Annotated in this window: 49 protein-coding genes (2 of these 49 only partly in view); 32 read left to right on the top strand and 17 right to left on the bottom strand. The window is 73.0% G+C overall.

Annotation, left to right across the window (positions count from 1 at the left end; all coding sequences use genetic code 11):
- On the bottom strand, positions 1–953 hold the 5' portion of the coding sequence (locus tag ACIBF7_RS34655; protein WP_364230702.1) for a serine hydrolase. It extends 274 nt beyond the left edge of the window; only the first 953 of its 1,227 coding nucleotides appear in the window; it begins with the start codon at positions 951–953; its stop codon lies off the left edge, out of view.
- Positions 954–1,457: 504 nt separating this feature from the next.
- On the opposite strand from ACIBF7_RS34655, the gene ACIBF7_RS34650 reads away from it, so the two are divergent.
- Positions 1,458–2,537 carry an acyltransferase gene (locus tag ACIBF7_RS34650; RefSeq protein WP_271278153.1) on the top strand — a complete coding sequence of 360 codons (1,080 nt, stop codon included), beginning with the start codon at positions 1,458–1,460 and terminating at the stop codon, positions 2,535–2,537.
- Positions 2,538–2,622: 85 nt separating this feature from the next.
- Entirely contained in the window at positions 2,623–4,137 is a 1,515-nt protein-coding gene (gene dop / locus ACIBF7_RS34645; RefSeq protein ID WP_148031420.1) for a depupylase/deamidase Dop, read from the top strand.
- Between the two features lie 12 nt (positions 4,138–4,149).
- On the opposite strand, the gene ACIBF7_RS34640 is transcribed toward dop, so the two are convergent.
- Positions 4,150–4,554 carry a hypothetical protein gene (locus tag ACIBF7_RS34640; RefSeq protein WP_148031421.1) on the bottom strand — a complete coding sequence of 135 codons (405 nt, stop codon included), beginning with the start codon at positions 4,552–4,554 and terminating at the stop codon, positions 4,150–4,152.
- 152 nt (positions 4,555–4,706) lie between these two features.
- Between ACIBF7_RS34640 and ACIBF7_RS34635 the strand changes: the two genes are divergently transcribed.
- The gene (locus ACIBF7_RS34635) at positions 4,707–4,916 is read left to right on the top strand and encodes a ubiquitin-like protein Pup (protein ID WP_148031422.1); all 210 of its coding nucleotides are present in this window, start codon (positions 4,707–4,709) and stop codon (positions 4,914–4,916) included.
- A gap of 389 nt (positions 4,917–5,305) precedes the next feature.
- Here ACIBF7_RS34635 and ACIBF7_RS34630 read toward each other — a convergent pair whose 3' ends face one another.
- Both ACIBF7_RS34630 and ACIBF7_RS34625 read right to left on the bottom strand, forming a co-directional pair.
- Complete coding sequence (locus tag ACIBF7_RS34630; protein ID WP_271278156.1) at positions 5,306–6,358, bottom strand: DNA polymerase IV; 1,053 nt, start codon at positions 6,356–6,358, stop codon at positions 5,306–5,308.
- An 18-nt stretch (positions 6,359–6,376) separates the two neighbouring features.
- Positions 6,377–7,771 carry an extracellular solute-binding protein gene (locus tag ACIBF7_RS34625; protein ID WP_397199029.1) on the bottom strand — a complete coding sequence of 465 codons (1,395 nt, stop codon included), beginning with the start codon at positions 7,769–7,771 and terminating at the stop codon, positions 6,377–6,379.
- A gap of 141 nt (positions 7,772–7,912) precedes the next feature.
- Here ACIBF7_RS34625 and prcB point away from each other — a divergent pair, with 141 nt between their 5' ends.
- From prcB to ACIBF7_RS34585, 8 genes are all read left to right on the top strand, one after another.
- The gene (gene prcB / locus ACIBF7_RS34620) at positions 7,913–8,758 is read left to right on the top strand and encodes a proteasome subunit beta (RefSeq protein ID WP_378525197.1); all 846 of its coding nucleotides are present in this window, start codon (positions 7,913–7,915) and stop codon (positions 8,756–8,758) included.
- A gap of 21 nt (positions 8,759–8,779) precedes the next feature.
- The gene (prcA, locus tag ACIBF7_RS34615) at positions 8,780–9,559 is read left to right on the top strand and encodes a proteasome subunit alpha (RefSeq protein WP_187281424.1); all 780 of its coding nucleotides are present in this window, start codon (positions 8,780–8,782) and stop codon (positions 9,557–9,559) included.
- Between the two features lie 88 nt (positions 9,560–9,647).
- Entirely contained in the window at positions 9,648–10,169 is a 522-nt protein-coding gene (locus ACIBF7_RS34610) for a hypothetical protein (protein WP_364230708.1), read from the top strand.
- Between the two features lie 62 nt (positions 10,170–10,231).
- A complete protein-coding gene (gene pafA / locus ACIBF7_RS34605; RefSeq protein ID WP_148031426.1) occupies positions 10,232–11,590 on the top strand; it encodes a Pup--protein ligase in 1,359 nt (452 codons plus the stop codon).
- 79 nt (positions 11,591–11,669) lie between these two features.
- Positions 11,670–12,599 (top strand): FKBP-type peptidyl-prolyl cis-trans isomerase, encoded by a 930-nt coding sequence (locus tag ACIBF7_RS34600; protein WP_271278160.1) that lies wholly within the window; start codon positions 11,670–11,672, stop codon positions 12,597–12,599.
- Between the two features lie 516 nt (positions 12,600–13,115).
- Positions 13,116–14,330, top strand: coding sequence for an FKBP-type peptidyl-prolyl cis-trans isomerase (locus tag ACIBF7_RS34595; protein WP_397199028.1), 1,215 nt, complete (start codon positions 13,116–13,118; stop codon positions 14,328–14,330).
- Between the two features lie 186 nt (positions 14,331–14,516).
- Positions 14,517–15,161 (top strand): metalloregulator ArsR/SmtB family transcription factor, encoded by a 645-nt coding sequence (locus ACIBF7_RS34590; protein ID WP_219545719.1) that lies wholly within the window; start codon positions 14,517–14,519, stop codon positions 15,159–15,161.
- Positions 15,162–15,194: 33 nt separating this feature from the next.
- Positions 15,195–15,674, top strand: coding sequence for a DUF3291 domain-containing protein (locus tag ACIBF7_RS34585; RefSeq protein WP_219545718.1), 480 nt, complete (start codon positions 15,195–15,197; stop codon positions 15,672–15,674).
- On the opposite strand, the gene ACIBF7_RS34580 is transcribed toward ACIBF7_RS34585, so the two are convergent.
- On the bottom strand, positions 15,620–16,720 hold the full coding sequence (locus ACIBF7_RS34580; protein WP_364230714.1) for a DUF3866 family protein: 1,101 nt from the start codon (positions 16,718–16,720) through the stop codon (positions 15,620–15,622). The genes ACIBF7_RS34585 and ACIBF7_RS34580 overlap by 55 nt on opposite strands.
- A 37-nt stretch (positions 16,721–16,757) precedes the next feature.
- Between ACIBF7_RS34580 and ACIBF7_RS34575 the strand changes: the two genes are divergently transcribed.
- From ACIBF7_RS34575 to ACIBF7_RS34545, 7 genes are all read left to right on the top strand, one after another.
- Positions 16,758–17,732, top strand: a complete 975-nt coding sequence (locus ACIBF7_RS34575) for a YafY family protein (RefSeq protein WP_148031431.1) — start codon at positions 16,758–16,760, stop codon at positions 17,730–17,732.
- Positions 17,729–18,694: a WYL domain-containing protein gene (locus ACIBF7_RS34570; protein ID WP_364230716.1), complete on the top strand. Its 966-nt coding sequence runs from the start codon at positions 17,729–17,731 to the stop codon at positions 18,692–18,694. Before ACIBF7_RS34575 ends, ACIBF7_RS34570 begins: the two co-directional genes overlap by 4 nt.
- Positions 18,691–18,846 carry a hypothetical protein gene (locus tag ACIBF7_RS34565; RefSeq protein ID WP_187281141.1) on the top strand — a complete coding sequence of 52 codons (156 nt, stop codon included), beginning with the start codon at positions 18,691–18,693 and terminating at the stop codon, positions 18,844–18,846. Before ACIBF7_RS34570 ends, ACIBF7_RS34565 begins: the two co-directional genes overlap by 4 nt.
- A gap of 67 nt (positions 18,847–18,913) precedes the next feature.
- The gene (gene tatA, locus ACIBF7_RS34560) at positions 18,914–19,234 is read left to right on the top strand and encodes a Sec-independent protein translocase subunit TatA (protein WP_364230718.1); all 321 of its coding nucleotides are present in this window, start codon (positions 18,914–18,916) and stop codon (positions 19,232–19,234) included.
- 30 nt (positions 19,235–19,264) lie between these two features.
- Positions 19,265–20,140, top strand: a complete 876-nt coding sequence (gene tatC / locus ACIBF7_RS34555) for a twin-arginine translocase subunit TatC (protein WP_246640117.1) — start codon at positions 19,265–19,267, stop codon at positions 20,138–20,140.
- A gap of 17 nt (positions 20,141–20,157) precedes the next feature.
- A complete protein-coding gene (locus ACIBF7_RS34550; protein WP_219545716.1) occupies positions 20,158–21,045 on the top strand; it encodes a diacylglycerol kinase family protein in 888 nt (295 codons plus the stop codon).
- 75 nt (positions 21,046–21,120) lie between these two features.
- Positions 21,121–23,856: an RNA helicase gene (locus ACIBF7_RS34545; protein ID WP_148031435.1), complete on the top strand. Its 2,736-nt coding sequence runs from the start codon at positions 21,121–21,123 to the stop codon at positions 23,854–23,856.
- A gap of 84 nt (positions 23,857–23,940) precedes the next feature.
- Here the strand turns inward: ACIBF7_RS34545 and ACIBF7_RS34540 are convergent, their stop codons facing one another.
- The 3 genes from ACIBF7_RS34540 to ACIBF7_RS34530 all read right to left on the bottom strand — a co-directional run bounded on the left by ACIBF7_RS34540 (position 23,941) and on the right by ACIBF7_RS34530 (position 27,495).
- Complete coding sequence (locus tag ACIBF7_RS34540) at positions 23,941–25,365, bottom strand: RNB domain-containing ribonuclease (RefSeq protein WP_364230722.1); 1,425 nt, start codon at positions 25,363–25,365, stop codon at positions 23,941–23,943.
- Between the two features lie 64 nt (positions 25,366–25,429).
- Positions 25,430–26,323 carry a 5'-3' exonuclease H3TH domain-containing protein gene (locus ACIBF7_RS34535; RefSeq protein ID WP_219545779.1) on the bottom strand — a complete coding sequence of 298 codons (894 nt, stop codon included), beginning with the start codon at positions 26,321–26,323 and terminating at the stop codon, positions 25,430–25,432.
- On the bottom strand, positions 26,323–27,495 hold the full coding sequence (locus ACIBF7_RS34530) for a PP2C family protein-serine/threonine phosphatase (RefSeq protein ID WP_397199027.1): 1,173 nt from the start codon (positions 27,493–27,495) through the stop codon (positions 26,323–26,325). The genes ACIBF7_RS34535 and ACIBF7_RS34530 overlap by 1 nt, the downstream gene beginning before the upstream one ends.
- A 130-nt stretch (positions 27,496–27,625) precedes the next feature.
- On the opposite strand from ACIBF7_RS34530, the gene ACIBF7_RS34525 reads away from it, so the two are divergent.
- From ACIBF7_RS34525 to ACIBF7_RS34510, 4 genes are all read left to right on the top strand, one after another.
- Positions 27,626–28,735, top strand: coding sequence for a Xaa-Pro peptidase family protein (locus ACIBF7_RS34525; RefSeq protein ID WP_364230725.1), 1,110 nt, complete (start codon positions 27,626–27,628; stop codon positions 28,733–28,735).
- Between the two features lie 201 nt (positions 28,736–28,936).
- Positions 28,937–32,023, top strand: coding sequence for a hypothetical protein (locus ACIBF7_RS34520; protein WP_397199026.1), 3,087 nt, complete (start codon positions 28,937–28,939; stop codon positions 32,021–32,023).
- A 75-nt stretch (positions 32,024–32,098) separates the two neighbouring features.
- Entirely contained in the window at positions 32,099–32,278 is a 180-nt protein-coding gene (locus ACIBF7_RS34515) for a hypothetical protein (protein WP_397199025.1), read from the top strand.
- Positions 32,279–32,356: 78 nt separating this feature from the next.
- Complete coding sequence (locus ACIBF7_RS34510; RefSeq protein ID WP_397199024.1) at positions 32,357–35,176, top strand: AAA family ATPase; 2,820 nt, start codon at positions 32,357–32,359, stop codon at positions 35,174–35,176.
- Between the two features lie 229 nt (positions 35,177–35,405).
- Here the strand turns inward: ACIBF7_RS34510 and ACIBF7_RS34505 are convergent, their stop codons facing one another.
- The 3 genes from ACIBF7_RS34505 to ACIBF7_RS34495 all read right to left on the bottom strand — a co-directional run bounded on the left by ACIBF7_RS34505 (position 35,406) and on the right by ACIBF7_RS34495 (position 37,872).
- A complete protein-coding gene (locus tag ACIBF7_RS34505; RefSeq protein WP_187281145.1) occupies positions 35,406–35,852 on the bottom strand; it encodes a hypothetical protein in 447 nt (148 codons plus the stop codon).
- Positions 35,849–36,457: an RNA polymerase sigma factor gene (locus ACIBF7_RS34500; RefSeq protein ID WP_219545710.1), complete on the bottom strand. Its 609-nt coding sequence runs from the start codon at positions 36,455–36,457 to the stop codon at positions 35,849–35,851. The genes ACIBF7_RS34505 and ACIBF7_RS34500 overlap by 4 nt, the downstream gene beginning before the upstream one ends.
- Positions 36,458–36,528: 71 nt before the next feature.
- Positions 36,529–37,872 (bottom strand): S8/S53 family peptidase, encoded by a 1,344-nt coding sequence (locus tag ACIBF7_RS34495; protein ID WP_271280487.1) that lies wholly within the window; start codon positions 37,870–37,872, stop codon positions 36,529–36,531.
- 137 nt (positions 37,873–38,009) lie between these two features.
- On the opposite strand from ACIBF7_RS34495, the gene ACIBF7_RS34490 reads away from it, so the two are divergent.
- The 6 genes from ACIBF7_RS34490 to ACIBF7_RS34465 all read left to right on the top strand — a co-directional run bounded on the left by ACIBF7_RS34490 (position 38,010) and on the right by ACIBF7_RS34465 (position 44,824).
- Complete coding sequence (locus ACIBF7_RS34490; RefSeq protein ID WP_364230735.1) at positions 38,010–40,592, top strand: CHAT domain-containing protein; 2,583 nt, start codon at positions 38,010–38,012, stop codon at positions 40,590–40,592.
- A gap of 110 nt (positions 40,593–40,702) precedes the next feature.
- Positions 40,703–41,575 carry a terpene synthase gene (locus tag ACIBF7_RS34485; protein ID WP_148031440.1) on the top strand — a complete coding sequence of 291 codons (873 nt, stop codon included), beginning with the start codon at positions 40,703–40,705 and terminating at the stop codon, positions 41,573–41,575.
- 249 nt (positions 41,576–41,824) lie between these two features.
- Positions 41,825–42,418 carry an ATP/GTP-binding protein gene (locus tag ACIBF7_RS34480; protein ID WP_148031441.1) on the top strand — a complete coding sequence of 198 codons (594 nt, stop codon included), beginning with the start codon at positions 41,825–41,827 and terminating at the stop codon, positions 42,416–42,418.
- Between the two features lie 23 nt (positions 42,419–42,441).
- A complete protein-coding gene (locus ACIBF7_RS34475) occupies positions 42,442–42,927 on the top strand; it encodes an Lrp/AsnC family transcriptional regulator (protein WP_148031442.1) in 486 nt (161 codons plus the stop codon).
- Positions 42,928–42,961: 34 nt separating this feature from the next.
- Positions 42,962–44,524 (top strand): glycerol-3-phosphate dehydrogenase/oxidase, encoded by a 1,563-nt coding sequence (locus ACIBF7_RS34470; RefSeq protein ID WP_148031443.1) that lies wholly within the window; start codon positions 42,962–42,964, stop codon positions 44,522–44,524.
- Positions 44,525–44,641: 117 nt separating this feature from the next.
- Complete coding sequence (locus tag ACIBF7_RS34465) at positions 44,642–44,824, top strand: hypothetical protein (protein WP_148031444.1); 183 nt, start codon at positions 44,642–44,644, stop codon at positions 44,822–44,824.
- A 7-nt stretch (positions 44,825–44,831) separates the two neighbouring features.
- Here ACIBF7_RS34465 and ACIBF7_RS34460 read toward each other — a convergent pair whose 3' ends face one another.
- The gene (locus tag ACIBF7_RS34460; RefSeq protein WP_364230741.1) at positions 44,832–47,048 is read right to left on the bottom strand and encodes a hypothetical protein; all 2,217 of its coding nucleotides are present in this window, start codon (positions 47,046–47,048) and stop codon (positions 44,832–44,834) included.
- A 144-nt stretch (positions 47,049–47,192) separates the two neighbouring features.
- A complete protein-coding gene (locus ACIBF7_RS34455) occupies positions 47,193–48,452 on the bottom strand; it encodes an ROK family protein (protein WP_397199023.1) in 1,260 nt (419 codons plus the stop codon).
- Between the two features lie 361 nt (positions 48,453–48,813).
- Between ACIBF7_RS34455 and ACIBF7_RS34450 the strand changes: the two genes are divergently transcribed.
- From ACIBF7_RS34450 to ACIBF7_RS34435, 4 genes are all read left to right on the top strand, one after another.
- Positions 48,814–51,051, top strand: coding sequence for a UvrD-helicase domain-containing protein (locus tag ACIBF7_RS34450; RefSeq protein ID WP_364230948.1), 2,238 nt, complete (start codon positions 48,814–48,816; stop codon positions 51,049–51,051).
- A gap of 655 nt (positions 51,052–51,706) precedes the next feature.
- On the top strand, positions 51,707–53,227 hold the full coding sequence (gene lnt / locus ACIBF7_RS34445) for an apolipoprotein N-acyltransferase (protein ID WP_308248983.1): 1,521 nt from the start codon (positions 51,707–51,709) through the stop codon (positions 53,225–53,227).
- A gap of 2 nt (positions 53,228–53,229) precedes the next feature.
- Positions 53,230–53,973 carry a polyprenol monophosphomannose synthase gene (locus ACIBF7_RS34440; protein WP_219545704.1) on the top strand — a complete coding sequence of 248 codons (744 nt, stop codon included), beginning with the start codon at positions 53,230–53,232 and terminating at the stop codon, positions 53,971–53,973.
- 75 nt (positions 53,974–54,048) lie between these two features.
- On the top strand, positions 54,049–54,561 hold the full coding sequence (locus ACIBF7_RS34435; protein ID WP_148031449.1) for an FxsA family protein: 513 nt from the start codon (positions 54,049–54,051) through the stop codon (positions 54,559–54,561).
- Between the two features lie 72 nt (positions 54,562–54,633).
- Here ACIBF7_RS34435 and ACIBF7_RS34430 read toward each other — a convergent pair whose 3' ends face one another.
- The 4 genes from ACIBF7_RS34430 to ACIBF7_RS34415 all read right to left on the bottom strand — a co-directional run.
- Entirely contained in the window at positions 54,634–54,978 is a 345-nt protein-coding gene (locus ACIBF7_RS34430; RefSeq protein WP_043625492.1) for an RNA polymerase-binding protein RbpA, read from the bottom strand.
- A 141-nt stretch (positions 54,979–55,119) separates the two neighbouring features.
- Complete coding sequence (locus ACIBF7_RS34425) at positions 55,120–56,562, bottom strand: MFS transporter (RefSeq protein ID WP_148031450.1); 1,443 nt, start codon at positions 56,560–56,562, stop codon at positions 55,120–55,122.
- Positions 56,563–56,577: 15 nt separating this feature from the next.
- Positions 56,578–57,378 (bottom strand): glycerophosphodiester phosphodiesterase, encoded by an 801-nt coding sequence (locus tag ACIBF7_RS34420; RefSeq protein ID WP_364230750.1) that lies wholly within the window; start codon positions 57,376–57,378, stop codon positions 56,578–56,580.
- A 36-nt stretch (positions 57,379–57,414) separates the two neighbouring features.
- Positions 57,415–57,671, bottom strand: partial view of a TrmH family RNA methyltransferase gene (locus tag ACIBF7_RS34415; protein WP_148031452.1) — the 3' portion only. The gene runs 283 nt beyond the window's last position; the window shows 257 of its 540 coding nt (coding positions 284–540); the start codon falls outside the window, past its right edge; its stop codon occupies positions 57,415–57,417.

Below are 57,671 nucleotides of genomic sequence, written 5' to 3'. Positions count from 1 at the left end.
AGCACCTGCCACCCCTCCGGGCCGGACAGCAGCGCCGCCAGGCCCGCCAGCTCACCGGCGGTGCCCAGGGCGAAGGCCGGCGGATGCTCGGGGCCGCGAGGCTCACGGATCCGGTCCAGCAGGCGGGTGCGGGTCAGCCCGAGCGCCGCGGCGGCGGCGTTCACCCGGTCCAGGCCGATGCGGCGCAGCAGCGCGTTCGTCGCGGTGTTGTCGCTCACCGACGCCGTGAGCAGGGCCAGGTCGCCGACCGTCCACGTCCGCGCGGACAGGCCGGGCAGCAGCCCCGACCCGCCGCAGTAGTCGTCGTCATGCAGGGACACCGGCTCGTCCGGGTCCAGGACGCCACCGTCGATGCCCATCGCCACCTCGGCCAGCAGCAGCACCTTGCCCACACTGGCCAGCGGCAGCTCCACGTCCTCACACCAGGCCAGCGCCGAGAGCCCCGCGTCCACCCGGCTCCCCGGCCCCATGCCGGAGACCCCGGCGTGCACCCTGCCTGAAACGGAGAGTTCGGCCTGAGCCGACGACGCGAGAGAGGGGCCGGTGCGGGCCGCACCTACGGCGGTGGATCCGGTGTGTGCAGAGCCTGCGGGGGAGAGGTCGGCGTGTGCTGAGCCCGTGACGAAGGGATCGGTGTGGTCCGAGGCCGCGGCGGAGAGGTCGATGTGTGCTGGGGTTGTGAAGATGGGGGCGGTTCGTCCTGGGCTGGGGGGCGATCCGGAGGGCGGGAGCGTGGTGATGGCGCGGACGGAGACGGCGAGCGTGCCGGGGCAGGCGGCCGCTATGCGCTCCAGGGCCGCGGCGAGCGCGGTGGTGTCGCCGCGCGCCGCGGCCGCCACGGTGAGATCGGCGCCGTCCGCTGCCTCCACGGCGGAGGCGGCCGTCCGGAGAACCTCGGCGGCCTCCTCCCACGAGGGGACGGGTGTGCGGACGGGGTGGTCGCGGGGAGTCATGGTGCTGATCCTTCCGGGGCGGGCGGGGTGACCACATTGTCCCGGACGGCCACCTCACCGGCCGTCACCACCAGGCGCGGGCCCGCAGCAGGTGGCGCCGTCCGCAACCCCGGTGACGGCCATGCGAAACCACCTGGTCCACCGCGATGGCGGCGACAACGGATCTCCGGAACTGCGCGCCGAAGGCATGGAGTCCGTACGGGCGATCAGTGACGGGGTGCCCGGCTGGGAGAACACGGCGGGCCACGGCGGCCGAGCCGCGTGCACGCCGCCGGACCCCGGCGCGAAGGCCGCACGATCACGTCTCAGCGGACCTGGCGGGCTCAGAGCGCAGGGTGACCAGGTACGCGCCCGACCCCGGCGATCGCGACCGCTTACCGCGACTTGGGCAAAGAAAACATCTGTGTGACGGATGTGAAAGGAGGGAACCGGAATGATCACTGGGGCGTCCAAGTCCCCATGCACCAACAGAACCGGCCGAAGCATGCTCGTGGGGACGGCCGGTTGGCCGAGCTCGACCTCCTGCGCTTCATCGCCGCCCTGGCCGTGCTGGCCTTCCACTACCTCGTGGCCTACGCGTCCGTCTGGGGCGACCGGCCCGCCGAGCTGTTCCCCGCCCTCGCCCCCATCGCCGGGTTAGGCATCCTCGGCGTCGAGCTGTTCTTCATCATCAGCGGCTTCGTCATCCTCATGACCATCTGGGGGCGCGGCCTCGGCTCGTTCGCCCGCTCCCGCCTCGTCAGGCTCTACCCCGCCTACTGGCTCAGCCTGCTCGCCGTCGCCGGCGTCTACGGTCTCACCAGCACCAAGGCGCTCGACCCCAAGCTCTCCACCGGCGAGTATCTGGTCAACGCCACCATGTTCCAGCGGCTGTTCAAGATCGGCGACGCCTCCGGCGTCTACTGGTCGCTCTGGGCCGAGCTCCGCTTCTACCTGCTCATCACCATCCTGGTCGTGGCCGGCGTCACCTACGGCCGGGTGCTCGTCTTCTGCGGCGTCTGGCTCGTCGCCGCGCTCGGCGCCGAACTCCTCGGCAACCCGGTGCTCAACGAGATCCTCATGCCCCGGTACGCGCCCTACTTCGTGGCGGGCATGGCCCTCTACCTCATCCACAAGCAGGGCAGCGCCTGGCTGCCCTGGATCTACGTCGCGGCCTCGTACGGCATGTCCCTGCACGCGGCGCTGGAACGCGTGCACGGCCGGATCGAGCTCGCGGGTTTCAAGAACATGCCCGTCACCGACGTCAGCGTTGTCATCACCATGACGCTGATCTACCTGGTCATGGCGCTCGTCGCCCTCGGCCTGCTGCGCCTGCGCGCCCGTCCCGCGCTCACCGCGCTCGGCGCGACCACGTACCCGCTCTATCTGTTCCACTCCGTGATCGCCGCCGCGCTCGTGCCGCTCCTCGTCGGCGACCTGCCGCCGTGGGCCACCGCGGTCATCACCACCGTCGTGGCCATCGTCGTGTCGTACGCGGTCTACGCGTTCGCCGAACGTCCCATCCAGCGCATACTCAAGCCCCGCCGGGCATCCGTGAGCACGGCGGCGCCCGTGGTAGAGGTGGAAAAGACGTCGGTGCCATAACTCTGTGACCCTGGGGCACTGTGAAGGGCATAGGCTCGGGCATATAAACGGCGGATAGACAGATCCGGACGAACAGAGGGTGCGCATGACGGTGCGTCGGGTGATGGGCATCGAGACCGAGTACGGCATCTCCGTACCCGGTCAGCCAGGCGCCAACGCGATGGTGACCTCCTCGCAGGTGGTCAACGCGTACCTGGCCGCCTCCGCGGCCAAGGCGCGCAGGGCGCGGTGGGACTTCGAGGAGGAGAACCCGCTGCGCGACGCCAGAGGGTTCGACCTCGCCAGAGAGGTCGCCGACCCCAGCCAGCTGACCGACGAGGACCTCGGCCTCGCCAACGTCATCCTCACCAACGGGGCCAGGCTCTACGTCGACCACGCGCACCCTGAATACTCGACGCCGGAGTGCACCAACCCACGCGCCGCCGTCATCTGGGACAAGGCCGGCGAACGCGTCATGTACGACGCCGCGCAGCGGGCCGGCGCCATCCCCTCCAACGCCCCCATCCAGCTCTACAAGAACAACACCGACGCCAAGGGCGCCAGCTACGGCTGCCATGAGAACTACCTCATGCGGCGGGCGACGCCGTTCGCCGACATCGTCCGCCACCTGACCCCGTTCTTCGTCTCCCGTCAGGTCGTGGTCGGCGCCGGCAAGGTCGGCATCGGCCAGGACTCACGCGGCGAAGGCTTCCAGATCAGCCAGCGGGCCGACTTCTTCGAGGTCGAGGTGGGCCTGGAGACCACGCTCAAGCGGCCGATCATCAACACGCGCGACGAGCCGCACGCCGACCCGGAGAAGTACCGGCGGCTGCACGTCATCATCGGCGACGCCAACATGTCGGAGATTTCCACTTACCTGAAGCTGGGCTCGACCGCGCTCGTCCTCGCCATGATCGAAGACGGCTTCCTCACCCGCGACCTCACCGTCGAGAACCCCGTCCAGGCCCTGCGCGCCGTCTCCCACGACCCGTCCTGCCGCTACGAGATCGCCATGCGCGACGGCCGCAAGCTCACCGCCGTCCAACTGCAGATGGAGTACCTCGAACAGGCGCGCAAGTACGTCGAGGAACGCGAGACCGCGCAGGACGAGATGAACAAGGACATCCTCGACCGCTGGGAGTCCGTGCTCACCCGCCTCGCCGAAGACCCCATGCAGCTGTCCAGGGAGCTCGACTGGGTCGCCAAACTCGAGCTCCTCGAGGGCTACCGCAGCCGCGACGGCCTGGCCTGGTCGCACCCCCGGCTCCAGCTCGTCGACCTGCAATACTCCGACATCCGGCCCGACCGGGGCCTCTACAACCGGCTCGTCGCCCGCGGCCGCATCCAACGGCTGATCACCGAGGACGAGGTCCAGCGGGCCGTCGAGCATCCGCCCAGCGACACCCGCGCCTACTTCCGCGGCCGCTGCCTGCGGCAGTACAGCGAGGCCGTCGCCGCCGCCTCCTGGGACTCCGTCATCTTCGACATCCCGGGCAGGGAGTCCCTCCAGCGCGTTCCCACCTTGGAGCCCCTGCGCGGCACCAAGGCCCACGTCGGAGAGCTCTTCGACCGCTGCCGCACCGCGGCCGACCTCGTCGCCGCCCTCACCGGCGGTGAGTAGCGGGGCGTCGGGCTACACCAGCCCGACGCCCAGCGTCAGCGTCCCCGCCGCGAGCGACGCGCCGCCCAGGAACGTCAGGTAGATCAGCTTGTTCGGCTTGGTGTCGCCGGGCCGCACCACCGACAGGAAGAACCCCAGCGGCATCAGGATCGGCGCCGCCACGATCGCCAGGCGCACCAGCCCCTTCACCGGGTCCGACAGCGCCGCCTGGTCCACGTACAGCATCGCCACCAGGCTGAAGAGCACCAGCACGCCCGCATGCGCGTGCCCGGCCCGCCACAGACCGCGCCGCACCGGGTTGTCGAGATAGCCGGGAACGTTCCGCATCAGGAACCGCAGCAGCGTCACACCGCCGAAGGCGATGGTCGGCACCGTGATGAGCAGCACGCCTGCCGTGCTGAGTGAAGCGGGGGACATCTCAGAACCTCCTGTGTCATCGAGGGTCCCAGTATTAGATAGCAGCGCTATCCAGTCAAGCGGGTAAGGTCAGGGGACGATCGGCGCGAAATGTCGGGCCGTTCGGGGAAGATATGGACTGAGAGGCAGTCCCCCGCACATGGAGGTAGGGCATGGCTACGAAGGACACCGGCGGGCAGAAGCAGACCGGCCGGCGCGAGTCCGAGGTCGAGGAGACCGAGGCCTCCGCGGCGCCGGACGTCCAGGAGCGCCAGGAGAAGCTCACGGACGACGTCGACGCGATTCTGGACGAGATCGACGAGGTCCTCGAAGAGAACGCGGAGGAATTCGTGCGGAGCTACGTCCAGAAGGGCGGAGAGTAGGCCCAGGCGGACATCGACAAGGAGTGCGAACGGGTGGAACCACCGGAAGGATGTAAGCGCTGCTCCGACTGCGGAGAGGCCCCGGGCCTCTCCGCAGTCGGGCTGAACGAACGCGTGCCCGACGGGCGGGCGCGCCACCCCAAAGTCTGCTTCCGGAAACGGTCCACCCAGAGCTGTCGCGAGCGCAGCGGGTCTGCTGCCCGCCTCGCCCTACCGAAGCGATGCGCGAGATCAAGGATCATGACAGCCGGCACGACCACCTGCTGAAACACCGCTACGGCAACCCGAGCGCACGCTCCGCCGTCGACCACTGCCACCGGACGGGCCGGGTCCGGGGCAGTCGGGGTGCCGGGTCCGGCCCCGGCTGAGGAGACGGCGAGGCCGGCGTTCTACGGGGACGCGGTGCGGGTCCGGGCGGGCATCTGGTAGGCGGCGCCGACGCCGAGGAGGCGTACGGGGCGGCTCAGGTCGAAGCGGGCGAGGGCGTCGAGGGCGGCGCCGGTGACGGTCCCGGGGTCCGTGGTGGGGGAGGGGAGCGTCGTCTGGCGGGTCCGGGTGAGGAACGGGGCGAAACGGACCTTGACGGTGACGCGGATGATGGCGCGGCCCGCTCCGGCGGCGTCGGCGGTGACCTGGCGGGCGAGTCCGGAGATTTGGGCGGCGATCTCGGCGGGGTCGGTGAGGTCCTCCCGGTAGGTGGTCTCGCGGCTGTGGCCACGCGGGATCCACGGGGTGGTGACGACCTCGGCCTCGCCCTTGCCGAGGGCGAGATAGCGCAGCCAGGGGCCGTTCGTGGGGCCGAAGCGGCCGGCGAGGCCCGCGGGATCGGCGGCGGCCAGCTCGGCGACGGTGCGCAGGCCGAGCTCGGCGAGTTTCCCGGCGGTCTTGGCGCCGATGCCCCACAGGGCGTCCGTGGGCCGGTGGTTCATCTGCTCGGCCCAGGTGTCGCCGGTGAGGCGGTGCACTCCGGCGGGTTTGGCGAAGCCGGAGGCGAGTTTGGCCTGGTGCTTGTTGTCGCCGATGCCGACGGAGCACGAAAGCTCGGTGCGTTCGCGTACGGCTCGCTGGATGTCGCGGGCGAGGGCTTCCGGGTCGTCGGTGCGGACGCCTAGGAAGGCCTCGTCCCAGCCCCAGACCTCGACGTCGGCGGGGAAGTCGCGCAGGACGGCCATGACGCGGGCGGAGGCGGCCTCGTAGGCGGGCGGGTCGCTGGGCAGGAAGACGGCGTCGGGGCAGCGGCGCAGCGCGGTGCGCAGGGGCGTGCCGGAGTGGACTCCGCGGGCGCGGGCCTCGTAGGTGGCGGTCGCGGCGACCGTCCGGGGCCGGGTGGGGTCGCCGTCGCCGCCCACGACCACGGGCCGGCCGCGCAGCTCGGGGTGGCGCAGCAACTCGACGGCGGCGATGAACTGGTCGAGGTCGACGTGCAGGACCCAGGTCCTCATGGGTCCAGTATCGGCGGGTCAGCCGCTGACGTTGGCGGCGCCCCCGGCGAGTTCTTCCAGTTTCGCCTGGTAGGCGGCGGCGGCCTCGTCGGCGCTCCGGCCGGAGACGATGTCGGCGGTGGCCTCCTGCAGCGCGACCGACACCTGCGGGTAGACGGCGAGGCCGGGCCGGTAGGCGGTGATGGGCAGCACCTCGTCGGCGATGTACCCGAGCATCGGGTCCCCGGCGAGCACCTCGTCGTTGACGTCGGTGCGGGAGCTGATGCGCACCTGGCCGGCGAGCTGCGACTCGGTGGCGGCCGCGGAGTGCATGAACGCGAGCAGTTCCCAGGCGAGCCGCGGGTCGGCGGAGCGGGGGTTGAGCACGCGGACGGCGCCGCCCGACATGCTGGCGTGGTCCTGGCCGCGGATGCCGGCGCCGGGCTCCTTGGCGGGGATCCTGGCGTAGCCGACGACCTGGTCGCGGTCCTTCATGGGGGCGACGCCGGCGTTGGGCTCGATGACGGAACGCCAGAAGTAGTCGCCTTCGAGCAGGATGGCGATCTTGCCGTCGGCGAACTGGGTGAAGGACTTGTCGCGGCCCTTGGCCTCCTGCTGCAGCTTGGGGTCGCCGAGGCCGCTGCCGCCGTAGATCCGCTCGTAGAAGCCGAGCACGTCCTTCATCGCCTGGGAGGCGCCGGTCCACTTGCCCTGGCTGTAGATCTCGGCGCCCGCGCCGGCGAGCAGGGGGAGGACGCCCTGCATGGTGGTGGCCTCGCCCATGGCGGTGCCGGCGTTGATCTGGATGGGCGTGGGCACGCCCGCCGCCTTCAGCTTCTCGCCGGCGTCGATGATGTCCTGCCAGCTCGCGGGCTGCCAGTCGGCGGGCAGGCCGGCCTTGCCGAACAGGGTCTTGTTGTAGAACAGGACGCGGCCGTCGGTGCCCTGCGGCAGCCCGTACTTCTTGCCGTCGAAGATGCCCAGCCCCTGCACCGCCTGCGGGATCTGGGACCAGCCCTCCCAGGAGTCGACCGCGGCCCCGCCGACCTCGGCGAGCGGCTTGATGTAGCCGGCCTGGGCGAACTCGCCGACCCAGATGCCGTCGACGTCGATGACGTCCGCCCCGGCGCCGGACTTGAGGTCCAGGGCGAGCTTCGTCTTGTACTGCTCGTCGTCGACGCCGCTGGGCTGGAAGAGCACCTTGACGTTCTGGTGGGTCTTCTCGAACTCGGGGATGACCCAGTTCTTGATCCAGTCGGCGGATTCCGAGTTCTTGCCGCCGGAGATCGAGTTGGCGGCGATGGTGAGGGTGACGGTGCCGCCCTCGGCGGGGGCGCCGGTGCCGCAGGAGGCGAGCGCCAGGCCGGCGACGGCGATGAGCACGGGCAGGCGGGGCATGCGCATGGCGTCCTCCTGTTCAGGACGTGCGGACATACCGACAATCGCACGGGCGATGCGGGGCGTAAAGAAACGATCTGATGAACGGTTCGCCCTGAGCTGATCGTGGGAAGTGCAGACAGCGACGCAACAACAGTAGGGTCGGCACAGGAACACTGAATGTTGGGAGGGAGTCGCGTGGCGAAGAGGGATCTGCCCACCGGCTTGGTGAGCCAGCTTTTCCAGAACACCGGAAGTTCCTCGTTCACCGATTTCGTGAGCGCGTACGCGCCGGAGTTGCTGCCCCGCAGAGACGAGGTGCTGGCTACGCCGATCGGCGACCAGGTTCCGCACGCGACCACGATCGTGGCGGCGACGTTCGCCGGCGGGGTGATAATGGCCGGCGACCGGCGCGCCACGTCCGGCAACATCATTTCCCAGCGCGACGTGGAGAAGGTCTTCCGGACCGACGACTACTCGTGCATGGGCATCGCCGGCACGGCCTCGACCGGCATCGAGATGGCCCGGCTCTACCGCGTGGAGCTGGAGCACTACGAGAAGCTCGAAGGCCGCACGATGTCGGTGAAGGGCAAGGCCAACCGGCTGGCCACGATGATCCGCGGCAACCTGGCGATGGCGATGCAGGGGCTGGTGGTGGTGCCGCTGTTCGCCGCCTACGACCCCGACCGCGACGAGGGGCGGATCTTCAGTTACGACGTGGCGGGCGGTCCTTACGAGCGGGAGCGGTTCGACGCGATCGGCTCCGGTTCGATCTTCGCGCGCGGCGCGCTCAAGAAGCTCTACCGCGAGGGGGCGCCGGCCGACGACATCACGATGGTGCTCATCCAGGCTCTGTACGACGCCGCCGACGACGACTCGGCGACCGGCGGGCCCGACATGACGCGGAAGATCTTCCCCATCGTGTCGCTGATCGACGCCGACGGTTTCCGCCGGCTGACCGATGAGCAGGTGTCCGGCTACGTGCGGCAGATGCTCGACGAGCGCCTGATCTCCCCCGACGGCCCCATCGCCCCGCTGCGCTAGAAAGGACCCTCAGTCGTGTCCATGCCTTTCGGATATGCGTCCCCTGAGCAGATCATGCGGGACAAGGCGGACTACGCGCGCAAGGGCATCGCGCGGGGCCGTTCCGTGGTCGTGCTGCAGTACGTCGACGGCATCCTGTTCGTGGCGCCCAACCCGTCACGCGCCCTCCACAAGATCAGCGAGATCTACGACCGCATCGGGTTCGCCGCCGTCGGCCGCTACAACGAGTTCGAGGAGCTGCGGCTGGGCGGCATCCGCTACGCCGACATCAACGGCTACTCCTACGACCGCTCCGACGTGACCGGCCGCGGCCTGGCCAACCTGTACGCCTCCAACCTGGGCCGCATCTTCACCGAGTCGATCAAGTCGCTGGAGGTGGAGGTCGTGGTCGCCGAGGTGGGCGACGGGCCCGAGGGCGACGCGATCTACCGGCTGACGTTCGACGGTTCGGTCTTCGACGAGCACGGCTTCGCCGCGATGGGCGGCCAGGCCGACGCGGTGCTCGGCCGGCTCAAGGAGCACTACCGCGAGTCGATGTCGCTGTCCGACGCGCTGGAGGTGGCGCTGAAGGCGCTGACCGAGCCTGGCGGCGAGCGGCCGCCGGTGGAGCAGCTGGAGGTCGCGGTGCTCGACCGCAACCGCGAGCACCGCAAGTTCAAGCGCCTGGCGGGCGCCCAGCTCGACCGGCTGCTGGCGTCGGCCCCGCCCCCTGCCGAAGAGCCTCCGGCGGCGGAGTCCGACGAGAAGCCGCCGCCGACGGGCCCCGACGGCCCGGTCGACGACGGCTCGTCCCCGCTGTAGCGGCCGATTTCGTACGACAACCCCCGGTGTGAGGTGGATCACGCCGGGGGCGTCGAACCGCGGCGCGCGATCGGTCATCCTATGGTCCGTGAACACGACGATCCGCAGCCTGCTCGCCGGCGGCGCCGCCGCGGCCATCCTCCTGACGTCCTCCGCGGCGGCCGAGGCCGCCGCCGCCCCGCGCTACAGAGCGCCCAAGATCTTCGGCACTTCCTTCCAGGCCGACCCGAAGCACGACTTCACCAGGTCGCCGCGGCCGCGCCACAACGGCATCCTGCGCGGCTGGATCACCCACGTGAGCGGCGGCGTGGCCGAGTACGAACCCATCAGGTGGAAGAAGGGCAAGGTCACCGAGGGCCGGTTCGTGGGCCCGCCGGAAGGCGACGTGCGCGTCTACGCCTCGCCCATCGCCCGGAAGGTGGTCTTCCTGTCCGCGCTGGGCTGCGGCCAGAAGATGACCGGCCTGACCGTCGACCGCCGGACCGGTCTGGGCAGCAAGCGCTGCTCGCGCGCCGACCTCATCAAGCGGGCCCAGCGAGGCGAGCGACCGGCCCTCATCACCGTCCACAATGGCCAGATCGTGAAGGTCCAGGAGATCTTCACGCCCTGACGCCGGAAAACACCAGGCGGAGATCTCTCCCGCTTCCCCATCCGTGGGCATAGTGTGAGGTGATGGATCGTCGCATCTTCGGGCTGGAGAACGAGTACGGCGTGACCTGCACGTTCAGGGGGCAGCGCAGGCTGTCCCCCGACGAGGTCGCGCGCTACCTGTTCCGGCGGGTCGTGTCCTGGGGCCGATCGAGCAACGTCTTCCTCCGCAACGGCGCACGCCTCTACCTCGACGTGGGCAGCCATCCTGAATACGCAACCCCCGAGTGTGACAACGTCATCGAGCTGGTCACCCACGACAAGGCGGGTGAGCGGATCCTGGAGGGCCTTCTGGTCGACGCCGAGAAGCGGCTGCGCGAAGAAGGCATCGCCGGGGACATCTATCTGTTCAAGAACAACACCGACTCGGCGGGCAACTCCTACGGCTGCCACGAGAACTACCTCGTGGGCAGACACGGCGAGTTCGGACGGCTGGCCGACGTCCTCATCCCGTTCCTGGTGACCCGGCAGATCATCTGCGGCGCCGGCAAGGTGCTGCAGACGCCGCGCGGCGCCGTCTACTGCGTCTCGCAGCGGGCCGAGCACATCTGGGAGGGCGTCTCGTCGGCCACCACCCGGTCCCGGCCGATCATCAACACCCGCGACGAGCCGCACGCCGACGCCGAGCGGTTCCGCCGCCTGCACGTCATCGTCGGCGACTCGAACATGAGCGAGACCACCATGCTGCTCAAGGTCGGCGCGACCGACCTGGTGCTGCGCATGATCGAGGCCGGCACGGTGATGCGCGACCTGACGCTGGAGAACCCGATCAGGGCCATCCGGGAGGTGTCGCACGACATGACCGGCCGGCGGCGGGTGCGGCTGGCCAACGGGCGCGAGGCGTCCAGCCTGGAGATCCAGCAGGAATACCTGTCGAAGGCGCAGGACTTCGTCGACCGGCGCGGCGGCGACGCCATCGCGCACCGGGTGCTGGAGCTGTGGGAGCGCACGCTGCGCGCCGTCGAGACCGGCGACCTCGACCTGGTGTCGCGGGAGATCGACTGGGTGACGAAATACCAGCTGATCGAGCGCTACCGCAAGAAGTACGACCTGCCGCTGTCGTCGCCCCGGGTGGCGCAGCTCGACCTGGCCTACCACGACGTGCACCGCAAGCGCGGCCTCTACTACCTGCTGCAGAAGCGCGGCTCGGTGGAGCGGGTGGCGTCCGACCTGAAGATCTTCGAGGCCAAGTCGGTGCCGCCGCAGACGACCAGGGCGCGGCTGCGCGGCGAGTTCATCCGCAAGGCGCAGGAGAAGCGGCGCGACTTCACCGTCGACTGGGTTCACCTCAAGCTGAACGACCAGGCGCAGCGGACCGTGCTGTGCAAGGACCCGTTCCGCAGCGTGGACGAGAGAGTTGACAAGCTGATCGCCGGCATGTGAGCGGCGCCGGTTTACCTCGGGCCTACCAGGCTTCGGGTAGGGTGACGCGAATCTGACCGTCGTTCCCCGAGGGAAATCCATGCGCCGCGCTCTGGCCGCTCTGGCCGCCGTGCCTATGCTCTTCATCGCCGCCGCGTGCGGCTCCGATACGGCCTCGACCGCGTCCGGAGACGGGTCCGCGGGGGTGAAGGTCACCGGCGAGGTGGGCGCCAAGCCCACGGTGACCTTCCCCTCCGGCGACCCCGCCACCACGTCGTCGTACAAGGTCCTGGAGACCGGCGACGGCCCCGCGGTCAAGGCGGGCGACCAGCTCATCGTCAACCTTTCCGTCTGGAACTGGGACGGCAAGGACAACGCCGCGCAGGGTTCCACGTACGACACCAAGACGCCGGAGACCCTGCCGGTGAACGAGCAGCTCCCGCAGCTGCTGCGTGACGGTTTCACGAAGATGAAGCACGGCGGGCGGCTGCTGGCGGTCATGGCCAACGACCTCGTCACCCCGGCGGCGGGGCAGTCGCCGTCCACGGAGGCGACGAAGGTGTTCGTGATGGACGTGGTCGGCACGCCGCCGAAGCCGCTCGCGGCCGCCACCGGCAAGGAGACCGGCGAGACCCTCAAGGGCGTCAAGGTGGAGAGCCCCGGCGGCGACAAGGCGCCGACGCTGACCACGAAGACGAAGGACAAGCCGTCCAAGGAGCTCGTCGTCAAGACCCTCATCAAGGGCGAGGGCGAGCCGGTCAAGGCCGGGGCCACGCTGAGCGTCCACTACACCGGCAAGATCTGGGGCACCGACAAGGAGTTCGACTCCAGCTGGGGCCGGGGCGAGCCGGCCTCGTTCCCGCTGGCGCAGGTCATCCAGGGCTGGCAGAAGGGCCTGGAGGGCGTGCCGGTCGGCAGCCGCGTGGTGATGAGCATCCCGCCGGACCTCGGCTACGGCGCCCAGGAGCAGCAGGGCATCCCGGCCAACAGCACGCTGGTGTTCGTGGTGGACGTCCTGTCGGCCTACTGACCGTCCTGACGACGGGCGTGCCTCCTTCGGTACGGGGGCGCGTCCGTCGTGTGGTTTCCGGAGACGCCTTGTCCGTTTCGTCGCGTCCGCTGACGGGTGACCCGGCGGGGCGGTAGCATCGCGGGGCTCGTGCCCGGTGCGAGCCCTCACGCGTGTATTTCGGGAGGCGCGCACGCCCGCGCAGGAAGGTCATCCCGTTGCCCACCCCTCACTCGGTCCCTGCACCGGCGACCGGAGCGCCCCGATGACGAGGTTCGTCCACCGCCCATCCCGCCTCCAGCGTGGGCGCGCCTCGCGGGTGAGTCTCCGGTGCGCGAGGAGGTCACGGCGGTGACCTCCGGGTGGTCGGGCCCGCGGGGGCGAGGATCCTCCAGGGTCGGGGATCTGCCCGGGACCCGGGAGTCCCGACGGCGGCAGGAGGGCCCTCCACGGGGTCACCGGCGACGGCGAGGCCGGGCCGTCGCGCTCGCGTTCCTGCTCGTGGCGCTCGCCGCGTGTACGGGGGCGGGACCGGAAGTGACCGAGCCCCGGGTCGCGGGGTCTTTCGGAGCCCGGCCCACGATCACCTTCCCGGCCGGCCCGCCGCCCGCCGAACCGCATGTGGGAGAACCGGCCACCGGTCACGGGGCGCCGCTGGAGCCGGGGGGTGTGGCCGTCGTCCAGTACACCGCCCACCTGTGGGACGGCCGGGAGAACCGGCTCGTCGAATCCACGTTCAACCGCGGCACGCCCGCCGCGCTCCCGCTGGGCGCGCTCCCTGCGGGCCTCGACGCCGCCCTCCGCGGCCGCAGGGCAGGCAGCCGGGTGACCGCCGCCATCCCGTTGCGGGACGGAACCCCTGGGCCCACCATCACCGGGACGAAAGGTCGCCCGGAGACCGGCGGACCCGCCTTCACGGCAGGCCCCGGCGGCCCGCAGGACGTCAGGCCTCGCGGGCCACAGGACGTCAGGCCTTGCGGGCTACGAGACGTCAGGCCCTGCGGGCCACAGGACGTCACCTTCCTGTCTGAGGCGGCACAGGAGGTCACCTTCCTGTCTGAGGCGGCGCAGGACGTCACCTTCCTGTCTGAGGCGGCACAGGCGGCTCATCGGGCTGGGGAGCACGCGCCCGGGAACGGCCCGATGGCTGCGGGTCAGTGGGCCGGTTCGCCGCCGGCGGCTCACGCCGCCGCCAGCGTCATGGAGGGCCCCGCCACGGCCGTCCGTCAGGGCGGCGTGGACCCTGCGGCGGTGGAGGACCGTCCGGGGGACGGCGGGCGGGTGGATCTGTTCTATGTGGTCGACATTCTGGGCGCGCATGCCGGGGACGCCGCCGTGGAGGCCGACGCGGGGGCGGTGGCCGGGGTTAGCGTAGGCGGTGGGGCGGCGCCGGGGGTGACGATCCCGGACGTGGCGCCGCCGGGCGGGTTCGCCGCCGCCGTGCTGGGCCGCGGCACCGGGCCCGCGGTCGAGGCCGGGCGGCTGCTCGTCGTCCAGTACGTGGCCGCGGCCTGGAGCGACCGCCGGATCGTGACGTCCACCTGGGAACGCGGCCGTCCCGAGGCGTTCACGATCGGCGACGGGAGCGTGATCAGGGGCTGGAACCGGGCGCTGACCGGGGTCCCCGCCGGGAGCCGGGTGGCCATGGTGGTGCCGCCCGACGACGGCTACGGCGCCACCGGCCGCCGGGGACTCGGGATCGGGCCGGAGGAGACGCTCGTGTACGTGGTGGACGTGCTCGCCGCTTACTGACGGCGACCCGGGGCACGGCCCGCGAACCCGGTTCTCACGCGTACATGATCAGAGCCTTGGTCCTCCTCGCCCGCGCTGCGCCACGACGCCGAGGCCGCGCGAGCAGTAGGGGGCCTGAAGTCCGGCCGGGCCCGCAAGCTGGAGCGGGTCCGCGAGAAGCCGCGCACCGGCCCTAGACTCCGGGCTGTGAGCGACGACGACCTCGATGCCCTGGCCCTGCTGCACGATCCCGTACGGCGCAGTCTGTACGAGGCGGTGGCCGGTCGCGGCGGCGAGGTGGGCAGGCAGGAGGCGGCGGAGGCCGCGGGCGTCTCCCGCACGCTCGCCGGTCACCACCTCGACAAGCTCGTCGAGGCGGGGCTGCTGGAGAGCGGCTTTCGCCGGCCGGAGCGCGGAGGGCCGGGCAGCGGGCGGCCCGCGAAGGTCTACCGCAGGGCGGCGGGGGAGCGGTCGGTGAGCCTGCCGCCGCGTGACTACGTCACCCTCGCCTCCGTGCTCGCCGGAGTGGTCGACGAGCTCGGCGCCGAGGAGCGGGCGGAGCGGGCGGCCCGCCTGGCCGGTGAACGGCTGGGCAGGAGCCGCGGCGGCCGGCCCGTCGAGGAGGTCCTGCGCGAGCGCGGCTACGAGCCGTACGCCGACGCCGGCGGCCTGCGCATGCGCAACTGCCCGTTCCACGTCCTGTCGCACGAGCAGCCGCTGCTCGTCTGCTCCATGAACCTGGCGCTGTGCCAGGGCCTGCTCGACGGGCTGGGCGACGACCCGGGGAGGGCCAGGCTGGATCCGCGGCCGGGGGAGTGCTGCGTCGCCCTTTCTAAAACAAATGGAGATTGACATAGAAGTGCGGAAAGTGGTTCGCTGAGCGTCATGCATCTTGCGGAGCTCAACATCGCGCACCTGCGCGGGCCCGTCGACTCGGCCGAACTCGCCGACTTCGTCGCCCTGCTCGAACCGATCAACGCGCTCGCCGACGAGGCCCCCGGGTTCGTGTGGCGGCTGAAGGAGAGCGAGGCGGACCCCACCGCGACCGTGGTGCACGACTACGGCGACCACCTGCTGGTCAACTTCTCGGTGTGGGAGGACCTCGACTCGCTGTGGAACTACGTCTACCGCAGCGGCCACCTGGAGGTGCTGCGCCGCCGCCGGGAGTGGTTCCACCGGGTGGCGGAGCCGTACATGGTCATGTGGTGGGTCCCCGAGGGCGTCATCCCGACGCTCGCCGAGGCGATGGCACGGCTGGAACGCCTCAGGACCGAGGGCCCCGGCCCCGAGGCGTTCACGTTCAAGGACTCCTACACCAGCAGCGAGGCCGCCAGCCTGCCCGCCGCGGCCGAGGCCAGGAAGTAGGGCAGGTCCTCCTCCAGCCCCCGGCCCATCGTCGACAGCCGCACCGGCGAGCCGCGCAGCGCCTCGTGCAGACCGTCCACCTCGACCGGCACCAGCTCGTGGCGGACGGCCAGCAGCTCGGCCTGGTCGCGCACCCGCTCGCCGAACGCGCCCGGCAGGATCGGCACCGGCACCCTGGCGCGGGCCAGCGCCACCCGGCCGTAGGCGGTCAGCGAGTGGTGGGAGATCCCGTAGTGGCGCTCGCGCCGGTCGCCGTCGCTCACCCGCAGCGCCGCGACCGGCCGCCCGAGCAGCACCGACGCGGCGTTGACCGCCTCGCCGGCCGACACCCCGGAGAACCCCCAGCGGGTGCCCGAGCCCAGGTTGCCCGGCCCTTGCGCGACGATCGCCACGTCCGCCCCCAGCACGTGGCGGGCCGCCAGCAGGCCCGTGTGGGTGGTGACCGCCTCCACGTCGCCGCCGAACGCCTGGCCCACCGTGACCGTCCCGGCCAGCCAGCCCTGCTCCCGCAGCGCCGCCGCCGACATCGAGAACCACGCGGGCAGCGCCCCGCCGTCGAGCATCACGTACGCGACCCGTACCGACGACCCCGCGTCCGCGTACAGCCCGCACAGGATCGGCGCCAGCGCCGAGTGCAGGTCGGCCACCACCACCGGCATCCCGTCGACCGAGTCCGCCTCGCGCAGCGCCTCGTGGTGCGGGGAGTCCTGCTCGTCCGCGCCCAGCACCGTGGCCTGCAACGGCGTGTAGCGGGCCTTCACCAGGTGCCCGGGCCCCTGCGGATCTTCCGGCAAACGGTTCGGCACGGCCACCACCATGGCGTAACCTCCCGTACCGAGACCCATCGCGAGTGCCGTCGTGTTGAGCAGCACCTCGTCGCCGGGTTCGGGGCGGCCCACCAGTGACGGGTAGGCCAGCGCCCGGCACGGCGCGCCAGGCTCTGAGCCGGGCGGGCCGTCCTCCCCGGGGACGGCGACATCCAGTTCCATCGCTCCCGGCCACTCGCGCCGGATCCGTACGACCTCGCCCTTGCGCCATCTGATCACGGGGGCAGGGTAGCGTCGTTGAAGGAGGAGTGAGCAGATGTCGCGCCGTAAGACAGAGCGGTTGCTGAATCTGGTGATCTGTCTGCTCGCCACCCGGCGCCCGCTGTCGGCCGAGCAGATCAGGCACGCCGTGCCCGGCTACGACCGCGACAGCGACGAGGCGTTCCAGCGGATGTTCGAGCGAGACAAGAACGAGCTGCGCGAGATCGGCATCCCCATCGACGTGGTGCGCGATCCCTGGGAGGACGAGCCCGGCTACCGCATCGAGCGGCAGTCGTACGAGCTGCCCGAGATCACGCTCGAACCCGACGAGGCCGCCGTGCTGGGCCTGGCCGCCCAGGTGTGGCAGCGGGCCAGCCTGGCCGAGGCGGCCTCGGGGGCGCTGCTGAAGCTGCGCGCGGGCGGCGTCCACACCGACGACGCGCTCGGCGGCGGGCCCGGCGGCGGCATCGGGGGAGGGGTGCTGGAGCTGCGCGTCGACACCCGCGACCCGGCCTTCCCCGCGCTGTGGCAGGCGGTGCGCGACCGCAAGGTGGTCAGGTTCGACTACCGCGGCGCCGGCAGCGAGAACGTGCACACCCGCACCGTCGAGCCATGGGGCGTGGTGAGCCGCCGCGGCCGGTGGTACCTCGCCGGCTACGACCGGGGCCGCGAGGCGCCGCGCGCGTTCCGGCTCAGCCGCATCACCGGCCCGGTGACCACCACCGGCAAGGCCGGCGCCGTCCAGGTGCCGCAGGGCGTCGACCTGCGGGCCATGGTGGCCTTCCCCGACGAGCCCGCCCAGGAGCGGATCGCGGTGGTGCGCGTCCGCCGGGGCGCCTGCGAGGGGCTGCGCCAGCTGGCCAGGGCCGTCACCCCGGGCGGCGACGGCTGGGACGAGGCCGAGCTGCCCTTCACCGACCCCGAACGGCTGGCCGGATGGATGGCCAGCCTCGGCTCCGACGTCGAGGTGGCCGGGCCGCCCGACGCCCGCGAGGCCGTCATCCGCCGACTGAAGGGGGCGCTCGCGTGAGCGGATCCGCCGACCGGCTGCCGAGGCTGCTCGCCCTCGTGCCCTACCTGATGTCCCATCCGGGCGCGCAGGTCGGCGAGGTGGCCGAGGTGTTCGGGCTGACCGAGAAACAGCTCATCGACGACCTGCAGCTGGTGTGGATGTGCGGGCTGCCCGGCCACACCCCCGGCGACCTCATCGACGTGTCCTGGGACGGCGGCGAGATCCTCATCGACAACGCCGACACCATCGCCAGGCCGCTGCGGCTCGGCATCGACGAGGCCAGCGCGCTGCTGGTGGCGCTGCGCATGCTCGCCGCCACCCCTGAGCTGGCCGAGCTGCCGGGAGACGCGCTGCCCCGGGTCGTCGCCAAGCTGGAGCGGGCCGCCGGCGAGGGCGCCGCCGCCGTCAGCAGCCAGGTCGCCGTCGACGTCGACGCCGCCCCCGACGCGCTGCCCCGGGTGCGCGAGGGGCTGACCAGGAAACGGCGGCTGTCGCTGCGCTACTACGTGCCGGGCCGCGACGAGGTCACCCCGCGCGAGGTCGACCCGATGCGGCTCGTCGTCGCCGACGGCCGCACCTACCTGGAGTGCTGGTGCTACCGCGCCGAGGCGATGCGGCTGTTCAGGCTCGACCGGATGCTCGGCGTCGAGGTGCTCGACGAGCCCGCCGACCCGCCCGCCGAGGCCGAGCCGATCGACGTCGCCCAGGGGGTGTTCCGGCCGTCGCCCACCGACGAGCTGGTGGAGCTGGAGGTGACCGCCGCCGGTCGGTGGGTCGCCGAGTACTACCCGTGCGAGCAGGTCGCCGAGCTGGGCGAAGGGCGGCTGCGGATCGCGCTGCGGGCCCGCGACGACGACTGGATTCTCAAGCTGGCGCTGCGGCTCGGCGACACCGGCCGGGTCGTCTCGCCGCCCGGGACGGCCGAGCGGGTGCGGGAGGAGGCCGAGCAGGCGCTGGGGCTGTACGCTCACCGGCCATGACGTGGATCCTGGTGTCGATCGGGCTCGGTGTGGCCGGGCTGGCCGTCCTGGCGGTCGCGGCCGTCCGGGTCGGCGCCGCCGCGTCCAAGCTGAACAGGGCAATTGTCCATGTTCACCATCAATTCGATCGCAAAGAGGACGCCAGGGGATGAGGCAGAGGCTCCGGCAGCGTACGATCGGGGGGAAACCGCACCTCGCTCTCATCATGAAGGGGGTCACATGAGCCTGGGAGCTCCGGAGATCATTCTGATCCTGGTGGCCTTGGTCCTGCTCTTCGGAGCCAAGAAGCTGCCGGATCTCGCCCGTGGCGTCGGCCGGTCCCTGCGCATCTTCAAGGCGGAGACCAGCGGGCTGACCGATGACGAGAAGCCCACCGTGGTGCAGGCCCAGCCCCAGCCACAGCCCCAGTCCCAGTCGGCGCCCCCGCCGCAGCTCCAGGCCACGCCCGTGGTGGAGCTGTCGGCCGAGGAGCAGGCGCGCCAGCTGGAGGAGCAGGCCGCGCGGCTGCGTGCCGCGGCCCAGACCGAGAAGCGTTCCTGACCTCGTCCACCTCGTCCCGAGGACTCATCGATGGCGCTGCTGAAACGGTCGGAGCCCAAGGCACCGCGTGACGCCGAAGGCCGGATGCCGCTCATGGACCACCTCCGCGAGCTGCGCAACCGGCTGCTGATCGCGATCGCCGCCGTCACGGTGGGCGTGATCGCCGGCTGGATCGTGTCGGGGCCGGTGTGGGAGGTGCTCAAGGACCCCTACTGCTCCACGACCCAGTCACACCAGCTCACCGGCGAGTGCAGCCTCACCTACAACGGCATCTTCTCGTCGTTCTTCATCACGCTGAAGATCTCGCTGATGGTGGGCCTGGTGCTGGCGTCGCCGGTCTGGCTCTACCAGATCTGGGCGTTCGTCACCCCCGCGCTCTACCGCACCGAGAAGCGCTTCACGATGGGGTTCATGGCGCTGGCCATCCCGCTGTTCGTGGCGGGCGCGGCGCTGTCCTACCTCATCATGGACGTCGCCCTGGGGTTCCTGCTCGGCTTCAGCCTCGACGGCACGGTCGCCACCATCGCGATCGACCAGTACCTCGACTACGTCCTGATCATGCTGTTGATCTTCGGGGTGTCGTTCGAGCTGCCGCTGCTGCTGGTGTTCCTCAACGTCATCGGGGTGCTGCAGCACGCGACGGTGGCCAAGCACCGGCGGCTGGTCGTCTTCCTGATGTTCGTCTTCGGCGCGATCGTCACCCCTGGCGGTGACCCGATCACCATGATGGCGCTGGCCACGCCGATGATCGTGCTGTTCCTGGGCGCCGAGCTGTTCATGTACCTGCGGGAGAAGCGGCGTCCCGCCGGCGAGTTCGACCACCTGTCCGACGACGAGATCTCACCGCTCGACCTCGGCTCCGATCCGGACGGCAAGCTGGAAGAGGATTCCGGTTCCGCGCGGTAGGGGGTAAGTTCCGGGGCGTGGCCCCCCATCTCGCCCTGCTCGTCAACCCTGCCGCCCGCGGCGGCCGGACGCTGCGCCTGCTCGAACCCGTCGCCCGCAGACTGCGCGCGGGCGGCGCCGAGCTGTCCGTGATCGTCGGCGACGACGCCGCCGACGCGCTCGACCGGGCCTGCCTCGCGGTCGCCGAGCGGCCCGACGCGCTCGTCGCCTTCGGCGGCGACGGCCTGGTCCACCTGGCCGTGCAGGCCGTGGCCGGCACCGACGTGCCCCTCGGCATCATCCCCGCCGGCACCGGCAACGACATCGCGGCCGCGCTCGGCCTCGCGCACAAGGACCCGATCGCCGCGGCCGGGACCGTCCTGCGGATGCGGCCCCGGGCGGTCGACGCCGCCCGCATCGGCACCGGCGACGGCGAGGAGCTGTTCGCCGGGGTGGTGTGCTGCGGGTTCGACTCGCGGGTGAACGAGCGCGCCAACCGGCTCACCTGGCCGCCCGGCATGGCCCGCTACCTGCTGGCCACCGCGCAGGAGCTGCGCTCCTTCGAGCCCATCCCGTTCCGGGTCACGCTCGACGACGGCGAGCCGTACGAGCGGGAGGCCATGCTCGTGGCCGTGGGCAACACCTCCTCCTACGGCGCCGGGATGCGGGTGTGCCCCGACGCGCTGCCCGACGACGGGCTGCTGGACGTGATGATGGTGGAGGCGCTGGGCAAGGCCGAGTTCCTGCGCGTGTTCCCCAGCGTCTACCGGGGCACCCACGTGACCCACCGGGCCGTCACCGTGCGGCGCGCCAGGAGCGTGCGGCTGGAGGCGCCCGGCGTGGTGGCCTACGCCGACGGCGAGCGGATCGGGCCGGGCCCGGTGACCTGCGAGATCCGGCCGGGAGCGCTGACCGTACTGACCTGACTTTGTAAAGGCGGCCGGCCCGGAGACGATCACCTTGGGACCGACCGGAATGGCGGTTTCGATAGGCTTGCGGGTATGACAACGCCAGCGGAACGCTACGCGGCCTTCCGTCAGAAGTACTCCGGTGACGAGGCCGCTCTCCGGTCGTTCCGGGGCCTGTACGAGTTCGAGCTCGACGACTTCCAGATCGACGCCTGCCGGGCGCTGGAGGCGGGCGACGGCGTGCTGGTGGCGGCCCCGACCGGATCGGGCAAGACGGTCGTCGGCGAGTTCGCCGTCCACCTCGCCCTGGAGCAGGGCCGCAAGTGCTTCTACACGACCCCGATCAAAGCGCTGTCCAACCAGAAGTACAACGACCTGGTCAAGCGGTACGGCACCGCCAAGGTCGGCCTGCTGACCGGCGACAACAGCGTCAACGGCGAGGCGCCCATCGTCGTCATGACGACCGAGGTGCTGCGCAACATGCTCTACGCCGGCTCGGCCACGCTGGCCGGGCTCGGCTTCGCCGTCATGGACGAGGTCCACTACCTCGCCGACCGGTTCCGCGGCGCGGTCTGGGAAGAGGTCATCATCCACCTGCCGGAGTCGGTCCGGCTGGTCGCGCTGTCGGCCACGGTCAGCAACGCCGAGGAGTTCGGCGAGTGGCTCGGCGAGGTGCGCGGCGACACCACGGTCATCGTCGACGAGCACCGCCCGGTGCCGCTGTGGCAGCACATGATGGTCGGCAACCGCATCTACGACCTGTTCCTGCCCGATGACGACGTGCCGCGCATCAACCCGACGCTGATGCGGGTCACGCGCGACGCCGAGCGGCTGATGGCCGGCCGCCGCGGGCGCGGCTACAACCGGCCGTCGCGGTCCAGGCCGCCCGACCGGGCGCAGGTGATCGAGAAGCTCGACGCCGAGGGGCTGCTGCCCGCGATCACGTTCATCTTCTCCCGCGCGGGCTGTCAGGCGGCCGTCCAGCAGTGCCTGTACGCCGGGATCCGGCTGACGACCGAGCGGGAGCGCCACGAGATCCGCCAGCTGGTCGACGAGCGCACCGCCCACCTGCCCGACGAGGACCTGGCCGTGCTGGGCTACCTGGAGTGGCGCGACTGCCTGGAGCGCGGGCTGGCGGCCCACCACGCGGGCATGCTGCCGGCCTTCAAGGAGGTCGTGGAGGAGCTGTTCACCCGCGGCCTGGTCAAAGCGGTGTTCGCGACCGAGACGCTGGCCCTGGGCATCAACATGCCGGCCCGCAGCGTGGTCATCGAGAAGCTCGACAAGTGGAACGGCGAGACCCACGCCGACCTCACCCCCGGCGAATACACCCAGCTCACCGGGCGGGCCGGCCGGCGCGGCATCGACGTCGAGGGCCACGCGGTGGTGCTGTGGCAGCCCGCCATGGACCCGCTGTCGGTGGCCGGCCTGGCCGGCACCCGCACCTACCCGCTGCGTTCCAGCTTCCAGCCCTCCTACAACATGGCGGTCAACCTCGTCGGCCAGTTCGGGCGGGAGCGGGCCAGGGCGCTGCTGGAGGAGTCGTTCGCGCAGTTCCAGGCCGACCGGGCGGTCGTGGGGCTGGCCAAGCAGCTGCGCAAGCAGGAGGAGGCGCTGGAGGGCTACCAGGAGGCGATGACCTGCCACCTGGGCGACTTCGGCGCGTACGCGACGCTGCGCAGGCGGCTGTCCGACCGGGAGGCGGAGATGTCCCGCCAGCGCGGCGCGGCCCGGCGCGCGGCGGCGGTGCGCTCGCTGGAGGCGCTGGAGCCCGGCGACGTCATCCGGGTGCCCGGCGGCCGGCGGGCCGGGCTGGCGATCGTGCTCGACCCCGGCCGCAACCCGCGCAACAGGTCGGCGGCGACGGGGCCGACGCCGCTGGTGCTGACCATCGGCAAGCAGGTCAAGAAGCTCGACCCGGCCGACTTCCCGGTGCCGGTCGAGCCGCTGGAGAAGATCCGCATCCCGAAGAACTTCAACGGCCGCTCGCCGAAGGAACGCGCCGACCTGGTCTCCACCCTGCTGGCCAAGATCGGCGACCGCGACCTGGGCAAGCCGCCCAGGGCGCGCGACCACGCGGTGGAGGACGAGGAGATCAACGACCTGCGCCGGCAGATCAGGCAGCATCCCTGCCACGGCTGCGACGAGCGCGAGGACCACGCCCGCTGGGCCGAGCGCTACCACAAGCTGCTGCGCGAGACCCAAGGGCTGCGCCGCAGGGTGGAGGGCCGCTCCCACGTCATCTCGCGCACCTTCGACCGCATCTGCTCGGTGCTGGAGCAGCTGGGCTACCTCCACGGCGAGCACGTCACCGACGAGGGCCGCCGCCTGGGCCGCCTCTACACCGAGCTCGACCTGCTGACCGCCGAGTGCCTGCGCAGCGGCCTGTGGGAGGAGCTCGACCCGGCCGAGCTGGCGGCGTGCGTGTCGGCGCTGGTGTTCGAGTCGCGCCAGTCCGACGACGCCCGCAGGCCGAAGATCCCCGCCGGGCGGGCGCAGGACGCGCTGACGGCCATGATCCGGCTGTGGGGCGAGCTGGAGGGCATCGAGGCCGACCACGGCCTGTCCACCATCCGCGAGCCCGACCTGGCCTTCGCCTGGGCGGCGTTCCGGTGGACCAAGGGCCACAGCCTCGACGCGGTGCTGATGGACGGCGTCAACGGCAGCGAGCTGGCGGCCGGCGACTTCGTCCGCTGGATCAAGCAGCTGATGGACCTGCTCGGCCAGATCAGCAGCGCGGCCCCGCCCGGCAGCGCGATCAGGCAGACCGCGACGAAGGCCGTCGACGGGATGCGGCGCGGCGTGGTGGCGTACTCGTCGCTGGTGTGACCGCCCGCGCGCAGCGGAGCGTCCCCGCGACCGTGCTCAGGACCGTGCTCAGGACCGTGCTCAGGACCGTGCCCGGGGACCTGCTCAGGGGAGGGCGAAGCGGACCTCGCGGGTGGCCGGCTCGGCCCTGATGAGCCGTACGGTCACCTGCTCGCCCAGCGGCAGGTCGCCGTCGCAGCGCGCGATCACGGCCGGGTCGGCCAGCTGCACCAGCCCGCCGCCGCGCTCGTGCACGTCGACCACCATCGCGGTGAACTCCTGCCCGATCAGGTCGCGCAGCAGGTAGGCCTCGACCAGGTCGACGCAGGCCCGCTCGGCCGTGCCCGCCCGCCGGCCGGAGACCGCCATCAGCTCCGGCAGCTCGGCCAGCGCCCGGCGCACGTCCGACGGCACCGGCTCGCCCGCGGCGATCGCCAGGCACACCTCGCTCGCGTAGCGGTCCACCAGCCGCCGCAGCGGCGCCGTCACATGCGCGTACGGGGCCGCGACCGCGGCGTGCTCGGCCAGTTTCGGCGGCGTACCGTCGAAGGCCGCGTACCCGGCGCCGCGCAGCAGCACCCGCGCCTCGTGCAGGAACGCCGCGTGCCGGGGCAGCTTGGCGTCCAGGCCGTGCACCACCGCGCCGTAGGCGGCGCCCTCGGGCCACGGCACCTCCAGGGCCAGCGCCACCCGGCGCACCCGGTCCAGGTCGGCCGGGCGGGGCGCGGGCAGCACCCGGAGGACGCCGATCTCCGCCTCCAGCATCAGCTGCGCCGCAGCCGTCCCCGCCAGCAGCGACAGCTGGGCGTTCCACGCCTCGGCGGGCAGCGGCAGCCGGTACTCCAGCCGGTAGCCGCCGTCGGACGGGACCAACTGCTGCTCCGGCGTCGGCAGCGTCACCCCGCCGCGGTCGCGCTCCAGCGCCAGCCGCAGCCCGCCGATCTCGGCCAGCAGGCCGATCGTGCCGTCGGCGGTGCCGGTCTCGACCGCCGCCTGCACGTACTCGTAGTCGAGCCGCTCGCGGCTGCGCACCAGCGCCCGCAGCACGTCCACGCCGACCGTGCGGCCGTCGCCGTCGAGGTCGATCCGCCAGACCACGGCGGGCCGCTCCGCGCCCGGCAGCAGGCTGGCCGCGCCCTCCGACAGCACCGGCGGGTGCAGCGGCACGTTGCCGCCGGGCAGGTAGACGGTCGCGCCCCTGGCCCGGGCCTCGGCGTCGATCACGCCGCCGGGGCGGACGAACGCGCCCACGTCGGCGATCGCGTACCAGACCCGGTAGCCGCCGCGCAGCCGCTCCAGGTGGAACGCCTGGTCCAGGTCCATCGAGCCGGGCGGGTCGACGGTGACGAACGGCAGCCCGGTCAGGTCCTCGCCGCCCGGTCTGGGCACCCGGGCCACCCAGGCGGCCTCCTCGGCCACTCTGGCCGGGAAGGCGTCCGGCAGCTTCAGCTCGCGCCGGATCCGGCCGAACCCGTCTTCGAGGCGGGCGGGGACCCCGGCCGGGACCCGGATGCTGGTCGTCTTCGACACGGGGTCAACCTATCGGGCCGGGCGACTCGCGGCATTAAACCCATATGTCGGATTCTCGTGCGCCCTAGCGGTTCAGCACGTCCAGCAACCTGTTGAGCGGCCCGTCGAGCCCGTAACGGTCGGCCAGCGCCACCAGCGCCTCCGGGTCGCGCGGCTTGGCAGGCAGCGTCAGGTCGGCGTCGGGCAGCGGCGCGTCGTGCGCGACCTTGACCACGACCGGCGCGGCCTCCAGATAGTCGCGCGCGGCGGCCAGCTTGTTGCGCGCGCCCGCGGGGAACCCCTCGGCGCCGCCCCCGTCGAGCGCCTCCAGCATCGCCGCCAGCGAGCCGAACCGGGTGACCAGCGCCGCCGCCGTCTTCTCGCCCACACCCGGGACACCCGGCAGACCGTCGCTCGGGTCGCCGCGGAGCGTCGCGAAGTCGGCGTAGCCGCGGCCCGGGATGCCGTACTTGGCGCTCACCCACGCCTCGTCCACCAGCTGCAGGTTGCGCACCCCGCGCGCGGTGTAGAGGACCCGCACCGGGCGGGCGTCGTCGACGAGCTGGAACAGGTCGCGGTCGCCGGTCACGATGTCCACCGCGCCGGGCGCCCGGTACGTGAGCGTGCCGATGACGTCGTCGGCCTCGTAACCCGGCGACTGCGGCCGGGGGATGCCGAGCGCGTCCAGCACCTGCTCGATCACCGCGATCTGCGGCACCAGCGCCTCCGGCACCTCCTCGACGTCGCCGTGGGCGACCCTGTGGGCCTTGTACGAGGGCAGCGCCGCCACCCGGAAGGCGGGCCGCCAGTCGGCGTCCATGGTGGCCGCCAGCCCGGTGGGGGAGTGGCCGCGCACCAGCGTGGCCATCATGTCGATCAGCCCACGCACCGCGTTCACCGGCATGCCGTCGGGCGCGGTGATCGTCTCAGGGATGCCGTAGAAGGCGCGGAAGTAGAGCGAGGGAGTGTCCAGAAGCATCAGCACGTGCCCAGTATGCCCACCGCCAGCAGACACGCGTCGTCTTCCGGGTTCGGGCCGCCGATGTCCTCCAGCAGCCGGTCCAGGCCTTCGTCCAGGTCGCGGCCCGGCAGCTTGCACGCCGCCGTCATCACCAGGTCCAGGCCCTCGTCGATGTCGCGGGTACGCCGCTCCACCAGCCCGTCGGTGAACATCAGCACCAGGTCGCCGCCCCGCAGCCGGGTCGTGGCGAGCTGGTAGGGCACCTCGCCGGTGGCGCCCAGCAGGATGCCGCGCGGCGGGGCGAGCCTGCTGGCCACGCCGTCGCGCACCAGCACCGGCGCCAGGTTGCCCGCCTGCCCCCAGGTGAACACCCGGGTGGCCGCGTCCAGATGGCCGATGATCGCCGTCGCGGTGGTGTCGGCCAGGCGGTGCAGCACCAGGTCGTTCAGCCAGGTCAGCAGCTGGTTCGGCGGCTCGCCCGTCATCGTCAGCCCGACCAGGGCGTGGCGGAGCTGGGCCATGTGCGCGATCGCCGGCAGGCCGTGGCCGGACACGTCGCCGATGGCCAGCAGCGCCCGCCCGTCGGGCAGGGCCGCCGCCTCGAACCAGTCGCCGCCCAGGCTCGCCGTCTTCTCCGCGGGCACGTACCGTACCGCGATCCTGGTGTGCGGCAGGTCCAGGCAGCCGACCGGCTCCGGCAGGATCGCCTCGCGCAGCGCCAGCATCACGTGCCGCTCCTCGGCGGCCTGCACCCGCGCCTCCAGAAGCTGGCGGCGCGACTCCGACATGATGCGTTCGGCGCGGCGGCGGCCCGTGATGTCCTGGATTACCCCGTGCACGCCGGTGGGCCCGCCGGGCGCCATCAGCGGCTCCAGGACCATGCGCAGATTGCGCACGTCACCGTCGGCACGGCGGACGCGGAACTCGGCCTGGACCGGCTCCACGCCCTGCGTCACCGTCCACAGCAGCTCGTCCAGTGCGGCCAGGTCGGCGGGCTCGACGTAGGCGGCCAGGTTTGCCAGAGGCAGCGGGCCCTGCGCCGGGTCCCTGCCGAAGATCGCGTACACCTGCTCGGACCAGACGATGCCGCCGGTGCGCAGGTTCCACTCCGCCCAGCCCATGTTGCCCAGCCGCTGGGCGTGCGCCAGGCGGGCGGCGAGCAGCTCGATGTCGCCGTCGAGCATGCTCATCGGGACCTCCGGCCGGTGTGGGAACGGGACATTTGACATCACAGTACGTGATGATGCACGTGCGCTGTGTGTCTGGGGAATGGGGTGTGGTGAGAGCTTTTCGCGGATTTTAGGCGAGTACATTAAGCCTGTGACGTCCTCAGACTTGTATCCCGTGTCCCGCCTGGCCGCCGTGCGGGAGGCCACCGCCAAGGCCGGTGTCGACGCCCTGCTGCTCACGCCGGGCCCCGACCTGCGCTACGTCAGCGGCTACGACGCCAAGCCGCTGGAGCGGCTGACCTGCCTGGTGGTGCCCGCCGCGGCCGACCCGTACATGATGGTGCCGAGGCTGGAGCTGCCGGCCGCGCAGGCGTCGCCCGCCTCCCGGCTCGGCCTGGAGTTCGTGGCCTGGGACGAGACGGACGATCCCTACCGGATCGCCGCCGACCGGCTCGGGCCGGTCGGCAAGGTCGGCGTCGCCGACCGCATGTGGGCGATGGCGTCGCTGCGCTTCCGCGACGTGCTGCCCGACACCGAGCAGGTGCTCGCCGGGAGCGTGCTGCGCGAGCTGCGCATGCGCAAGTCGCCCGCCGAGGTGGCGGCGCTGCGCGAGGCCGGCGAGGCGATCGACGCCGTGCACCGGCAGGTGCCTGGCTTCCTGCGGGCCGGCCGCACCGAGCGGGAGGTGGCGCGCGACATCGCCGAGGCCATCCTCGCCACCGGCCACGCCACCGTCGACTTCACCATCGTCGCCTCCGGGCCCAACGGGGCCAGCCCGCACCACGACGTGTCCGACCGGGTCATCCAGGCCGGCGAGCCGGTCGTGGTCGACATCGGCGGCCAGATGCCCAGCGGCTACTGCTCCGACTCCACCCGCACCTACTGCGTCGGCGAGCCGCCGGCCGACTTCGCCGCCTACTACGAGGTGCTGCGCCGCGCCCAGGACGCGGCCTGCGCGGCCGTCCGCCCCGGGGTGTCGTGCGAGTCGATCGACGCGGCCGCCCGCGACATCATCGCCGAGGCCGGTTACGGCGACCACTTCATCCACCGCACCGGCCACGGCATCGGCGTCGAGGGCCACGAGGACCCGTACATCGTCGCCGGCAACGGCGAGCCGCTGGAGCCCGGCTTCGCCTTCTCCATCGAGCCCGGCATCTACCTGCAGGGGTCACACGGGGCGCGGATCGAGGACATCGTCGTCTGCACCGAATCAGGCGCCGACCGTCTCAACGTCACCACCCGGGAGCTCGTCGTCGTGTGATCGTGTGCTGCCCCGGTGTCGTCAACGTCGTGATGCCGGGGCGCGCGAACCGGCCCGTCGTGGCATACGGGCGGGTGGTGGGCGGCGTGGGGCGGAATGTCGGGGGTGATCGCTAGCGTCCGTGCCATGCCCGTCGCCGTTCCGGCGCATCGTGCGCCTGGGACGCCCCCTGCGCGGGCGTGACCAGGCGGAGGTGCTCAGGTGAACCCGTGGCGGGAGGTCGTCGACCGGATCGAGGACGGGACGCTCGACGAGCTGGTGACGTTCCTGCACGCGCTCAACGACCTCGGCAGGCGAGCCGTCGCCGCGCACCTGCCCTCGTATGTGGCCGAGGTGCGGCGCGAGGGCATGGAGGGCCGCTGGTGGCTGCAGGACCGGGCCCCCAGGTTGCGCGCCGCCGGGGCCGCGTGCCTGAGCGGGGCGGCGCAGGTCGCCGACTGGCTCGACCGCCAGGACCTGCGCCAGGTGCGCGACCCGCGGACCGACGCCGCCCGCATCGTGTCCCTGCTCTTCCCCCGTACGGACGAGTGGCGTGCCGACCTCGCCGTGCGCCTGGTGGAAGGGTTGCGGCCGGTGCGGCGGCGCGGGTTCGACGAACGGGTGCCCAACTGGGAGCTGGCCGCCGCGCTGGTCGAGGCCACCGGCGTCGAGCCACCCGGCAACGACGCCTTCGCCGAGGGCTGGGCGTGGCGGCTGGCCATGGCGGTCTGGATGACACAGGACGTGCCGCCGCTGCTCGACGTCGTGGCGCCCCGCCTGTTCGAGGCAGCCGGGGTGGCCGCCGCGCTCAACTGGAGCGAGGCCCGCAACCACGGCGTCTCCGCGGCGGCACGCCTGGCGGGCATGGCCGCGGACGGGCTGGTCAAGCGGGAGACGATGGTCGACGGCTGTGCCGGCCGGTTCATGGCCGGGGGAGCGCCCGAGGAGGTCGCGCCGTTCGTGACGCTCTGGAGCTGTCTGGCCGTGGACGTCACCGAGATCCCGGTGCTCGACTTCGTCCGCCTGCTGCCGTCGGCGTCCCCGGCGCTGGCGGGGCTGCTGGCCGGGGAGCTGCGCCGGGCCGACGCGGCCGGGCTGCTGGACGACGAGCTGTTCGGCGAGGCCGTGCGGTCGCTGGCCTTCCGCCCGGAGAAGAAGAACGTCGCCGCGGCCCTCTCCTGGATCGCCGACCGAACCACGCCCTCCCGGGCCCCCGCCGCCCTGCACGCCCTCGCCACCGTCTTCACCGAGGACTCCCCCGCACTCCGCGACCGTGCCGCCCGCCTCGCCACCACCCTCGCCCACCAGGCCCTCACCCCCTCCACCCCGGGGTCCCCCGCCGCTCCTCGTCATAAAGCCACGAAGGGCCGCACGTACACACCGGCCACCGAGCAGCCGCAGAAACCGGCGGTTGTGGCAAACGGCGAGAACTTCACGGGGGAGGTGGGCGCCGTCGAGATCCTTTCGAGGGAAGCGAAAGCCGCCAAGAACCTCGTGAGGGATGCGGGACCCTTCGAGACGCTCGTGGGGGAGGTAGGAGACGGCGGGACCCTTACACGCGGAGCGGGAAGAGATGGCCTCGCCAGGAAGGCGCAGGCCACCGAGAACCTTGCGCGCGAAGCGGGAGACGGCAGGACCCTTACGCGCCGAGCGGGAGACGGCCTCGCCAGGAAGGCGCAAGCCACCGAGAACCTCGTGAGGGATGGGCGGGCCGCCGAGAGCCTCGCGGGGGAGGTGGGAGACATCGAGAACGTCGCCGGGGGCGGTGCGTTGGAGGCGGTGGAGGTGGTGCGGGAGGCGGCGGGCGGGCTGCCCATGCGGTGGCGGGAGCGGCTGGGCGCCGTCATCGGGCCGATCCCGGTGCGGGAGGAGGTGGGGCCGGTTCCGCCCGCGCCGGTGCCCGGCGGGCTCGCGCCGCTGCCTCCTCCGATCACGACCCCCGGCGAGGTCGCGTACGAGCTGGGCGCCATGAGCTGGCAGATGGAGCTGCAGCGGGCCGAACGGATCCTCGCCGCGCTCGTGACGCTGGCCCACCGCGACCGCGACGCCCTGGCCGAGGCCCTGCGGCCGTGGCGCCGGACGGCGGCCGAGCGGCAGCCGTACCTGCTGACCGGGCCCCAGCAGGACCTGCAGCGCTTGCTGGCCCGGTGCGCGCTGGCGGTGGTCGCGCCCGGCGAGAGCGGGGTGCCCGACGACATGGTCGCCCAGGACGTGCACTGGAACTACCCGCACCCGCTCCAGCGGTTCCTGGCCCGGCGGCTGAACGAGGTGATCGAGCTGTTCGAGTCGGGCGGGAGCGCGCCCGTGCTGCTGGCCACCCCCACCGAGCCCACCGGCCACGTCGACCCGGTGACGCTGCTGGAGCGCATGGAGTCGCCGGGCGGCGCCGAGCTGCTCGAAGCCGACTTCCACCAGGCCCTGCTGCGCCTGCCGCGGCGGCTCGACCCCGCACTCGCCGAGCGCGCCGACCGGCTCGGGTCCGCGCCCGGACGGGCGCTGGCCCACTGGCTGCGCCGTGGCGGCCTGCCCGATCCCGACGTGACGTGCCAGGTGCGGACGAGGGCGAATCAGTACGGTTCCGCGTCCGTAGAGGTGGACGGCCGGATCGCGGCGCCGCGGGAGATCCCGCCGCCGATCGCCGAGCTGTGGACGCCGTTCGAGGGGACGCGCTACCTGTCGTACCCGCACACGATGGCGGCGTGGCCCGCGATCATGCCGTCGCACCGGGAGGTCGTCGCCGCCCATCTGGCCCGCTTCCTCCCTCAGGGCTTCAGCCGCAGCGACGGGGTCCAGGCGATCGTGGCGGCGCTCGCGCACGCTGACGGGCCCGCAGGCGACGCGGTGGCGGCCGTCGTCACCTTCGGCCTCGGCCACCGCCGGCCTGAGCGGCGCGGCCACGCCGTCGACGCGCTCGTCACGCTGACCACCCGGGGCGAGCTGCCCGCCGCCGCCGTGGGCCGGACCGTCGTCCAGCTCCTCGGCGCGGACGCGGTCAGGCTGGGCGCTCTGACCGAGGCGCTGCAGCAGGCCACGACCGCCGGCGCGTACACGGGGGTGTGGGGTGTTCTCGCCGAAGCTCTGCCCGCGCTGCTGCCCGCGCCGGGCGAGCGGCCCCGCGCCGGTCTGGCGGGCCTGCTGGCCGTCGCCGCCGAGACCGCGGCGTACGCGCGGACGGCAGGCCCCCTGGCGCCCTTGGCCCCGGTGCGGGGACGGCCCGGGATCGAACGGCTGGCCGAGGTGGCCGCCCGCCGGGGAGGCAGCAGGATGGCCGAGGAAGCGCGCCGTCTCCTGGAACTCGTCAGCGGCTGACGGCCGGGCGATCGTGGGGCCGAAGCCGGGGCGGGCAGCCGCGGCTACGCGGCGGGGATCACGCCGGCCGGGGCGGTGCTGGTGTTGTCCGCGGTGCCGCCGTGGCCGGGCGGCGGTTCACGGCCGGCCGCTTCCACACGGCAGCGGGTGGACGACGAGCGCGGCGACGGCCATGACGCCCAGGACGAGCGGCCGGCGCAGCTCGGGCAGGCGGCCTCGTCGCCCAAACGGCAGCCGCTGCCCGCGCGAGTGTGACCGCTGCCACACCGTGATTCAAAGGTGTATCAAATCCGCTCCAACCACCTCTGGGAAAGGCGAGGGAGGGAGGAAGCGATGTTCGTGGGGAGAGAAGCCGAGCTCGACCTGCTACGAGCCGAGCTGCGTCTGTCGGCCGCCGGGCCTGCCCGCAGGGCGGTGGTCGAAGGGCCGGAAGGCATCGGCAAGACCGCTCTCATCCGGCAAGCGCTCGGCGACGCTTCCAAGGTCCGGACGCTCGCCGCCTGCGGCGACGCCGGCGAACGGCACCTGCGGTACGGGATCGTCCGCCAGTTGCTGCCCGACGTGGCGGGGGACGATCCGTGGACCGTCGGCCAGGCCATGTGTGAGGCGATCCGCCGCTCGCAGGCCGACGGGCCCGTGGTCGTGCTGGTGGACGACGCGCAGTGGGCCGACCGGCCGTCGCTGCGCGCGCTCTGCTACACCGTGCGGAGGCTCGGCGGCGAGCGGGTGCTGGTGCTGGTCGCCTGCCGCGACGCCGACGATCCGTGGCTGCCGGTGGGTCTGCGGCGGCTGCTGACCGGCGACGGCGCCTGCCGGATCTCCCTCCAGGGACTCTCGGTCGCGGAACTGGCCAGGCTGCCCGAACGGGCGCCTGAGGGCGCGACCGGGGGACGGCCGCCGAAGGACATGGGGAGTCCTGGAAAGGCGGCCGGTACGAGGCGGCGGCTCCCGGGGGGAGAGAAGAACGGGGAGCCGCCGCCCGGGGAGGAGAGCGGGCGCGCCGGGCCGGCGCTCATGGTGCTGAGCAGGGGACCCGGCGCCACAGGGGCGAGCACGGGCCAGGCGTCCGCCAGGGAGACGCTGCCCCCGCGGGCGGCGGCGCGGCTGCACGCGCACACCCTGGGCAACCCGCTGCACGCCCGCGCGATGCTCGCCGCCTTCCCGGCGTCGGCGCTCGCCGACCCAGGAGTGCGGCTGCCCGCCCCCGTCACGTACGCGGCCACGTTCACGCGGCGGCTGCGATCCTGCGGGCCGAGGGCGCGGGCGCTCATCGCGGCGTGCGCGGTGCTGGGGGACGGCTGCACCCTGTACGAGGCCGCCACGGTGGCCAGGGCGATGGCCGGCACAGCGGCGAGGGCTGGAGCCGACCACTCCCCGGAGACCGGAGCGCGTACGGAGGGAGCGACCGGCGCCCGGACACCGGAGCTGGACGCGCTGGAGAACGCGGTGGAGGCCGGGGTCCTGGTCGAGGAGGCCGGGCGGGCGATCCGGTTCCGGGAACCGCTGGGGAGGGCCGCCGCCTACGACGCTCTCGGAGCCGGGACGCGGGCGCGGCTCCACCTGGCCGCCGCCCGGATCGCCGGCGACACCGGCGCCGAGCTGCGCCACCGGGCCGCCGCTGCGTCCGGCCCCGACGAAGGGCTGGCCGAGGAACTGGCCTGGTACGCGGCCAAGGAGGCGCAGCACGGGCTGTGGCACGAGGCCGCCACCCACCTGGAGCTGGCCGCCGGGCTCACCCACTCCGCCGGAAGGCGCGACGAGCTGCGCACCGCGGCCCTGGAGCACGTGCTGGTCGGCGGCGACGTCGTCCGCGCCGCCCAGCTGGCCGCGTCGCCGAACGCCGACCCGCGCCCCGTGCGCCGCTACGTGCTCGGCAGGCTCGCCCTGGCCGAGGGCCGCCTGGAGGACGCCGGGAGGCTGCTGGAGGAGGCGTGGTCGCACCGGGAGACGCCGTACGCGGCCGACGTCGCCGAGCGGCTCGCGTGGCTGCGCCTGCTCGGCGACGACCGGCCGGAGGCGGCCCGGTGGGCGAGGCTGGCGCTCGACCAGCCGATCCAGAGCCCCGCCGCGCGACCGTACGACGTGCTGGCCCTGGCCGGGGACCCGTGCCCGCAGGCGCCTCCAGGGAGCCTGGCCGAGGCGGTGCGGCTGCTGCGCGAGGACGAGGTCGGCCCGGCCCGCGAGGTGCTCGACCGGGCGGCGGGCGAGCTGGCCGAGGCCGGGCTGCCCTGCCACCGGCTGCTCGCGCTCGCCCTGCTGGCCGTGGCCGAGTACCGCGACGGTCGCTGGGACGACGCGGTCGAGCGGGCCGAGCGGGCCGTGGCCGAGGCCGCAGGGCTGGGGCAGCGGTGGCTGCTGCCGTGCCTGGAGGTGGCGTGCGTGGCGCCGCTGGCCGCCAGGGGCGAGCACGACCGGGCGCTGGCGCACGTCACGGCGGCGCGGGAGGAGGCCGGGCGCCAGCGCAGCGTGCTCGGCGAGACGCAGGCTGATCTGGCCATGGCCGTGCTCGGGGCCGGGGCGGCGCCGCCCACCGCCGGGGACGCGTTCGTGCCCGACCCGCGGCCGCAGCTCGTGGAGACGTTCGTGGCGGAGGGCGCGCTGCAGGAGGCGCAGGTAGTTCTCGACGGCCTGGCCGACGCCGGTGACGGGCCCCGCGCGCGGGCCCAGCGGGCCAGGCTCGAAGGTCTGCTGTTCGCCGCGCGGAACGTTCCAGCCGCCGCCGAGGAACGCTTCACCGCCGCGCTCGAACTCGCGGGCGACGCCGGATGCCGCATGGAGGAGGCACGTGTGCTGCTCGACCTGGGCCGGCTGCTGCGCCGTACCGGAAGGAGGAGGCTGGCGGCCGAGCGGTTGCAGGCCGCGCGGGCGGACTTCGCGGGGCTGGGGGCCAGACCCATGGTCGCGCGGTGCGCGCAGGAACTGGAGGCGTGCGGGCTGGAGCCGGCGGTGACGGCGCGGCTGGGGCTGACGCCGCAGGAGTTCAGCACCGCGACGCTGGTGGCCGACGGGCTGACCAACCGGCAGATCGCCCGCGAGCTGCTCATCAGCGTCAAGACCGTCGAATACCACATCGGGAAGATCTACACCAAGCTCGGCATCGGCTCCAGGGTGGCGCTGGCCGCCCGGTTGGCCGCCTACGGGGAGAACCCCTAGCCGGGTCCTGAGGCGGGAGCCTGCCCGGCTCCCGCACGGTGACGGCCGCGCCGGGAGGAGGGGACCGGCGCGGCCGGCCACGAAGCCGCGTGGCGGCGGGAACGGTGATGCTCATCCAAGGGTCCTGGCGGCATCGCCGGGAACGCCCGCCACGCACGACCGGGTGCGCGCACACAGCGCGCACCCGGTCATCCCCACCGCATGGGGAATCCGCCACCCGATGGACCCGTCAGACGCGGATCCAGGAGGTGACGACGGGCCCGCCCCCGCGCGGGACCACCCGGAGCCGGAGCGGGCCGGGTGCGAGGGCGTCGGCGGTGAAACGGCCCAGCGCGTCGGAACGCACCCGCTGCTCACCGTCGCGGCGCTGCACGCGGATGTCCGTCTCCTCGGCCGGGACCAGCCGCCCCATCAGGCGCGGCCCCGACACCTCCATCTCCACCTCCACCGTCGCCGTGCGGAACGTCAGCAGCCGGGGCGCGCCCGATCCGCGGACCCGCGTCGCCGCCTGCTCGTCCCACGAGTCGAAGGCGAGCAGGGCCAGCTCGGCGTCGAGCGTCCGGAGCGTGAACGCCTGCATGGCGTCCTCCATCAGCTGCGGCGGCACCGGATCCAGCAGGCGCGCGATCACGCGCAGCTCGTTCTCCAGAGCGAGGTCGTCATCCATGTCGTTCACTCGGAACTCCCGGATACTCCGCGTCGTTCCACCAGCGTTCCGAGCCGCTTCAGGCAGCGTCCCCGCATGGGACCGACGCTGCCCACCGCGATGCCCAGGCCGGTGGCGACTTCCTGGTAGGTGGGCTTCGGCGAGGCTATGAGGACGCGCAGCAGGAGCCGGCAGCGCTCCGACAGCTCCTGGAAGGCCGCCCAGACCTCCTGGGCGCGCTCGGCCTCCGCGACCTCCTCCTCGGCTTCCAGCAGCAGCAGCTCGGGCGAGCGCTCGTCCACGTCGAACCCGATCAGCGCGACGTCGCTGACCGGGATGGCCCGGCCGCTGGTGCGGATCACGCGCAGCGCCTCGTTCCTGGCCGTGGCGGCCAGCCAGGCTCCGGCCCGTTCGGGGTCGCGGATCCTGGTGAGATTCTCGGCGAACCGGAACCAGGTGGTCTGCGCGACGTCCTGGGCGTCGGCCGCAACCGGCAGGTAGGCGCGGGAAACCGCCCACACCAGGCCGCTGAAGCGCTGGTAGAGCTCCCTCCAGGCGTCGGCCTCCCCGCCGGCGGCTGCTTTGACGAGGGCTGCGGTGTCGTCCAGCGCGGTGTCTTCCACGGTGTCGTCCAACGTCCTTTTCGGTCCAGGGGCGGAAAGCTCATGATATTTCGTGAGCCGCTCCAGGACAGGAGAACGTCCCGTCACCGCAGGTAACCGCTGAGATCCGGTACGGACAGCCGGCCCGCCACGAGCTGGCGCGCGGCCTGCCGCGACGAGATGCCGGCCTCGGACATCCGGGCCGCGATCAGCCCGGCCACGATCGGGGTGGCGAAGGACGTGCCGCTCCACTGCGCGAGCCCGGTGAACGTGGCCGTGTCACCCGCCTTCATCACCCCCACGCAGGTGCAGCCGGAGTAGAGAGGGGTGTCCGAGTGGCGGCAGGACGCGCAGTGCGGGTAGCCGTAGGTGTACTGGCCGGAGGCGAACGCGTTCACCAGCCGCTCACCCTGCGCGTACACGGTCACCCAGTCGCCGTGGTTGCTGAAACACGCCCTGCCGAGGCCGTCCTCGCGCAGCGCGCCCACCGAAACCACCAGGTCGCCGGAGGCGTTGACCGGCTGCCCGGCGTAGGCGGCGGGCCAGAACGGGTCGGTGCCGCCGTCGTTGCCCGCCGCCGCCACCAGCACCGTCTCCGGGTGCAGCGTCAGCTCGGCCATGAAGTCGGCCAGGCCGAGCAGCGCCGCCGCGTCGCGCGTGCGGGTGCCGGCCGACAGCGACACGATGTCGGGCCAGCCGTGGGCGCCGAGCGTGTCGCGGACGGCCAGCCCCAGCTCGTCCTCCGGCACCGCGCCCGCGTACGGGAACGTCCGGTGGACGCGCACGTCGGCGGCCGGCGCGGTGCAGCGCACCACCCCCGCGACGAACGTGCCGTGCCCGGTGTACGGGCCGATCACGCCGCCGGTGACCTCGTCGGTGACGTCGCCGTCGACGGCCGGGATCGCGGGGTCGCCGGAACCCGCCGCCAGCCACGGGTGGTCGAGGTAGCCGGGCACCAGCCCGGTGTCGAGCACGGTCACCCGCACCCCGGCGCCGGCGTCGCGGGCGCCGGGCGGCGGCCGCAGCGGCCCGGAGGCCGGCACGGGCTCGTCGCCCGGGCACAGGTTGACCCCCGCCACCGAGACCAGGTGGACCGGCGTGGCCCGCATCCGGCGCGCGGTGAGCGTGTCGGCGACCAGCCGGGCGCTGCGGTCGCCCACGTACAGGCGGCGCACCGACACCCGGCCCGCGTCGTGCTCGGGCGGCCACACCACCCGCGGGTCGGCCTCGCCCGGCACCAGGTCCTGGACCATGTTGCCCGCCCGCTCCAGGTCCTGCGCGGGCACCAGGACGTGCCCGTCGAGCTCGGCGTATCCGGGCGCGACCGAGGAGCCGGGCGTGGCGCCCTCCGGCCCGGCGACCGCGCGCAGGCCGTCGGGCAGGGCGGCGTTCACCATCTCCAGCTGAGTCCAGAAGCGGGCGTCGCCACCCGGATCCGGTGTCGTCATCGTCGGTTCCTCCCGGGGAGTGTCGCCTTCGCCGGCGGGAGGCCAGTCCATCAGGCCGCCCCGACACTTATGAGCGCCCGTGCCGACGGTTGATACACCACGTGGACGCGGGCCTGGGGCGGCTCTACCATCTATGCGTGTCTGGGCCCCGCGAACCCGGCGATTCACACGACGTGCTCGCCATGGTGTTCGCGCGCCCCAAAGAGGCGCTCCAGGCCGCCAGGGCCATCCTCGCGGGGCGGCGCGGCCCGTACGACTCCTCGATCGCGCGGCAGGCGATCGGCATCCTGCACCGCGAGTTCGGCGACATCGAGGCCGCGATCGGCGAGCTGCGGCAGGCCGTCCGGCTGGCGCGCAGATCCGGCTCGCCGGACCGGGAGGCCGACGTGCTCGCCACCCTCGGCATCGCGCTCGTGCACCACGGCCGCACCCGTTCCGGGCTGTCGGCGCTCGACTCCGCCGCAGGCCGGGCCACCGGCACCACCCGCGCCCGCGTGCTCTTCCGGCGGGCCGGGGCCCGCTGGATCCTCGGCCGGCACGGCGACGCGCTCGACGACCTCGGGGTGGCCGCGCCGGCGCTGCGCCGGGCCGGCGACACCGTGTGGGCCGCCCGCGCGCTCAGCCTGCGCGGCCACGTGCAGCTCGCGCTCGGCGGCGTGCGGGCCGCCGACGCCGACTTCCGCACCGCGCAGCGCATGTTCGCCACCACCAGGCAGGAGCACGACTCGGTCGTCGCCGTGCAGAACCGGGGCGTCGCCGCCTTCGTGGCCGGCGACCTGCCCACCGCGCTGGCCCTGCTCGACGAGGCCGACCAGGGGTTCCAGCGCCTCGGCACCCCGATGCCCGACCTGGTCGCCGACCGGTGCGCGGTCATGCTCGCCGCCGGACTCGCCCGCGAGGCGCTGGAGCAGGCCGACGCCGGGCTGCGGCTGATCGCACGGCTGCGCGGCCAGGCCACCCGGCGGGCCGAGCTGCTGCTGCTCGCCGCCAGGGCCGCGCTGCTGGCCGCCGACCCGGCGACCGCCCGCGAGCGCGCCGCCGAGGCCCGGGCGCTGTTCGCGAGGCAGCGGCGCGCCTGGTGGGCCGAGCACGCCCGGCTCATCCTCGTCCAGGCCGGGCTGGCGGAGGGGGCCACGCCGCGGCTGCTCGCCGACGCCCGCCGCCTCGCCGGACGGCTCGGCGAGCTCGGCTCTCCCGACGCGTGGCAGGCTCACCTGCTGGCCGGCCGGATCGCGCTGAAGCTCGGCCGGGCCGCCGAGGCCGACCGCCACCTGACCGCCGCGGCGCGGGCCAGGCACGGCGGGTCCGCCACCGCTCGGGCCGGCGGGTGGCTGGCCGAGGCGCTGCTGGCCGAGGCGGCCGGGCAGCCGCGCCGGCTGCTGCGCGCCTGCCGGGCCGGGCTTGAGCTGATCGAGGAGCACCGGCTCACGTTCGGCTCGTCGGAGCTGCGCGCGCTCGTCACCGCCCAGGGCGCCGAACTGGTCGAGCTCGCGCTGCGCCACCTGCGCCGCGCCGGACGCAGCCGCGAACTGCTCGGCTGGACCGAGCGCTGGCGCGCCACCGCGATCGCCGTGCCGCCCGCGCCGCCGGCGGACGATCAGGAGCTGCTCGGCCGGCTCGCCGCGCTGCGCCGGGTCGACCAGCTGCTGGCCGCCGCGCGTTCCGGCGGCGCCGCCTCCGCCCCTCGCCTCGAACGCGAGCGCGCCGCGCTGGAGGCCCGGGTACGGGCCGGGACGCTGCGCCTGCGCGGCCCCGGCTGGCGAGAGGAACGCGGCTTCGACTGCCGCCGGGTGCTGGACGCGCTCGGCCCCGGCGGGCGGCTCGCCGAGCTGGTGCTCATCGACGGCACCCTGCACGTGCTGCTGTGCGGCGACGGGCGGGTGCGCTCCTACGCCGTCGGGCCGGCCGAGCGGGCGGTCGCCGAGACGGAGTTCGCCCGGTCCCGGCTGCGCCGCCTCGCCTACCAGCTCCGGCCCGACCCGGGGGAGCTGGCCGCGCTGGGACGGCGGCTGGAGGAGGCCGTGCTCGGGCCGGTCGCCCCCCTGCTGGCCGGCGGGCCGTGCGTGGTGGTGCCGCCCAGCGTGCTGCACGCCGCGCCGTGGGGGCTGCTCCCGTCGCTGCGGGAGACCGCCTTCAGCGTGGCGCCGTCCGCCGCCGCCTGGCTGCGCGCCCGCGCGTCGGCGCCGCCACCCGGCGGCGGCGTCGTCCTCGTCGGCGGGCCTGACGTGCCCAACGCCAAGGCCGAGATCCAGGCCATCGAGGAGCTGTACGAGGACCCGGGGCCCACCGTGCTGGAAGGAGGCACGGCCACGGCGCAGGCGGTGCTGGAAGCCATGGACGGCTGCCGGCTCGCGCACGTGGCCGCCCACGGCACCTTCCGCGCCGACAGCCCGATGTTCTCCTCGCTCCATCTCGACGACGGCCCGCTCACCGGCTACGACCTCGAACGCCTGCGCCGCGCCCCCTACCGGCTCGTCCTGTCCAGCTGCGACTCCGCCCAGATGGCCGCCGTGGGCGCCGACGAGCTGCTCGGCCTGGCCACCGCGCTGCTCCACCTCGGCACCGCGGGCATCGTCGCCAGCGTGGTGCCGGTCAACGACGAGAACGCGGTCCCGCTCATGGTCCGGCTGCACGCCGGGCTCAGCAGCGGGCTGGGCCTGGCCGAGGCGCTGAGGCGGGCGAGGGGCGACGACGTCTCGTTCATCGCCATCGGGGCCTGACGCCACGCTGCTGTACCTTGATCGGATGATGCTGATCATGTGACAATTCGCTACACAGCGATATCAGCCGGTTATTGGGGGGAGTCGCCGATGTTCCCGACCGAGCGGCCGTGAGGACCCCCGGCGAGCTTGACGAGGCCTTCGAACTCGGCCGCACCTGCGCGCTGGCGGCCGAGTGCGACAGGGACCTGCGGCGCTGTGCCCAGATGTACGGAGGCCTTTTCCCGGGGGCGGCGTTCGGCCCGGAAATTTACTCGGCTCTGACCCTGACGAGCGCGTTCGGGGCGCCGTGGGCCACGGCGGAGCGGCTCAAGGTGGTCAACCGCGCCGCGCTGTGGGTGCTCGCCCTGGACCGGCTCGTCGACCACACGGCCACCACCCGCGAGCAGGTGAACGAGCTGATCGGCGACTGCCTGGCGGTCGCCGACGGCGCCGCGCCCAGGGCGGCCGTCACCCGCTTCCTGGCCGACCTGCGCGACGAGCTGGCCACCGTCCAGGAGTTCGCCGACCTGCACTGGCTCTGGCGCGAGCAGCTCGGCAGGACCCTGGCGGGCATGGGGAGGGCCTGGGTGTGGCGCGACACCGCGGCCGAGGTCTCGCTCGACCGCTACGTCGGCAACGCCGACAGCCGCGGCACCTGCTTCGTCGACCTGTCCCACCTCATCTACGCCGGCGACGCGTGGGTCAGGGATCACCTGGAGGACCTGCGCCCGGCCAGCGAGCAGGTGCAGCGCTACCTCCACCTGCTCGGCGACCTCGCCTCGTACCGCAGGGACCTGAGCTGGGGCGGGCTCAACGTGCTGCTGCTCGGGGTGGCGAGGGCCGACGTGAACGAGGCCATGACCGGCCTCGCCCGCGACGCGGGCGAGCTGATCCACGGGGTACGGGAGCGCAGTCCACGCACGGCCACCTACTTGTGGCGACAAATCGGCTTTAGTGCTGGTTATCACAATATTTCGGGCTATGACCATCAGAAGTGGTGAAGCGGTTCGATGACCTGACAACCGGGTTTACTCGGTGGAGAAATCCGCCCCACCTGAAGGTGCTGTAGGCGACAAAAGTTACATATTGATTTTTAAGAGGCATGGGTGCTTGAGTGGGGTTTACGGCATTGCTAGGGTGACTCGATGCCAGGCAGATGGATCTCCCTGACTCGCCTTGACAAGCACCGTTGATCGGGCCGAGGCGTGCGGGCGCGGCACGGCCGCGGAGGGACGTACAGGCGGTGCTGGATGGACTTCGGGCGCTCTGATCACTGGCGGCTGCCCGTCCCGATCAAGATCTTGATCGCCGGCGGCTTCGGCGCGGGCAAGACCACCATGGTCGGCGCGGTGTCGGAGACCAGGACCGTCCGCACCGAGGAGATGCTCACCCACGCCGGCGTCACCGTCGACGACCTGACCGGGGTGGAGACGAAGCCCACCACCACCGTGGCCATGGACTTCGGCCGCATCACGATCCGCGGCGACTACACCCTCTACCTGTTCGGCACCCCCGGCCAGGAGCGGTTCTTCTTCGTCTGGGACGAACTGGCGCTGGGCGCGCTCGGCGCCGTCGTGCTGGCCGACACCCGCCGCCTGGCCGACTGCTTCCCGGCCATCGACTACTTCGAGAAGCGCGGCCAGCCCTTCGTGGTGGCGCTGAACTGCTTCGACGGCGCCCGCCCCTTCACCATCGGCGAGGTGCGCCAGGCGCTCGGCCTCGACCCCGGCGTGCCGATCGTGCGCTGCGACGCCCGCCGCCGCGAGTCCGGCAGGGACGTGCTCGTGACCCTCGTCGAGCACGCGATGCGCATGGGCGCCTCTCCCGTCGGGTCCATGTCGTGAACGCGACCGGCTACCTTTGACCGATGGAGGAGATCGATCGCCGGATCGTCGCGCTGCTGGCCCGCGACGGCCGGATGAGCTTTACCGACCTGGCCAGGGAGACCGGGCTCTCGGTCTCGGCGGTCCACCAGCGGGTGCGCCGCCTGGAGAAGCGCGGCGTGGTGCGCGGCTACGCCGCGATCGTCGACCATGACGCGATCGGGCTGCCGCTGACCGCGTTCATCTCGATCAAGCCGATCGACCCGGCCGCCCCCGACGACGCCCCCGACCGGCTGGCCCACCTGAGCGCGATCGAGGCGTGCCACAGCGTCGCGGGCGACGAGAGTTACATCCTCAAGGTCCGCGTGGGGTCCCCCGTGGCGCTGGAGGAGCTCCTGCAGCAGATCAGGGCCGCCGCCAACGTGTCCACCCGGACCACCGTGGTGCTGAGCACCCCGTACGAGCACCGCGCCCCCGACGTGACCCGGGGCGGCGAGAGCGCCGGGCCCGATCGACCGCCGGCCGCGTGAGATCATAGAGGCGCCGCCTCGACTGGAGCACCACATGATCGCCAAGAGCACCGCCGCGATGACCACCCGCGCCGAGACGCGCGAGGAGCTGAGCCGGGTCTCCTACGACCTGCTCGTCATCGGCGGCGGCATCCTGGGCACGTCCGTCACCTGGATGGCCGCCCAGGCGGGGCTGCGCGTCGCCATGGTCGACGCCGGCGACTTCGCCGGGGCCACCTCCAGCGCCTCGTCCAAACTCGTCCACGGCGGCCTGCGCTACCTTCAGACCGGCAACGTCAAGCTCGTCGCGGAGAACCACAGGGAGCGCCGGGCGCTGGCCGGCGACATCGCCCCCCACCTGGTCAAACCGCTCACGTTCGTGGTCCCGATCTACCGCGGCGGCCCCCACGGCGCGGCCAAGCTCGGCGCGGGCGTCTTCCTCTACTCCGCGCTGTCGGTGTTCGGCGACGGCGTCGGCAAGGTGATCACGCCGCAGCAGGCGCAGGCCAGGGTGCCCGCGCTCAAGATGGACGGCCTGCGCTCCGCCGCCGTCTACGGCGACCACCAGATGAACGACAGCCGGGTCGCGGTCATGACCGTGCGCGCCGCCGTCGACGCGGGCGCGACCGTGCTCAACCACGCCGAGGTCGTCGGGCTGCGCAAGACCGGCGCCACCGTCACCGGCGCCGAGCTGCGCGACCGGCTCGACGGCGGCGAGTTCGGCGTGTCGGCCCGGCTGGTGCTCAACGCGACCGGCCCGTGGATCGACCACCTGCGCCGCATGGAAGACCCCGGCGCCGAGCCCAGCATCCGCCTGTCCAAGGGCGCCCACCTGGTGCTGCGCCGCCACGAGCCCTGGAAGGCCGCGCTGACCATCCCGATCGACAAGTACCGCGTGTCGTTCGCCATCCCGTGGGAGGACCACCTCCTGCTCGGCACCACCGACGAGCCCTACGAGGGCGACCCGGCCGAGGTGCGCCCCACCGAGGCCGACATCACGCAGATCCTCGACGAGGCCGGCCACGCCGTGCTCGGCTCCCAGCTGGGCCGCGACGACATCACCTACTCCTTCGCCGGCCTGCGCGTGCTCCCCGGCGGCCCGGGCCAGGTGACCGCGGCCAAGCGCGAGACCGTGCTCACCCGCGGCACGGGCGGCATGCTGTCGGTCGCCGGCGGCAAGTGGACCACCTACCGCCACATCGGCCGGGTGGTCCTCGACACGCTCGCCCACCTGCCCGGCCACCCGCTCGGCGACGACCTGGCCGACATCCTGCCGGCCGTGCCGCTGCCGGGGCTGGCGAGCCCCGACGCGGTGGCCATGCGGCTGTGGACCGAGCGCGACCCCGACGCCCGCATGGACCCCCTGGTGGCCCGCCACCTCGCCTCCCACTACGGCTCGATCGCCTTCGACCTGGCCCGGCTCATCCGCGACGACCCCGGCCTGGGCGAGCGCATCCACCCCGACGGCCCCGACATCTGGGCTCAGGCGGTCTACGCCCGCGACCACGAGTGGGCGGTCACAGTCGACGACGTGGTCCGCCGCCGCACCACGCTGACCGTCCGCGGCCTCGACACCCCGTCCGTACGCGAGCGTGTGGCCGCCATCCTGGCCCGCTGACCCGCCTTTCGGTCAAGTGTGGCCGAAGACGCGGTCCGGGCGAGTCCTTCGACCCGGACGGCGACGCTCCGGCGGGAGAGAGTGAGCGCAGCCGAACACGCAGCGAAGGTGACCGACATGGCCGTTCTCCTCGGTACGAAGCCCGCTCACGACGACCCGCTGGGCGAGACCTGCTTCGCCAGGGCGGCCGGCGCGCTGGACGCCCACCGGGCCGGAGCCGCGCACGCCTGCGCCTCCTGCGGCGCCGCCTGGCCGTGCGCGCCCGCGCTGGCCGCCGCCTTCATCCTCGAACTCCACTAGCGGCGGCTCACCCGCCGCGCAGGGTCGCCGTGGTGAGCCTGCGCAGCGCCTCCGCGTACGGCGGGTCGAACCAGTAACCGGCGTGCCAGCGGGTCTCCGGCAGCGGATCGCCCGGCTCCGGCCTGGCTGGGTCCCAGCAGAACAGGTCCACCGCCGACAGCGACTCGCGCGGCCCGAACGGGTCCACCCGCCCCAGGACGGGCCCGCCGATCGGGTCGCTCAGCCGGTAAAGGTTGAACCAGGGCACCGCGTCCCGTACCGCACCCAGCGCGGCGGGCCCGAAGTAGGCGGGGAAGAACGCTGCGTACAGCCGCCGCAGCGGCGAGCCGTGCGTGAGCAGCCGCACCCGCCCGCGCGCCGCCGGGTCGAGCTGCAGCACCACCGAGGCGGCGATCACGCTGCCCTGGCTGTGTCCGGAAAGCAGCACCAGATCGGCGTCATCCCTGGCCAGCCGGCGCACCCGGGAGATCAGCTCGGGCACCACCCGCTCGGTGTAGCAGGGCGGGGCGAGTGGGTGGGTGGCGCGCGGCCAGAACGTGGACACGTCCCACAGGATCCCGATCGTCCGGCGCAGCCCCGGATCGCTGTACGCGCGCCGGCCCAGCAGCACCAGCCCGACGAGGAACGCGGCCATCGCCCAGCTGCCGATCGTGGCGAACAGCCCGGCCAGCCCGTCCACCGGGCTCAGCAGCCGGAACTGGTAGAACACGGTCACCAGGGCGAACCCCGCCAGCCCGATCCCGGTCAGCAGCCCCAGCACCTGCCCGGCCCGGTCGGTCAGCCCGGCCAGCGCCCAGCAGCCGGCCACCTCCTCGCTGTGCCGCCCGTAGTGCGGCTCCAGCCCGGGAGTCAGCCGGGCCGCCTCGGACCTGCGCGCGTTCCACAGCACGAGCCCGACCACCACCAGGCCCGCGATCAGGACCGGCACCAGCGCGGCCGTCCACCACACCGGCTCGTCCAGGAACAGCCTGTGGCCCACCGGCCCGCCCGCGCCCGGGGAGGCCGGCACGCCGAAGAACGAGGCCGTCCAGAACATCACGCCCAGGCCCAGCGCGTTCGCCACGGCCGCGGCCACCAGCAGCGCGAACCAGCTCGCCAGCCCGCCCAGTGCCCGCGGCCCCGTCCCCCGGTCGCGCCGGGCCAGCCACCAGGTGCCCGCCAGCGTGAACGCCACCAGCCCCAGCGTCAGCACGAACTGCACCGTCCCCGCCCCGACCCCCGGCAACTGGCGCGAGCCGGACGCGCCGGGCAGCCCGGCCGCCGCCGCGACCAGCGTCACGGCCAGCACCGTCGCGCCCGCCGCCTCCAGCGCCGCGCAGACCCGGCTCAGCACCGCCCCGCCGGGATCGTCGGCGCCCGGATCCACCCGCCGCGCCACCCCCGGCGCCACCACCGCCAGGACCGCGGCCACCAGCACCACGGCGTTCGCCACCGCCAGCACCAGCCCGAGGCCCGAGCGGGTGAACGGGGCCGCCACGGCCAGCCCGATCCACCCGAGGGCGAACGCCACGTGCACCGCTCGCAGCCGCCGCACCGGCTCGTCGCCGTGCCACAGCCGCGGCCGGGCCAGCAGCACGCCCGGCCGCTCGAACCCGTCGGGCGGCATGGCGGTCCGCTCGTCCCGCTGCCACGTCCGCCGCCCGACCACCCACAGCACCACCACCACGGCGAGCGGCACCAGCGCGGTCACGGCCAGCCGCCGCGAGTGCTCGGCGCCCCACAGCTCCGCCATCCACCGCACCCAGCCGGGCGCGGTCGCGTACGCGCACGCCCGCCCGGCGGCGGTGCACTGCCAGCCGATCAGGTCCACGCTGGCCCGCGTGACGGCCGCCACCAGCGTGCCCGTCAGCAGCAGCGCGAACAGCCGCTGAGCCGCCTCCAGGGCCCGCCGCACCGGCCGCCCGCCCTCCGGCCTGGGCAGCATGAAGTACGCCAGGTTGGCCAGCGCGAACGGCAGGAGCAGCAGCCACAGCGCGATGGTCCGGCCGCCGGAGGTGAGCCCGGCCCACGCGTACGCCTCGCGGTGACGCTCGCCCGGCACGTCCGCGTCCTCGGTCTCCGGCCGGCCCGCCGGCCACCAGCGCCGGTAGAACCCCGTCGTCCCGTCGCCCGCGACCAGCAGGGGATGCGGATGGTTGAGCATCTCCCCGGGCGGCGTGCCGGACACGCCGTGCACCCGCAACTCGGTCATGCCGCTCGTGCTGGTGTCCAGGAACCCGTCCATGACCGCAGCATGATGAGGGCACGCGTGACACGCCAGGGACAGGCCTACTCTGTCACGCCCACGACAGTGTCAAAGGTGGACGAAGCGGGCAGGCAGCCGGGCTTTCGCGGCCTCGGCGGCGGCGAAGCGGTCGAGGGCGTGACGTCAACCCGTCACGCCCGTGGAGTCGAGCACCTCGTCCCGCACCGTGGCCAGCGCCAGGTCGAGCGCTCCCACCAGCACGGGGTTGCCCGCCACCTGCGACAGCCGCACCCGCGGGCGGGCGATGGTCAGCGCGTGCAGCTCCTCCTCGATCAGCCGCCGCAGCGGCTCCCCGCCCGCCAGCGGCACCGCGCCGGTCAGCACGATCAGCGCCGGATCCATCACCGAGGTGATCGCGGCCAGCCCCACCGCCAGCCGCCCCGCCACCTCCCGCAACGCCGCCTCACCCGAACCCGCGGGCACCGCGTCCACCGCGCCGGCCATGCGGGTGTCCGGCGGGTTCGCCGCCGTGCTCTCTTGCGGTGGTCCCGCCGGCGGGTCCTCGGCGGCTCGGGCCGCGTTCCTGACCGTCTCGCGGAGGTCCGCGCCCGGGATGCCGTGCCGGCGCAGGACCCGCAGCACCGCCGCGCCGCCGGACAACGCCTGGAAGCCGTGGTCGGCGTACGGGCCGCTCTCGCGTGCCGTGGGCGCGCCCGGCGCGGGCATGTAGCCGACCTCGCCCGCACCGCCCGTCGCGCCACGGTGGAGCCGGCCGCCGAGGACGATCGCCGAGCCGATGCCCGCGTCGGCCCACAGCAGGACGAAGTCCGGTGTGCCCGCGGCCGCCCCGTGCGCCCGCTCCGCCAGGGCCACCAGGTTGACGTTGTTCTCCACCGACACCGGCACGCCCAGCCCCATGGACAGCCGGTCCACCAGGTCGTCGACGTGCCAGCCGGGCATGTCCTCGGCGGTCGCGTACCCCAGCCGCCCCGTCGTCGGGTCGACCGCCGCCTGCACCCCGATCACCAGGTGGCGCGGCGGCGCGGGAGGCCGCGCCCCGGCCAGCGCGGCGCGCAGCCCGCCGATCAGGTCGCCGCCGGGCGGCTCCAGCACGTGCTCGCCGACCACCGCCCCCGTCAGGTCCGCCACCCGCGCCTCGATCCTGCCCGAGGTGACGTCCAGCGCGGCCGCGTACGCCGCCGCCGCGTTGACCCGGTACACCTCGGCGGTACGGCCCGGCAAGCCCTCCCGCACCCCGTCCAGCACCACGAGCCCCGCCTCGCGCAGGCGGAGCAGCAACTGCGACGCCGTCGGCTTCGACAGCCCCGTCAGCGCGCCCAGCTCGGGACGGGTGAGCGGCCCGCGCTCCAGAAGCAGGCGCAGGGCCGCGCGATCGTTGATCGCGCGTAGCAGACTGGGAGTGCCCGGTACGGAACCGCTCACTGTCACCTCTTCCCCCGGAGGTTAGGAAACTTTCCTAACCGAAGGTGACCGTAAGGAGCGCCGGGGCGTCCGGTCAAGAGGTGCGGCGAACCCGTGACCGTACCGCAGAGAGGATCGCGCAGAATGAAGGGGCCGCACGGGAGAGGGGAGAGAGTGAAACGCGGGAGAGCGCCGCGACAGGCGTGCTAATCTCGTCGTTTGTCGTAACAACAAGCAGAATGGCCCGGAGTGTCCCATTAACCACAATAATGGTCTGGCGGCAACCCGTCAATCGGAACTCGCCAGGGAGCAGGCGTACGTCACCCGCCTCTACGAGCGGCTGGACGAGCTGCGCGAGCGCACCCAGCACCAGTTGAAGGAGGTGCTGGCGTCCGGCGCCGTCGGAACGATGCAGAACCGGTCGGAGCGCGACACGTTCGCTGACATGTACGCCTCCCGGCTGGCCCGGCTGTGGGCGGTGGAGCGCGGCCTGGTCTTCGGCCGGCTCGACCACGTCGACGAGGGCCGGCTCTACATCGGCAAGCTCGGCCTGACCGACGACGAGCAGGAGCGCCTGCTCATCGACTGGCGGGCCCCGGTCGCGCAGCCGTTCTACCGCGCGACCCCGGCGGCTCCCATGGGCCTCACCCGGCGTCGCCACCTGCAGACCCGGGGCCGCACGGTCGTCGCGGTCGACGACGACCTGCTCGACCTCGACGCGCTCACCGAGGACGACCGGGCCACGCTCAACGGCGAGGCCGCCCTGCTGGCGGCGCTGGACGAGCGGCGCACCGGCCGGATGCGCGACATCGTGGCCACCATCCAGGCCGAGCAGGACAAGGTGATCAGGTCCGACCTCAACGGGGTGCTCGTCGTCCAGGGCGGCCCCGGCACCGGCAAGACCGTCGTCGCGCTCCACCGCGCCGCCTACCTGCTCTACACGCACCGGGAGCGGCTGGAACGCCGTGGCGTGCTCATCCTCGGCCCCAACCTGACCTTCCTGCGCTACATCGAGCAGGTGCTGCCCTCGCTCGGCGAGACCGACGTGCTGCTGTCGGCGGTCGGCGAGCTCTATCCCGGGCTGACCGCGACCGCCAGGGACAAGCCCGAGGTGGCCGCGGTCAAGGGCGACCTGCGCATGGCCGAGGTGATCGCCAGGGCGGTGCGCGACCGCCAGCGCGTCCCGCGCAAGCCCGTCGAGCTGCGGCTCGGCCGCTACACCCTGACCATGGACCGCAAGATGCTGGAGTCGGCCGCGAACAAGGCCGCCCGCTCCCGCCGCCCGCACAACCAGGCTCGCGCCGTGTTCGTCCGCTCCCTGCTCAACGCGCTGGCCCGGCAGGCCGCCCGACAGATCGGCAAGGGTCTGATCGACGACGACGAGCTGGCCGACCTGCGCGAGGAGCTGCGCACCGAGCCGGTCGTCAGGTCCGCGCTCAACCGGCTCTGGCCCTACCTCACGCCGCAGCGGCTGCTGCTCGGCCTGTACGGGTCGCCGGACCGGCTGGGTTACGCCGCCGCCGGCCTGACGCCCGAGGAACGGGCCCTGCTGCGGCGCGACGGGGCCCGGGGCGGCGAGTGGACCGAGTCCGACGTGCCGCTGCTGGACGAGGCCGCCGAGTTGCTCGGCGAGATCGACGAGCAGGTGCTGCGGGCCAGCGCGATGGCGGCGGAGGAGGAGCTGGCCGCGGCCCGTCAGGCCGAGGAGCACGAGCGCGAGGCCGAGCTCGCCTACGCCCGCGAGGTGCTGGAGCTGACCGGGCTGTCCGACGTCATGGAGGCCGAACGGCTGGCCGAGCGCCAGCGCGGCGAGGGCCCGCACCTCACCACCGCCGAACGCGCCGCCGCCGACCGCACCTGGGCCTACGGTCACGTCATCGTGGACGAGGCGCAGGAGCTGTCGCCGATGGCCTGGCGGGCCGTCATGCGGCGCATCCCGACCCGGTCCATGACGATCGTCGGCGACATCGCCCAGACCGGTTCGGCGGCCGGGGCGCGCTCCTGGGCCGAGGTGCTCGACCCGTACGTGGCCGGGCGGTGGCGCCAGGAGCGGCTGACCGTCAACTACCGCACGCCCGTCGAGCTCATGGAGGTCGCCGCCCGCGTGCTCGCCACCATCGACCCCGGCCTGGAGGCGCCGCGGTCGGTCCGCGAGATCGGGGCGAGCCCGTGGGCCGCGCCGCTGGCCGAGCTGCCCGCGATCGTCGCGGACGAGGTGGCAGGCGGGGGCAAGGTCGCGGTCGTGGCGCCCGACGAGCTGCTCGCCTCGCTGGGGGAGTCGGTGGAGGGCGCCGTGGTCGTCACCCCCGGCGCCGGGCGCTCCCGCGGCGCGGAGGCGCTCGACGCGCCCGTCGCCGTGCTCGGCGTGGCCGATGCCAAGGGGCTGGAGTTCGACTCGGTGATCGTGGCCGAGCCGGACCTGATCGCGGCCCAGTCGCCGCGCGGCACCAGCGATCTGTACGTGGCGCTCACCCGTGCCACGCAGCGGCTGGGCGTGGTCCACGATCGCCCGCTCTCAGATGCTTTGCGCGGCTTGGCGAGGCGGCCCGATGGAGACTCCGGCAGTGCCGGTGGGGTGCCTGCCGTGCCGGGTAATGGCCGCCCACCTGGGAAAACTTGATGTTTCTGCTGATCGGGACACGGTTGACATCTGAGGCTGAGTCGGTAGTTTGCTGCCCAGTCCAGCACGGGACTTGGCCGGTTGGCCGTCTCTGACATCGCCGGATCCTGCGTCCGTGACGGAGCGTGGCTTCGTCCACACAGCCAGGTGCAGGGCCGTCGGTCCGTCGAGTCGGGGCACCCCAACCGGGCGGGGGGTTGGACCCGGGACGGGCCCGGGAGCCCAGTAGACAACGGAATTCCGCGCTCGCCGCCGACGAGACGGGTCCGGTCCGAAGGGTTTCCGGGCCCTCTTCCCGTTCCCGTGCGCCGGGCTCGTCAGTGCGCCGGGTGGTCCCGTTCCTCGCGGGATCACCCTGTCGCCGCGTCCGGCATGACCGGAGAGCGCCTCCGGGGCGGTAGCGTTTTCGCATAGCAAGGCGTGCGGATCGCGAGGAGACCCCGCAGTGGTGCAGGAGAAGACGGGCCGACCGGCCACCCCCGGAGACGGGAGCGGCCCGCCCACGCCCTCATCCGCCGCCCCGGCCGTTGAAAGTTTCACCGGCTCTGCCGCCCCCACGGACGGCGAACGGCCGCCTCCGGCCGAACGTGAGGGCTCTCGTCCCAGTGATGATGGGCCGCCGGAAGGGCGGAAGCGGAAGCGGCGGGGGCGGACGGTGGGGGAGTCGCGGCGGGTGCTGGCCGCCCGGCTGGGCGCCGCCGTGGCCGGTGGGGTGCTGCTCTATCTGGCGTTCCCGCCGCTCGGGTGGTGGCTGTGCGCGCCGCCCGGGCTGGCGCTGATCGTCGCCTCCCTGTACGGCGCGTGGCCCAGGAGGGCGGCGTGGATCGGCTACGTCGCCGCGGCCGTGTTCCTGACGCCCGCGCTGGCCTGGGTCAGCACGATCGGCGTCGACGTGTGGATCATGCTGGTGGCGGTCGAGAGCCTGTTCTACGCGGCCATGGCCGCCGCCGCGGCGCTGGTTCTCCGGCTGCGGCTGTGGCCGGTGTGGTTCGCGGCGCTCTGGGTGGCGATGGAGTGGGCGCGCGGGCTCGTCCCGATCGGCGGGTTCCCGTGGGCGCGGGTGGCCTTCAGTCAGGGCGAGTCGCTGTTCACCCCGTACGCCGCGCTGGGCGGCGCTCCGCTGGTCTCGTTCGCCGTGGTGGTGTGCGGCGCCCTGATCGCCCACGCGGTGCTCGTACGGCCGCGTACGGGCCTGCTGCGCGGGGTGCCGGTCGCGCTGGCCGTGGCCGTCCCGGTCGTCGCCCTGGCCGTGCCCAGGCCGCCGGACGAGGGCCGCACGGTCAACGTCGGCATCGTCCAGGGCAGCGTGCCGGGCCGCGGCATGCACATCTTCGGCGACGAGCCCGCCGTCGTGCTGAGGAACCACGCCGAGGAGACCAAGCGGCTGGCCGGGCGGGTCCGCGCCGGCGAGCTGCCCGCGCCCGACCTGGTGGTGCTGCCGGAGAACTCCACCGACATCGACCCCTACACCGACGCGTTCGCCTACGGCACGATCCACGACTCGGTGCGCGACATCGGCGTGCCCACCCTGGTCGGCGCGGTCGTGGCGATCGGCGACGAGCATCGCGCGACCCGCAGCCTGGTGTGGGATCCCGCCACCGGTCCCGGCGACTACTACGACAAGCAGAACCTGGTGCCGTTCGGCGAGTACACCCCGTTCAAGGAGCTCGTGCTCGCCCTGTACGAGCGCGCCAACCTGGTCGGCAGGCAGTCCGTCCCCGGCACCGGACCCGGCGACCTGAAGATGGGCCCGGTCACCGTCGGCGCCGTCAACTGCTACGAGGTGGCCTACGACGGCACCGTGCGGGCCACCGTGCGGGCCGGCGGCACGCCGCTGGTGGTGCAGACCAACAACGCCTCCTACGCCCTGTCCAATCTGCCCGCCCAGCAGTTGGCGATGTCCCAGCTGCGGGCGGTCGAGCACAACAGGGCGGTCGTGACGGCGGCCACGACAGGCATCTCCGCGTTCGTCACGCCGGACGGTAAGGTCTCGTGGCAAACCAGGGAGCTGGTTGCCGACAGCACCGTTGTAACCGTGCCGATACGCACCGAACAGACGATCGCCACGAGGGTCGGCGCGGCTCCCGAGTGGGCATTGATGATGTTGGGAGCGGCGGCCACCGTCGTCGCCGCCCGGCGCGGGCGCCGGGCCGACCGGATGATGGGGGACGACTGACGATGGAGACGCTCGGCCGGGTGCTGGTCATCGTCCCGACCTACAACGAGCGCGAGAACCTGCCGTCGATCACCGAGCGGCTGCGGGCCGCGCTGCCCGAGGCCCACCTGCTGGTGGCCGACGACAACAGTCCCGACGGCACCGGCAAGATCGCCGACGAGCTCGCCTCGGAAGACGACCACGTGCACGTCCTGCACCGGCCGGCCAAGCAGGGGCTCGGCGCCGCCTACATCGCGGGGTTCCGGTGGGGGCTGGGCGAGGGCTACGACGTGCTGGTGGAGATGGACGCCGACGGCTCGCACCAGCCGGAGGAGCTGCACAAGCTGCTGACGTCGCTGTCCGAAGGGGCCGACCTGGCGATCGGGTCGCGTTACGTGCCGGGCGGCAAGGTGAGGAACTGGCCGGCCACGCGTGAGCTCCTGTCCCGGGGCGCCAACCTCTACACGCGGATCATGCTCGGCCTGCCCGTCCGCGACGCCACCGCGGGGTTCCGCGCCTACCGGGCGGCCGTCCTGGAGAAGGTCGGGCTGGCCGACGTGGAGTCGCAGGGCTACTGCTTCCAGGTCGACCTGACCCTGCGCACCTGCCGTCACGGGCTGCGGGTCGCGGAGGTGCCGATCACGTTCGTCGAGCGGACGGTCGGCACCAGCAAGATGAGCGGCCGGGTGATGGCCGAGGCGTTCTGGCGGATCTTCCAGTGGGGGCTCGTCGGGCTGCCCGCGCGGCTGCGCGGCCGGCGCTCCTGACCGCAGGAACGCGAGGACGGTTCCGGGCGTTGTTCTACCTAGACGTGTCCTTGATGTGCACAGAACGAGGCGACGATGCGGCTTCTGCTTTTCCTGGCCTTCCTGGCGATCCCCATCCTGGAGGTGTGGCTGCTGATCCAGGTCGGGTCGGTGATCGGCGGCTGGCCGACCGTGGGCCTGCTGGCGGCGGCGGCGCTGCTCGGCTCATGGCTGGTGCGGCGTGAGGGACGCCGCGCCTGGCACAGGCTGCAGGAGTCGATGCGCACCGGTGTGATGCCCGAGCGCGAGCTGGCCGACGGGGCGCTCGTGCTGGTGGGCGGCGTGCTCCTGGTGATGCCGGGATTCCTCAGCGACGTGGTCGGCCTCGCGTGTGTCCTGCCGTTCACCCGGCCGGGGATGCGGCGGCTCGGCGGGTGGTTCTTCGACCGGCGGGTCAAGCGGATGGCGGCGGCTTCCCCGTACGCGAACATGTTCCCGCCCCAGTCCGCGGGGCCGGTGCGCGCGGACGTCCCGCAGGCCGGTCCCCACGGCGGCGCGCCGCGCGGGAAGGTCGTGCACGGCGAGGTCATCCGCGAGGACCGCGACTAGCGACGCCGCCGGTCACGCGCGCAGCAGAAAACCCCCGGGCCGCCGGCCCGGGGGTTCACCGTGAGAGTGATGTCAGGCGCTCTTGCGGCGCTGGGCCCTCAGGACCGCCAGCCGCTCGTTGAGCACCTCTTCCAGATCTTCGATGGACCGCCGCTCGAGGAGCATGTCCCAGTGAGTCCGCGGCGGCTTGGTCTTCTTCGACTCCGGCTGCTCGCCGTCGACCCGCACCGCGGTCGCGCCGCACATGCGGCACTCCCAGGTCGCGGGAATCTCAGCCTCGGCGGCAAGCGGAACCTCGAAGCGATGCCCCTTGGGGCAGGTGTAAGACACCTCCTGGCGCGGGGCCAGATCCGTGTTACGGTCGTTCTCGTAGCTGGTTGCCCCGAGCCGGGTGCCACGAAGCGCGCGCTCGCCCATGTTTGAATGCCTCCTACAGGGCCCCCATGCGTGGGGGGTCTGTCTCCCACGGTGTGTAACGCTTGGTACCGTGATGGGATTCCCACCCGCGGGGAGATCCAATCGCTATACCGCCGAGGAGTTCGGGGCCGCGCCCGCTCGTCAGAGGTTCCTCGGCACCTCGTTGCCCGCCGCGCGGATCGCCTTCGGCAGGTTGACCAGCGCCAGCAGCACGAACCCGAGCACGAAGAAGACGACCATCGACATGATGGCGATGCGGTAGCTGTTGGTGAGCTGCAGGGCGATCGTCACCGTCAGCGCGCCGATGAACGCCGAGCCCTTGTCGCTGATCTGCAGCAGGCTGAAGTACTCGGCTTCCCGGCCCTTCGGGATCACCTGGGAGAAGAGCGAGCGCGACAGCGCCTGGGTGCCGCCGAGCACGATCGCGATGGCGAAGGCCATGAGGTAGAACTGCACCGCCTGCCCTTCGCGGACGAACAGCGCCATCATCACGATCACCGTCCACACCACGATGCTGGCCAGCACCGTGCGCTTGGTGCCGAACCGCTCCGCGAGCCTGCCCAGCAGCAGCGCCCCGAAGAACGCCACGAACTGCACCATGAGGATCGCGGTGATCTGCACCGTGCGGTCCAGTTTGAGCGCCTCGGAGGCGAAGGCCGCGCTGTTGCCGATCACCGTCTGGATGCCGTCGTTGTAGACCAGGTAGGCCACCAGGAACAGCAGCGTCAGCGGGTAGCGGCGCAGCTCCTTCAGCGTCCGCCAGAGCTGGCGGAAGCTGCCGCCCACCGACGCGAGCGCGGTGTGCTCGTGCGCCGGCGCCGGCCGGTTGCGCAGCCGCAGCAGCGGCACGATCGTGAAGGTCGCCCACCACAGCCCGGCCGACATCATCGCGATGCGCACCGACTCGCCCTGGGTCAGCCCCAGGCTCTCGTGGCTCAGGAAGAGCACCAGGTTGAGCGCCAGCAGCAGCCCGCCGCCGAGGTAGCCGATCGCCCAGCCCCGCGAGGACACGCGGTCGCGCTCGTCGGGGGTGGAGATCTGCGGCAGCCACGAGTCGTAGACGACGACCGAGGCCCCGTAGGCGACATTCGCGATGACGAACAGCCAGCCGCCGAGCATGTAGCGGTCGCCCTCGACGAAGAACAGCCCCATCGCGGCGAGCGCGCCGACGTAGGCGAAGACGCCGAGCATCTCCCGCTTGCGGCCGGTGTGGTCGGCCAGCGCGCCCACCATCGGCAGGACCACGATCTGCAGCAGCACCGCCACGGTCGTGATCAGGCCGAAGAACGCGACCGGCCGGATGTCCATGCCGAGCACGTCCACGTAGCCCAGGCCGGGGTTCTGCGCGGCGAGCCGGTCGAAGCCGGCCGCGCAGGTGGCGGCGTCGACCTGGGCGAAGTCCTTGGCGCACGAGGCGGTCTTGGCGACCTCGATGATGTACGGGCCGAGGAAGACGGAGATGATCGTGGTGTAGAAGGCGGAGTTGGCCCAGTCGTAGACGTACCAGCCGCGCTGTTCGCGCCGGCGTACGGCGGGTGACTCGGAGGCGGGGTCGGAGGCCGCGGGGGGTGCGGGTACGGACATGTTGTGGAGTCGCTCCTAGGCGGCCATGCGGCCGGGATGCCACTGGCCGCGCCGCTCCAGGACGTCGCGCAGCCCGGTGATGTTGTCGGTCATGATGCCGTCGACGCCCAGATCGAGCAGGCGCTCCATCCGGGGGGTGTCGTTGATGGTCCAGACGTGCACCTGCATGCCGAGCGCGTGGGCCGTCCGCACCAGGTGGCGGGTGGCGACCCGCAGCCCGCGGAAGCCGACCGGCACCTGCGCGCACGGGATCGCCGCGCGTTTCAGCCTGGCCAGCAGGCGGCCGTAGCCGGAGGTGGCGGCGGCGGCCCGGAGCGCGGCCACGCCGCGCGGCCCGAGCGCCGAGCACACCTCCCGCCCGAGCGCCGCCCTGGCCAGCACCAGCCGCTCGTCGGAGAACGAGGTGAGGCAGATCCGGTCGTAGGAGTTCGTCCGGCGGATCGCCTCGGCCAGCGGCGCGATCGCCCCCGGCTCCTTCACGTCGATGTTGAACCGGATCTCCGGCCAGGTGCCCAGCAGGTCCTCAAGCAGCGGGATCTCGTGGACGCCGCCGACGCGGGCCCGCTTGACCTCCTGGTAAGGCAGCTCCGAGACGCGGCCCCGCCGGTCGGTCACCCGGTCCAGCGTGTGGTCGTGGAAGGCGAGCAGCACGCCGTCGGAGGTGGCGTGCGCGTCGGTCTCCAGATGGGTGTAGCCGAGCCGCACGGCCCGATCGAACGCCTCGAAGGAGTTCTCCGCCCCCTCCAGCGCCCCGCCCCGGTGGGCGAAGGCCAGCGGGCCCGGATGGTCGAGAAAGGCGAATCGGCGGCTGAGCACGGTCTGAAGTATGCCTTCCACGGGTGAACAAAAAGATTACGAATCGGGTAGATTCTGCCACTCCTGGCGGCGGGCCTCGGCCAGCGCGATGGCGGCCGCCACCGCCACGTTGACCGAGCCGACCCGACCCACCTGCGGGATGTAGCAGACGCCGTCGGCGGCGTCCAGCAGCGCGGGGGAGCAGCCGTGGTCCTCGCTGCCGACGACCAGGCACACGTCGCGGCCCAGCGCGGCCCGGTGCAGCGGCACCGCCTCGGCGGTCAGCTCGACCGCCATCACGGTGAAGCCGTCCT

The sequence above is a fragment of the Nonomuraea sp. NPDC050478 genome (assembly GCF_044458265.1).
GTDB lineage: Bacteria > Actinomycetota > Actinomycetes > Streptosporangiales > Streptosporangiaceae > Nonomuraea > Nonomuraea ferruginea.
This window is presented reverse-complemented; position numbering and strand designations above follow the sequence as displayed.

What these genes read in the sequence shown, in the direction of transcription:
- dop (WP_148031420.1), top strand. Translation starts at nt 2,623, where the DNA reads ATGACGGTGCGTCGGGTGATGGGCATCGAGACCGAGTACGGCATCTCC.
- ACIBF7_RS34640 (WP_148031421.1), bottom strand. Translation starts at nt 4,554, where the DNA reads ATGTCCCCCGCTTCACTCAGCACGGCAGGCGTGCTGCTCATCACGGTG.
- ACIBF7_RS34635 (WP_148031422.1), top strand. Translation starts at nt 4,707, where the DNA reads ATGGCTACGAAGGACACCGGCGGGCAGAAGCAGACCGGCCGGCGCGAG.
- ACIBF7_RS34630 (WP_271278156.1), bottom strand. Translation starts at nt 6,358, where the DNA reads ATGAGGACCTGGGTCCTGCACGTCGACCTCGACCAGTTCATCGCCGCC.
- ACIBF7_RS34625 (WP_397199029.1), bottom strand. Translation starts at nt 7,771, where the DNA reads ATGTCCGCACGTCCTGAACAGGAGGACGCCATGCGCATGCCCCGCCTG.
- prcA (WP_187281424.1), top strand. Translation starts at nt 8,780, where the DNA reads ATGCCTTTCGGATATGCGTCCCCTGAGCAGATCATGCGGGACAAGGCG.
- pafA (WP_148031426.1), top strand. Translation starts at nt 10,232, where the DNA reads ATGGATCGTCGCATCTTCGGGCTGGAGAACGAGTACGGCGTGACCTGC.
- ACIBF7_RS34600 (WP_271278160.1), top strand. Translation starts at nt 11,670, where the DNA reads ATGCGCCGCGCTCTGGCCGCTCTGGCCGCCGTGCCTATGCTCTTCATC.
- ACIBF7_RS34585 (WP_219545718.1), top strand. Translation starts at nt 15,195, where the DNA reads ATGCATCTTGCGGAGCTCAACATCGCGCACCTGCGCGGGCCCGTCGAC.
- ACIBF7_RS34575 (WP_148031431.1), top strand. Translation starts at nt 16,758, where the DNA reads ATGTCGCGCCGTAAGACAGAGCGGTTGCTGAATCTGGTGATCTGTCTG.
- ACIBF7_RS34565 (WP_187281141.1), top strand. Translation starts at nt 18,691, where the DNA reads ATGACGTGGATCCTGGTGTCGATCGGGCTCGGTGTGGCCGGGCTGGCC.
- tatA (WP_364230718.1), top strand. Translation starts at nt 18,914, where the DNA reads ATGAGCCTGGGAGCTCCGGAGATCATTCTGATCCTGGTGGCCTTGGTC.
- tatC (WP_246640117.1), top strand. Translation starts at nt 19,265, where the DNA reads ATGGCGCTGCTGAAACGGTCGGAGCCCAAGGCACCGCGTGACGCCGAA.
- ACIBF7_RS34545 (WP_148031435.1), top strand. Translation starts at nt 21,121, where the DNA reads ATGACAACGCCAGCGGAACGCTACGCGGCCTTCCGTCAGAAGTACTCC.
- ACIBF7_RS34535 (WP_219545779.1), bottom strand. Translation starts at nt 26,323, where the DNA reads ATGCTTCTGGACACTCCCTCGCTCTACTTCCGCGCCTTCTACGGCATC.
- ACIBF7_RS34530 (WP_397199027.1), bottom strand. Translation starts at nt 27,495, where the DNA reads ATGAGCATGCTCGACGGCGACATCGAGCTGCTCGCCGCCCGCCTGGCG.
- ACIBF7_RS34510 (WP_397199024.1), top strand. Translation starts at nt 32,357, where the DNA reads ATGTTCGTGGGGAGAGAAGCCGAGCTCGACCTGCTACGAGCCGAGCTG.
- ACIBF7_RS34495 (WP_271280487.1), bottom strand. Translation starts at nt 37,872, where the DNA reads ATGACGACACCGGATCCGGGTGGCGACGCCCGCTTCTGGACTCAGCTG.
- ACIBF7_RS34480 (WP_148031441.1), top strand. Translation starts at nt 41,825, where the DNA reads ATGGACTTCGGGCGCTCTGATCACTGGCGGCTGCCCGTCCCGATCAAG.
- ACIBF7_RS34475 (WP_148031442.1), top strand. Translation starts at nt 42,442, where the DNA reads ATGGAGGAGATCGATCGCCGGATCGTCGCGCTGCTGGCCCGCGACGGC.
- ACIBF7_RS34470 (WP_148031443.1), top strand. Translation starts at nt 42,962, where the DNA reads ATGATCGCCAAGAGCACCGCCGCGATGACCACCCGCGCCGAGACGCGC.
- ACIBF7_RS34465 (WP_148031444.1), top strand. Translation starts at nt 44,642, where the DNA reads ATGGCCGTTCTCCTCGGTACGAAGCCCGCTCACGACGACCCGCTGGGC.
- ACIBF7_RS34460 (WP_364230741.1), bottom strand. Translation starts at nt 47,048, where the DNA reads ATGGACGGGTTCCTGGACACCAGCACGAGCGGCATGACCGAGTTGCGG.
- ACIBF7_RS34440 (WP_219545704.1), top strand. Translation starts at nt 53,230, where the DNA reads ATGGAGACGCTCGGCCGGGTGCTGGTCATCGTCCCGACCTACAACGAG.
- ACIBF7_RS34435 (WP_148031449.1), top strand. Translation starts at nt 54,049, where the DNA reads ATGCGGCTTCTGCTTTTCCTGGCCTTCCTGGCGATCCCCATCCTGGAG.
- ACIBF7_RS34430 (WP_043625492.1), bottom strand. Translation starts at nt 54,978, where the DNA reads ATGGGCGAGCGCGCGCTTCGTGGCACCCGGCTCGGGGCAACCAGCTAC.
- ACIBF7_RS34425 (WP_148031450.1), bottom strand. Translation starts at nt 56,562, where the DNA reads ATGTCCGTACCCGCACCCCCCGCGGCCTCCGACCCCGCCTCCGAGTCA.